This window comes from Flectobacillus sp. BAB-3569, from assembly GCF_002270355.1.
GTDB classification, from domain to species: Bacteria; Bacteroidota; Bacteroidia; order Cytophagales; family Spirosomataceae; genus Flectobacillus; species Flectobacillus roseus.
This window is the reverse complement of the sequence record NZ_NJFZ01000022.1, coordinates 57,672-115,342: the sequence shown is the minus strand read 5'-3', so window position 1 is coordinate 115,342 and position 57,671 is coordinate 57,672. Positions and strand designations below refer to the sequence as shown.

The window sequence follows — 57,671 nt, the reverse complement described above, 5'->3', positions numbered from 1 at the left end:
TATAGGCTTTACTTTCTACCAAATACGATTCTACCGTTCCATAGGGGTATTTCAACTGCCCTTCTACTACCGCTGCATAAACACGCTCCTTAGTTTCGTGCCAAGATTCTTGCAAAAGCTTTTGAATCTTTTCGCTTTTGGCATAAATCATTACGCCAGAAGTTTCGCGGTCGAGGCGATGTACGATAAAGATACGATTCGTGGGGTTCTCTTTTTTGACGTGATCACTCAAAATTGAGTAGGCCGTTTGGTCCTTTTCACGATCAGTTGCAATCGACAACAAACCTGCTTCTTTGTTGATAACAATCAAATATTGGTCTTCAAAAATAACATTAAGTCCTTTGTAAGGTTTTTCTTGATGTGATTTCAAAGCCTTAATTTGAACTTCCTGCCCTGCCACCAAAGGGTGGTTAAATTGAGAAATGGCTTTGCCATCGACTAATACTTGTTTGTCACGAAGAAGACTCTTGATATTGATTCTACTTTTATGTGGCATCTTGGCAATCAGGAACACCATCAATTCGGTATTTTCGGTTACCTGAAATTTTGCCTCCGAAGATTTTGAAGGAGTACCCTCAGGTTTGGGACTCCATTTATTTGGTTTCATGGACATTACTTTTACGCTCAATCTCTCTGACAGTTTTTATATACAACTCCTCGACTTTTTGTCTAGCCCATGGCGTTTTACGCAAAAACTTCAAACTCGATTTTACACTTGGTTCAAAATTAAAACAGCGTATTTCAATGAGTTGCCCCAATTGACTCCAGCCATAATAAGCCACCAAATGATTAATGATCATTTCGAGCGTGATGCCATGTAAGGGATTATTTACTTGCTGATTCATAAGTACAAAGGTATGAATATTTTAGCGAATCGCCTTACAACATTACTAATGCTACAGCTGCTAATGTCATAACCAACATGGTAAGTGCTCCCATTAGGTTATCCAATCGAGTATTGACAAATCGTCTCATAATCGTTTTGTTATTACTGATATGCAAAATAATAGCAATCAAAATGGGGGCAATCATCCCGTATAAAACCGCGGTATAAATCAAGGCTTTGATAGGACTAATTCCTATAATATTGACAAAAAGTCCAACAAGCATCGAAACGATTAGTGTAATATAAAAACCCTTTGCTTCATGAAATTTTTTATCTAAACCTTCTTGCCAATCAAAAGCCTCCGCAATCATATAGCTCAAGGCCCCTGAAAGCACAGGCACCGCCAACAAACCTGTACCAATTACACCAACCGCAAACAACAAATAGGCATTGTCTCCAGCCAAAGGTTGTAAGGCACGGGCGGCTTCTTCCACAGTATCTACATGAAAAATGCCTGCTTGATACAATACTACACCTGTTGTAAGAATGATAAAAAAGAAAACTACATTGGTCAATAGCATTCCCCAACGCACATCGCTTTGCATAGAATGAATTACCCGTTTGTCTACAACCAAATGACGTTGTTGGATTTCTTCGACTTCCATGGAGGCTTGCCAAAAGAATAAATACGGAGAAATAGTAGTTCCTAAAATACCTACCAAGGCAACAAAATAGTCGGATGAATATTCAATTTTAGGAATTAAGGTGTCATGCAAAACTGCTAACCAATTGATTTTTAACATAAAGGGAATCGCGATATAGCTAAACAGCACTATACAGAGCCATTTGAGAATCATAGCAATACGACGATAAGATAAAAAGACAATGCCAAGTATAAGTAAGGTCGTAAAACTAATCGAGCAAATAAAAACAGGTATTTCAGGAAAAATCAAATGCCCGACCGCTCCCATTCCTGCAATATCTGCCCCAATATTAAGAATGATAGAAGGAATACTGACCAGTAAAATCAGGTATAAAATGTAAGGAGGATAGTATTTTTTGATAGTCCCCATAAGTCCTTTTCCTGCCACCAAACCAATTCTGGCACACATTTCTTGAATAGATACCATGAGCGGATAAGTTACAATGGCTGTCCACAGCAATTTAGTGCCAAATTGTGCTCCCGCTTGTGAGTATGTTGCAATACCAGAAGGATCATCATCGCTTGCACCTGTGATTAAACCTGGGCCTAGAACTTTCCAAAATGAGATTATTTTTTTCTTAAAGGTCGTCATTGGGTTTTGTATTAAATGTCTCAGATAGTACGGTAATTTATAAAATATCTTTCGAGAAAATCTCTTTGATTAAGTTTTTAAATAAAACAAAAAGGTCGACTAAAAAAGTCGACCTTAATATTAGAAGTAAAGATTGTCAAAGGCTTAAAGAATGTTGAATTATGGTAAATTCAACAAGAAACCGATGGTAAAGTTGGCATCCCAGTCAAATATAAATTTCTTACACCCTGTTGTTTCTGCCACAGACTTATAGATATTCAAACCAGCTTTTGACTTTGCATTGTCTAGTTTATAAGCCGAAGGAGCATCTAAAACAGTATAACGCTCATTTCCTTTGCGAACCGCTTTAGCCAATTCGAACGGCACACCACCAATGATAAAGCAAGTTTCACGGTTTGCAGAAGGAATTTGTTTTGACTTTGCCGATATTTCTTTGGCTACAGTTTCATCATCGATACTATTTTGAAAGTACTTCGCGCCATACGATTCTAGAGAACGAATAGCAGAGCCTTCATGCCACGAAATCTTGGTATTGCCAGAACCAATATCAACTACAAATGAATTATCAGCAAATTCTTTGGGTTGTACAACTTTCAATCCAAGTACACCTTCTTGCTCTGGAGTTACAGTATTTACGTAATAGTTAAGAGACTTGAGTGCTTTGATAATTTTTTGGGTTACCTCCGCTTTTATGGCTCCAGAACTAACGACAAAATGAATTTCTTTACCTCCAACGCCATAATCTAGCATACCTCCAATGTACTTTTTCAAACCAGTTCGTACATCTTCATCGGTTGCCATATTCTCAGTTACAAGGCTATTACCAAATTCTGCTTTTTCAAGCTTCCAGTTCTTGTCTTTGTCGATACGAACAATAAATGAGTTGAATCCGCTAGCTCCCAATTCTACCACGCCTTTGAGCTTGCCAGCAATCGGTACAGGTGCTGTATAGTCAAAAGAGGCTTTGGTCGTTGAGGTAGCCTCATCGTTACTATTACTACTTGCTTCGCTCGAACTATTTTCTTCGGCAGGCAAAGTACTAGAAGTTGTCGATGCTGTTTGAGTCGAATCTGTTGTTTTGAATTTTTTGAGTAACTCCTGTCCTCCCAACTTAGAGAATCCAAAATAAAAAGCCGCTACTACAAGGGCTGTGATAATCAATCTACCAGCTACTGTAAGACGTTGCATAGGAATAAGGTTTTGATTTTGAAAAATATGAGCTTGTTGCCCAATATGGTTTTGCAATACTACAAGATACAAAATCGTTTGGCAAAGCTTTTAGTTTTTTCGGTTAAAAATAAAGATAGTTGGCCAAATGATAGGCTGAATCCTTTTTAAAACCCTTTCCTTATTTTACTCTTCCCATTCAAAACTACGCGTAACCGCTTTTTTCCAGTAATGATATAGTTTTTCTCGTTGTTCTGACGGCATATCTGGAGTCCAAGTATGAGCTATACCCCAGTTTTGCTTTAAATCATTCAAATCTTGCCAGTATCCTACCGCCAAACCTGCCGCATAGGCAGCACCCAAAGCAGTGGTTTCGATCATGGCAGGACATACAACGGGTACATCCAACATATCTGATTGAAACTGCATCAGCATTTCGTTTACGACCATTCCCCCATCAACACGTAATGATGATATTTCAATTTTGGCATCTTTTTCCATGGATTCCAATACTTCCAATGTTTGAAATGCTGTCGCTTCCAAGGCTGCACGGGCAATATGTCCTTTGTTGACATAGCGTGTCAAACCTGCGATAATACCACGAGCGTCAGCTTTCCAATAGGGGGCATATAAACCCGAAAACGCTGGAACAAAGTAACATCCGCCGTTATCTTCCACTGATTTAGCAAGGTCTTCTATATCTGAGCTTTTCTCAATAATTCCTAAATTATCTCTTAACCATTGTACCAAAGCTCCCGTAATCGCCACCGAACCTTCCAAGGCATAATGGACAGGTTCTTTTCCAAACTGATAAGCTACTGTTGTTAATAATCCATGAGTCGAAGGAGTGGGTGTTGTACCAGTATTGAGTAGCATAAAACATCCCGTTCCATAAGTATTTTTGGCTTCGCCAGCCGCAAAGCAGGTTTGTCCAACCAAGGCAGCTTGCTGGTCGCCCAAATCTCCTGCAACTGGAACCCCTACTAATAGTCCCTTAGCCTCGGCATATACTTCGCTACTTGAGCGAATTTCTGGTAATATTTGCTTAGGAATATCTAAAATCTCTAATATTTCATCGTCCCATTGCATGGTGTGGAGGTTCATCAATTGGGTACGGCTGGCATTGGTTACATCTGTGACATGGATACCGCCATCGGTTCCACCTGTCAAATTCCAGATTACATAAGTATCCATATTGCCAAAAATGGCTTCTCCATTTTGTGCTGCTTCACGAAGCCCCTCTACATTATCCAACAACCACTTGATTTTCAAACCACTAAAATAGGTAGCTAGCGGCAAACCTGTTTTTTCTCTAAAACAGTTTGAGCCTCTCGATGCTTCCAATTCTGCTACAGTATTTCCGACACGGGTATCTTGCCAAACTAAGGCATTATAATAAGGTTCGCCAGTATGTTTATTCCAAATAACAGTAGTCTCACGCTGGTTAGTAATACCCACAGCAGCTAAATCCTGAGGGGACAAATTAGCCTTACCCAAAGCCAAACCAATGACTTCTTGTGTGTTTTGCCAAATTTCGGTTGCATCGTGCTCTACCCATCCTGCTTGTGGGTAAATCTGTGCATGTTCTTTTTGACCAACCGAAATCATATTACCTTGTTTGTCAAAAATAATAAATCGCGTACTTGTTGTACCTTGGTCAATTGATCCTATGTATTGCATAGTTATTGTTAGGATTTAGGGCAACATTGTAACGTAGTCTATTGATACAATTCTCAAAAGCTATTTTTACGAATATCTTTTCACTTTATACCAAAGTCCTCAAAACAATCTTGCATTATTGATTATAATATATGGGAGATAGTTTGCTTATTTTTTCACAAAATAGTCATATTAAATCTTGCACACAATCAATTTCAAGGAATTAAAGCACACAAAAAAGCTAGCTACTCATTGTAACTAGGCTTTTTTGTGGTGTTTTGTTGATATTATTTAAAAAAGCCCACAGGGTCTTCTTTTTTGGCCATTAATTCTTGCACATAATTCAAATCGACAAAGCTCAAATCCAGTACTCGGCATTTGTGGAGATAATCCCACGCTTTGTCATAATGTTCTAACTGAAACTCTGCAATAGAATATTTGAGCCAAGCATTGGCATTAGTCGAATCTAGTTTTACTGATTTTTCTAACAAAGCCAAAGCATCGTCAATATCATTACAATCTTTCTTTTCTTTAAAACAAGCAATTTGAACCGTTGCCACGTCTACCATCAACACGGTATTATCAGGTGAAAGGGATAAGCCTTTCCTCAAAAATACCGCTGATTGCTCGAAGTTGTTTCGTTGGTAACTAATCGAACCTAAGCCCCAGTACACATCCATATTATTCGGATTGAGCAAATAAGCAAGATTAAAGCGATAAGTAGCAGTATCCAATAGACCTTCACTCAAATACTCCCAACCACGTTCGGCAAAAAACTTACTAGCTTCTTCTTTAGTCGAAAAGTTCGTAATACATTGCTCTACAAAGTCGGCATTCTTAACGAGTTGCTTTTGTAAGGTTTCTCTACTTCCAAAAAGGGGTAAATAACGGACATCCTGGCTGTCGAGATTGGCAGTTTCTTTCTTAGTAATCTGCCTCGAGCTAGCTAATTGAGCTACTTCTGTTTGGGCAAAAGCCTGAACGGTCGAACTCAAAATGAAAAAATAAAGTAACTTTCTCATAAGTGGTGGTAAACGCACTCTCTATCAAAAAAATAAAATTTCGAGCTTTCTAATTTAGCCTTTTAGATGAAATGTAATTAGGTCTCTGCTGAGATTTTATTCCAAATTACAAAAAAATAAGGAACTACACTAGTGTGTCGCTCCTTATTTTAACGCATAGAATACCAGTTTATTATCTACGCTTTGTATTTCTTCTTGAAGAACTCCCTCCTGCCTTCGCACCAAAACTACCATTTTTAGGTCCTTTACCTCCTGCTACGATCTTTTTCTTTTGGCGTTCCTGCTTTTCTTTACTCTTTACTTTAATATCTTTTTTCTCGTGAAAAGCTCCTTTAAAAGTTGGGTCTTCCTTCTTACGTTGAGCATCTATTTCACGAAGCATTTCTTGATTTTCGATAAATGGCGTCTGCTCTATAGTTAAGCCTTCTGGTAGCTCATAACGAGGAATCTGCATCTTGATGATTTTCTCAATCTTCTTGATATGATATTCTTCGGCAATGGTCATGAAGGTAATCGCCTCACCCGTTTGATTGGCACGACCTGTACGACCAATTCGGTGTACATAATCTTCATAAATGATAGGAACGTCAAAATTGATAACGTGACTTACCATCTGAATATCAATTCCTCTTGCCGCTACGTCGGTGGCTACCAATACCTGAATATTTCCTTCACGGAAATCATCCATTGAATTGATACGGGTATTTTGCCCCTTGTTGGCATGAATCACTCGGATTCTTTCTTCAGGAACGACTTTTCTGGCTAAAAATTTAAAGATATTATCTGCTACTTCTTTACTTCTACAAAAAACAATCACACGATTGAAACGCTCCGAATCGGTCATTAACGAGCCTAACAGATTGATTTTGGTTTTGAAGTTTGGTAGTTCATACAATATCTGATTGACCATTTCGGCTGTTGTAGCCTGTGGACTTACTTCTACTTTTTTGGGAAACTCCAAAAACTCATGCGACAGGTTTTCTACTCGTGGTGGGAATGTGGCAGAAAACAATAGATTTTGGCGTTTTTTAGAAGGTATTACCTCCAAAATACCACGAATTTGTGGCATAAAACCCATATCCATCATTTTGTCGGCTTCGTCAAGCACGAGGGTTTTAAGTTCTTTTACCACCAACTCGCCCTTGAGGTAAATATCCATAAAGCGCCCTGGTGTAGCTACCAAAATGTCAACACCTGCTTTAATAGTTTCTATCTGTGTTTTAGGACCTAACCCTCCATAAATTGCCACGTGGCGAATATCCGTATAAGTCGCCAATTGAGTGATAGTAGCATCTATCTGCATCACCAATTCACGGGTGGGTGCCAATATCAATACGCGTGGGTGCATACCTTGGGCGTATTTGATTTTCATCAAAATTGGCAACAAATACGCTGCTGTTTTGCCTGTACCCGTTTGTGCGATTCCTAATACATCATGCCCTGACATTACCAATGGAATAGCCTGTTCCTGAATCGGACTTGGAGTCTCGTATCCAGCATCGGCAATGGCATTGAGTAATTGTCTATTTAAATCAAATTCTTCGAAAGTCATAACTTGTAACTTACTGATTCGCAAGCTGTTTTTCTTTTGTCGCTCGCCTCAGCCAATTTTTTTGTGAACTGCAAAGTTACGGAAAAGTCTTGCCATCACCCAGTTTTTTCAGAAACTATCTGATTAATCGTCTATTTCTGAGCAACTTCTGGCAAAGCTTTTAGGCGTAAATAACACACTTGCAACACATAGATAAGGGTTATTACAAATGCCCATTGCAGAAGATATTCTAAGGCATAACCCGCATTCGATAATTTTGCAAAACTATCAAAAACTGGATTGTTGTGATACACATATACAAATGGTTCGACAATCAGGAGGAAGTTGAGCAACAACAAAACAAACAAGAATTTACCATCTTTATGTTGCCACAACTCAAATACAATGATGACTAAGTAAATAAACATATAATACGCCATCGCACTTGGCAAAAACAACTGCATCAAACCATAAGTTAGAATAAATAACAAGGGAAATGCTTGTACGAAAGACTTATTTCTAACACTAAAACCAATCCATGTGGCTAGTGGCAAAAATAGCCCAAGCCCCAGCCAGTTCATTTTGGTGATATTGACACTAGCACCAATCAAAGGACGCAAAACAGAAAATAAGTTGGGAGAATATGGGTCTTCGGTATGTTTAATCAACATCAAAAAATCCCAACCAACTAAGTAATAGAGCAAAGCCAAACTTGGAATGCCAACCACAGCCATACTCAGGATAAACTTAAATTTATCTTTAATCAAGAAAAACAGCGGGAATAAGAAAAACGCCACAGTTACTTTTAAACAAAGTAATGACAAGGCAAACATCAATCCCATACGAAAATCGCTGTTGGATTTTTTCCAAATCATTAAGGCTCCCAAAGCAAAACCCCACAACCAAATATCTTCTTGGCCACCTAACAAACATATAATAATAGGCGCTGGCAACATCAAATAATGAAGCAGTTTGGCATAAGCCTCCGATGATACAGTTTTATAATGCTTGTAAGTCAACCACACACAAATTAACTCTCCCACCATCATCAAAGCAACAATTGAGCTAGCATGATCGACAATCAATAAAGGCAAAGCAATAATATAGGAAAAAATGGGGGCATGAAATGACCAAAAATCACGATAAACCAAATCGAGATGCACCGCATGAGAGGCCTTGTAATAAAAGAAGGGAACATCGCCTCGTGGTTCTTCTTTGAGAATCACAAAGACTAAAATAAATGGAATAATACGTGTTAAAACTACCAAAGCACTAACTACTCCTATTTGATTTTGAGTGAGCCATGTTTGAAAGCTTGCATATTTTTTCCATAAAATATACTGGGCAACAAACGCCAAGCCCATCGCAATAAGCTTAGCAATAAATACTCCGATAATTGGCATAAGATATGATTTGCTCTAAGGACTAGTGACTAAACTTCACCTTCAAAGCTAATAGTTTTTGTTCTAAAAAGTGGAAAGATAAACTTGCTACCGCAATCGTCAAACCGATGGTTAGCCCATACATGACCAAGTTATACACACCCAGCGACCATGTTTGTTGATAAGGCTGTAAAAGGTTCATAATAGCAACGTTGATAGCAATATGATAGATGTAAAGTCCGTAGGAAATCTTACCCAAATAAGAAACCACTGATTGCTCAAGATTTATAATCGACTGAGGGTTTACGGCAACATTAACGATAAAATAGCAGAAGAAAACACTTAATAATTCAAGATTTATTCCCTTAAACTCGTAGCCTGAGATAATAATTGTCAGTAAAATACCATATACGACAAATTGTACTTTTCTCTGAAATAGAAATGCTAGAATTGAATGTTTGGTAAAGACCAAATAAGCTCCTATTCCACCCATAACCATCATCATAATACGAAATTGACTAAAAAAGAAAAATACATATTTAGGCAATTCGTCGATGGTATTATTGGTAAAAAAGAAAAAGTAAATCAAGAAGATAGAGGCTGTACCTAATATAAAAATAGCAATAATCCCTAATCTGGATTTCCACGAATTAGCACGAATCAACCAAGGCCAAAGGTAATAGAATTGCTCTTCGACACCAATCGACCAAGTTTGTGAACAGAGATAGGGTAGCTCGTAAAAAATAAAGCTAAGGTTAGGCAAAATCATCATTAGCAATGACAGTCGAGGCCAAAAAGCCTCTGCATTGCTTAATACCTCCGCAGCAGATTGCCAATAGAAAAGTTTGAAATGAGGTAACACCAAGGTGCCTAAAAGTACAATAATGTAATAAATAGGCCATATACGAAGCACACGACGAACATAGAAGTTCTTGATATTGATACTATTGTTTTTGCTTTTTTCACTAAGCAACAAATAGGTAATCAAAAAACCACTCAAGACAAAGAATAAGCCAACGCCCTGTTTTCCTGCGTGTTTGATGATATGATTGGAATATAAATTGGGCAAACCAAAAGCAGCTTTTGCTTGCTCGATATGGTGTACCAACACACTAAAAGCCGCAATAAACCGTACTCCATTAAGATTAGGGAAATATACTGATTTGGATTTTTCCGTGTTAGGTACTGATGTCGATGCCGAAACTGATTCTGATAAGCGATTTTTAGCCATGAAGTTGTAATTTTTGCAACTTTAAAGTCAACTACTTAGCCGACCATTTGCCTTTGGATAAGGTTTGCAAAATTATAGCTTCTCTAGCTAATCACAAACGAAGGATTGAATTATTTAGGGAAGGGCTTTTGCTACAAAAAAGCGAGAGACATATTATTGCCTCTCGCTGGGGTAATTAAGTTAGTGGGCAAAATAAAACTTAAGATTATGCTTTGGGCTTTCAGGTAACGGCTTTCGGCGATGGGCTTTGGAAAAAAGCATGGCTGTGGGTAATAAAAAACATTTTAAGACTCTTTGCCTAGTGCCTGTTGCCTAAACTCTCATTCTGCAAAATTACTTATTCTAACAAACCTTTATATCCTGAATCCTTCGCAGGAGGAATATGTGGTGTTGAAGAACCAGTGCTTGGTGACGAATCCAGACTGATCAATTTGAACTCACCGCTATTGTAAGCTTCAAGCATGGCTTGACCTTTGTCGGTCAAAATACCATTTTGAATATCTACACCATTGATAAAGTCCATTGACAAATCCATCGCACGCTTCATTTCTCCTAGTTTCTTACTCATATCGTCTTGGATATATTCCATCGACTCATCGAAGTAGAATTTTTTATCAGGATTTCCTTTAAAAATACTGATGGCTGTTTTCAAGGCATTTGAGCTACTTTTTACTATTTCGTATTCAGCCTCTTTCAATTTCACCTTGATTTCGGTTTCCTTGATAATATAATCTGCTGATGATTGTACCTTTTCCATAAAGCTCAATACAGTCTTCATGTTACGTTGTAAAGGCAGCAACTTCTCATTCATTTCTTGCAAACCAGCTCCTTCGATTGTTGCCAACGAGGCAGCTTCTCTCATCCCTGGCTTATCAATCATCGTATTTGCCTTGTTAGCCTCCGCAAATTTTTGCTTGATTTGGTCATTATTTTCATTGATTTTCTTATTCAATTTAACCAACTGACCTGCCAAAATATCGATTTGACCGGACATTTTTTGACGCTTTTCTTTCAAATCTTCGATATAGATTTTCATGATTGCGATAGGGTCTAGCTGAATCACCAAACCTGCAATTTTACGCATCGTAGTTTTGAACAAGAAAAATGCCGCTGTACGAACATCTTTACTCGTTATCAAAAACACAAACAAACCTAATACCGCCAACAAGGCGCCCAGATAAAGCGTATTTTCAGTTACCTTAATCAAAAACTCAACAATCTTGTTGAAGTAATACAAGCCTACCGCTCCTGCTGCGCCTAAGAACAACAATGAGGTAACACCTTCAGGTTTACTCCAAAATGATTTCTGGGGAGCATCACCTCCTCCAATCTGTGATAAATCTGCCATTAGTTTAATTGGTTTTGGTTAATTTCTATTCGTGCATAGTTAGTTTTGTAACGAGACACGAGTAAAGTAAAAGTTTAGAAGCTTATTTCAACAAATGTTCTTGTATCTTGAAAATATCAGACTTGATTTGGTCTACAAAGAAATCATGTGTAACCTGATAGCCTGCTTTGTTATTATTGATTTTGGCACTTTGTTCTTCAATATCTCCCGATACTTTCTCAATGCTACTATTATTTTGTTCTATCTTCTTTTGTAAAGCAATAATCTGTTCGGCCATTTGCTTGTTTTCATCTTGCATTTGTTTTACCTGATTTTGCAGATTGCCCACACGCTCTTTAATAGCCGCATCGGCATCTTTCAGAAAGGCAGCTTTGTCATTTTCAAGCATTTGGACATATTGATTGGCGGTATTGACCAATATATTAATGTCCGAAACACCTCCCATCGTTCTAAAACTTGCCCAAGCGGCCTGAAACTGCTTTTCTTCAGATAAGCCCAAGCCCGACAAGCTCTTCATGGTTTGCATAAACTCAAAATAGTCGGCTCCCGGAAGATTCGCTTTTTCGAGTAGTTGTACAAAATGGTCAACAAACTTCTTATCCGTACTAGCATTCGTCTCTGGTGGTCGTACTACATTCTGACTAACAGGTGTAGCTTGAGGCTCAGGTGCTACGCTTTGGCTGGGCGTAGCTGGCGATGATTCGGGTACATCTTGAATAAAGAAACTCAGAATTTTCTTCCCAATGCTTTTTTCTTCTGTTGACATAGTTTTGATTTTGAGGGTAAAGTATGAATGTAGATTTGTAAGGAATGAAATTTACAAAATCTTCTCGAATTACTTGATACAATATTATACAGTCGAGGGCTGTCCTCTAAGAAAGATTGTAAGAATGGTATGCGGACTTTAAGAATGGCTACAGGGTTTGATGGGTATCATGTAATTTGAAAATTTGATGATTTGAAAATAGAAAAGAATCATTTCCCTTTGTGCCTTTGCTCCTACAAGCCTTTATCCCTTTTCAAAAAAAAATATTTTTTTTCAATCTTCATGCAACATCTCTGCTTTTGCCTGCATCTTATGGATAGAATTCGCAAAGAAAAGCCCTGCCTTAACCGTTAATCCATATATCCTACCAGTTTAGTCAATATCTCAGCAATTTGTACCGAGATTTTTACCATTCAACCGACTAGACGACCGATTATGGTATTTTGTATTGCAAGGTACTGGCTTAAACATATATCTTTGACACAAGAATTCAGCACAACAATTAAGTAAAAGATTCAAAAACAGTTTTAAAAATTAACTCTCAATCAAAGCTTTTCTTCTTGATCACGTAATCAAGCATTAAGGTTTAACTTTCTAAACATTTATAAAAGTCATGAAAACGTTCGCTCAACTCTTCTCAATCTCTGCATTAACAGTTTTATCTGTAGTTAGTTTCGCAAACAACGACAACAACAACGCAAATAAGACGAAGACGTTTGAAGTTGGCATGTTCAAAAGCAAAAATTCACTAAACATGAATTTGATGCTTGAAAAAGTAACCGATAAAAAGGTAAAGATTATCTTGAAAGACCCTTCGGGAAAAGTATTACACCAAGAGTATGTTGCGAAAAATACCCCTTCGTATTACGGTAAGTTTGACATGAGCCAGTTGGAAGACGGAGTTTATACTTTCGAAATCACTGACGGAACCGAGAAAATTATTAAGACTGTAAACCTTCAGTCTCCTGAAACGCAAGAAACAACAAGAAACCTGACAGTTAATAAATAGTCCAATCCTAGCGCCTGACGAACGCTATACATCTGGACATCGGTGGTCAGGTATTGGTAATAACTGATAACTGACCGCTGAAAATTGAAAGATTACAAGTCATGCAAAACCTCTTTTTTTGAATATATATAAAGGCTAAACCTCTTTTTTGAATATATAAATTGCTGAAAGCCACGAGCCGACAGCGCAGTAAAATTCCTCTTTAATCTAATATGCTGAATGTCTGAAAAGACGGTAAGCCTCATTTAAACTTCTCATTCAATAATATGAAAACGCTCTTTAAACCTGTAGTATTAATTTTAATGGCTTTGACTTCGTTTGTCTCATTAGCCGACAACAACGACAACAACAGTAACTACACTGCCAAAGCCAAAACATTCAGAATAGGCATGTACCAAACCAAAGGTGCAGCCAAAATGAATATCATGCTTGAAAAAATCATTGGAAAATCGGTAACGATTACCATTAAAAATGAAGATGGTGAAATCCTAAATACCGCCACGGTTCGTAAAAATACAGAGTCGTATCATGGTAAATTTGATATGTCTGAGCTTGGTGATGGAAAATATACTTTCGAAATCAGCGACGGTCATGAAACGATTCGTAAAACTGTAGTGCTAGATACCTCTAAACCCACTACGTTGACAAGAACAATGGATGTGAATAAGTAAGTGAGTATGAGTGCTGAATTGTGAGTGATGAGTTTTGAAATTAGAATGATTCTCTCAATTTCATAAAAAAGCGGTCGAAATTATGATTTCGACCGCTTTTTTGATGCTACTATGCTAAATATAAATGGCTTAAGACGCAATCAGTGCGTCTCTACTGATAGAATATAAATTATTTACTCGTTTTTCTAATTTGCATCATGTTTACAAAGAATGAAAATGCCATTGAGAAATAGATGTATTGTTTCGGGATATGGAAATCTAATCCCTCAGCAATTAGCGTAACTCCAATCATCATTAGAAAACATAACGCCAAAATCTTCAACGATGGATGTTTGCTAATAAAGCTACTAATAGCCCCTGCTACCGCCAACATAATCGAAATAGAAACAATTACGGCGGCATACATTACCCACAGCTCATCTACCAAACCTACAGCCGTAATAATACTGTCAATAGAAAATACTAAATCTAGCAATAAAATCTGTCCGATGATTGTGGCAAAAGATTTAGACACTGGTGCCGAGTTTGTATGCTCTCCCTCTTCCGTTTTTTCAAAAATCTCTTTATTACTTTTATACAATAAGAAAAAGCCCCCCGCAATAAGAATTAAGTCTTTTCCTGAAAAATCTATTCCTGAAATTGTCATCAAAGTTTTGTCGAGCTTCATAATCCAGCTAATACCAGCCAATAAGATTAGACGCAAAACTAGCGCTAGACTCAACCCTACCAATCGCGCTTTTTTTCGCTTTTCGACAGGAAGTTTATCAGAGAGAATAGAAATAAAAATAATGTTGTCGATACCCAAAACGATTTCTAACACAATCAGGGTAAGCAGTGAAATAAGAATTTCGGTTGTCATTGTTTATTTGTCTGTTTGAAAGGAATCAAAACCTTGTTATGGTGGCTTTTTCCTTTGCTATTTGAACATGCAAGTTATACCAAAAGTTAGCGCTACAGGATTAGATTTCAGTTAGATTTTGGTTCAGCAAAAAGTGCAGAGTAGCAAAGGCACAGAGGCTCAAAGTGTTCCAAATGAATCACTTTGTGCCTCTGTGCCTTTGTCACTTGACGCCTTTTATTGATTTGGCTTCAATACCTGCTTACCCGATTTAACTTTTTCTACATCTTCTTTTCGAATAAGTTCTCCTCTAAATTTACCTTCTACATACATACGAGCTTGGTCATCGTAATGTTTGCTCATAAAATATCCCGATTGTCCCGTTGGGTTTATACTTTGTCCTTCAAAAGGTTTTGAGAAATCTATCACACGACGCAAAGCTGGCCCATAACTAACCTTGTAATATCCAGAAGAATCTAGTGGAAAATCAAGATTGTTGATTACTTCTTTGCCCGCCATAGCTGGTAAAGGTCCTACATTAAAGAGTTTGTTCAAAGGCTTTTGTCTACCTACAGGATGCACGTGTTCGAGCGTATGAACTTTTTGCCAATGCCATGCCTTTTTATCCGCTCCAAGTTGAGCTGTCAAATCTGCATAAGCCTGATTTAGTGCTGATTGAATAATCTGTGTGCGAGTTTCCACATTTTTTGTATCCTTATTATCCCACCATTTAGAAGTATCATTAACAATAAAGTTTTGTAAAGAACGCTTCATGGTTTGAGAATTAACAAATGCTTTGAATCCTTCAGCACCTAGCTCATCTCTGAAAGTAGCCTCATACATACGGTACAAAAATCTGTAATAAATCGTTGGTTCGATATCTTCCAAATCGTGTGTACCGTCCCAAGTAAGCAACTCACTATGTCCTGTTGATTTAATAATTGGAGCAATACTTTGAATCACGGTTGGCGCCATGGCGCTTTTATGCTCAGTAATCATTTTGTGCATATCTTCTACCGTCCAATCATTTTTTGAAATATTCAATAGTTGCTTGATACGAGTAGCACGGTCTGGCGCAACATAGTAACCCGCCACTAAGCCCGTACCCATATCCTCAGGTTGGTTATTGGCTGAGTATACAAAACCACTAGCAGGATTTACAGCATGTGGATTTTGAGAAAAATCTAACCAGCCCTCTATCTCATCTTTGCCACTAGCGCCATCCAAAATCATATAAGGTTTTACATGAGCAGGACGTTTGGGGAGTTTTGCTGATGCCCACCAAGCAATATTTCCCTTGGCGTCGCCATACATTACATTCAGACCAGGGAAATGAATCATCGAAGCGGCAGCCTCTGCTTGTTTGACATCGGTAGCATGTGCCAAATCATAGAAGACTTTTAAAGAACGGTCAGGAAATTGTGTTAATACCCACCACAAGGCCACTGGCGATTTTTCATGAACAAATTTCTTATCAAACTCATTAATCAGAACGCCATGTCTTGACGAGCGATATTGAACAGCCACATCTGGTTTCCCTTTTACTTTAATGACTTCTTTTCTAATAGACAAATCTTCCCAATGGTCTTTAAACCAAACCTGATTGGCATTTGCAGGATTTATTTTTTCTCTGTAAAAATCAACATCATCATTTTCAAACATTGTTAAGCCCCAACCAGCTTTGTCGTTATGCCCAATCACAGCCATAGGAATTCCTGCAATGAAGTTTCCATAAAAGTTTTGATTAGGATAAACCAAATTAGCCTCAAAAAATACCGAAGGTTGAGAAAACGCAATATGGGTATCATTACTAAAAATCACACCTTTACTTTTGGTTTTGCTACCAGCTACAACCCATGAATTTGAGCCATGAAATGTAGGAAACGGCGCTGCTTTTTGTAATTCAAGCACTTGGTTGCCCAATGCCAACAAGTTTTGTACAGATTCAGCACCTTTGCGAAGCGCTATCTCTTTTTCATTGCCTTTGGTAACAGGGATTTTTTCGGCATTAGTTGCCCAAGTTGTTACCAAATCCTTGGTATACTCTTCGCCAAGACTTTGTTGAATATAGGTCATCAAAGGGTCTGTGCGAAAAGCATCCGCAAAAGAAAAACCCATATATCCTTGAATAATATGTAAATCTAGATTTGAAAAAGGCGTTTTCGGAATTTTCAACAATTCAAACTCTACAGGCGTATCTCCATTTTCGATAAAAGCATTGACGCCATTCACATACGCCGAAGCGGCTTTTACGTATCCTTCATTTTTAGGATATTGTGCGATGGTCTGTTCAGCATATTTTCTAAAACCAAGACTTCTAAAAAACTTATCACTCTCCAAAGCCATATCGCCAAATACCTCCGAGAGACGTCCATCTGCCAAACGACGAAGGGCTTCCATCTGGAAAAGTCTTTCTTGTGCATGTACATATCCCAACGCAAAATAGGCGTCTTCTTCGGTTTGGGCATAAATATGAGGTATTCCAAAATCATCCCACAGTACCTCTACAGGTTGTGTGAGCCCTTGTAGATTTATTTCTTGATCATGATTTGCTACTTTGGACTTGAGCCAGACAAATACTCCAAGCCCCAATAGCACGACTACAATAAGTAGTCCCATTAAGATTCGTTTGATAAGACGCATAGTTTTTAATAAGTTTTCACACAAAATGAAAGACCTTCTTGTCTAACACCTTGTCCGCTAAAGATATTGAAGTGAATTAATTTTTGAAGTCCTTTGTATCAAAGCACTAAGCACAAATTTAGTCTTTTCTAACACAACTCAACCACCCTTATAGCATCTAAAAACTATCCTAATTCAACTTTTTTTAATTATATTCACCTACAATTACAGAACAGTATAGAACACACGTAGTTTTTTGGTTAATTTTGGTATTATTCAAAAACGTATTTATCTATATTGGTTTCTTTCAAACTATCCAATTACAATTTATTATGAAAAAATTAAGGCTCGCCTTAATGGCTCTCTTCTCTTTAGCCATTCTCTCTCTAAAGGCACAGACCTCCAATCCTTTGCAGGGCAAAAAAGTACTAGTGTTTTCCAAAACTGCTGGTTTTCGCCATAGTTCAATTCCATATGGCATTAAGGGAATGCAAGACCTTGGTCAGAAATACGGCTTTGGCGTAGATACTACCGAAAACGCATCAAAGTTCACGGAAGACAATCTTAAAAAGTATGCAGTTGTCATCTTTATGAGTACTACAGGCGATGTGCTCAACCCTGCGCAACAAATAGCCTTCGAGCGCTATATCCAAGCAGGCGGCGGTTTTATGGGTGTGCATGCGGCATCAGACACCGAATACGACTGGCCTTGGTACGGCAAGTTAGTTGGTGGGTATTTTAATGGTCACCCTGGCAAAAATGTATCGAATGTTCAGATGGGTAAATTTACGGTAACCGATAAAAACCATATCTCGACAAGTACTTTGCCTACGACTTTTGAAAGAAAAGATGAATTCTATGATTTCAAAGAGTTTAACAAAGACGTTAAAGTGCTAATTACGGTAGACGAAAACTCTTACAAAGAAGGTAAAATGGGTGATTTTCACCCTATGTCTTGGTATCATGAATATGACGGTGGACGTGCATTTTATACTAACTGGGGACATACACACGAGACTTTCTCAGACGAAATTCCAATGACACATATTTGGGGAGGCTTGCAATGGGCAGCTTCTGGTTCGGCATTAGACTACTCAAAAGCTCGTAGCGAATATGCGCCAGAAGAAAACCGTTTTACCAAAATTGTATTAGACAAAAACCTTGATGAACCAACCGAATTGGCTGTTTTGGATAATGGTAAAGTGTTATTTACTGAAAGAAAAGGTTTACTAAAAGTATATAATCCTGTTACGAAAAAAACTAAAGTAGCAGCTGACTTGCGCGTATATTCAAAATTTGAATACGGTTTAATGGGCATAAATATTGACCCGAAATACAATCAAAACAAATGGATTTACTTGTTCTATAGTCCGTCTTATGAAGTTGCTGGTGCTGATACTGCCAACCGACTTTCTAGATTTGTTTATGACGATGTAAAAGATACACTGGTATTTGCTTCTGAAAAAACGTTGTTGAGAGTTCCAGTAAAACGTACTGACTGTTGTCACACTGGTGGCTCTATCGAATGGGACAATAAAGGTAATCTATATCTCTCGACTGGCGATGACACCAACCCATTTGCGTCAGAGGGCTTTGCTCCTATCGACAACCGTGCAGGTCGTGCAGGTTGGGATGCTCGTGCTACCTCATCAAATACTAACGATTTAAGAGGAAAAATCTTAAGAATTAAACCAACTGACGACGGTTCTTACACCATTCCAGAAGGTAACCTTTTCCCTGTAGGTACTGAAAAAGCTCGTCCTGAAATTTATGTAATGGGTAATCGTAACCCTTATCGTATTTCAGTAGATAAACACACTGGTTATTTGTATTGGGGAGAAGTTGGTCCAGATGCGGGTGAAAACTCAGACAAATATGGTCCTCGTGGTCATGACGAAGTAAACCAAGCTCGTAAAGCTGGTTATTTTGGTTGGCCTTTGTTTGTTGCTGACAACCGCGCTTATAATCAACGTAACTTTGAAGATAAGTCAACAGGTAACAAGTTTGACCCACTGAAACCTATCAACGATTCGCCACATAATACAGGTTTGAGAGAATTACCTCCAGCACAAAAAGCCTTTATTTACTATCCGTATGCCGACTCGCCAGAGTTTGGCCCTATTGTTGGTAAAGGCGGACGTAATGCCATGGGTGGCCCTGTGTACTATATCAATGATTATCAAAACTCGAATGTCAAGTTTCCGAAATACTTTGATGGAAAATTCTTTGCTTATGACTGGGCACGTGACTTTATCAATATCGTTACGATGAAACCAAACGGTGATTTTGTTTCGATGGAGCGCTTTATGCCAAATACGGTATTTAGTCACCCAATGGATATGCAATTTGCTAAAGATGGTGCTTTATATGTATTGGAATATGGTCAAAACTGGTTTGCTCAAAATGAAGATGCTCGTTTGTCTCGTATCGAATTCAATGCTGGCAACCGTAAGCCTGTTGTACAAATCAGTGCTGATAAGGTAGCTGGCGCTGTGCCACTCAAAGTAAATTTCTCTTCTGTAGGTACAAAAGATTATGATGGCGATGTACTTAGTTACGAATGGTCGTTTGCAAAAGGTGCACCCAAAAGTAAGCTAAACAACCCTAGTTTTACTTTTACAAAATCAGGTATTTATCAGGCTACACTCAAAGTAAAAGATGTAACAGGTAATGTATCAGAGGCTTCTGTAGAAATTAAAGTAGGAAATGATATTCCGAAAGTAGCCTTGAACATCAAAGGCAATAAGTCATTTTATTGGAATGATGAGAAAGTAGCTTACGAAGTAAAAGTTGCTGACAAAGAAGATGGTTCTTTAGATAACAAAAAAATCAAAGCGGAAGATGTACAAGTAAATATCGACTATCTTGAAGGATTTGATAAAACCATCATTGCACAAGGTCACCAACAAAATATGAGCGTATTGTCAGGAAAACGCTTGATTGAATTGTCTGACTGTAAGGCTTGTCACTCAATTGATAAAAAATCTATCGGACCAGCTTACAAAGAAGTAGCCAAAAAATACAAAGGTGCTTTCCAAATAGAAGGTAAACTTTCTGACAAAATCATCAAAGGTGGTGGTGGCGTTTGGGGCGAACAAGCTATGGCTGCGCACCCACAAGTAAGCAAAGCAGATGCTACCGAAATGGTAAAATATATCTTGTCGTTGGCGGATGACAGCAAAGCAAGCAAGCCTGTAAAAGGTGAATATCTGACCAAAGATACTGGCAAAGCTGGTACGTACATTTTCTCAGCTAGTTATACCGACAAAGGCGCAGGAAACCTTGGAGCTCAAAATGCTACCAAAACTGTTACCTTGAGAAGTGCCAAATTTAGAGCAACAAGCTATGATGTTCAAAAAGAAACTCAAAAGCTAAAAGTTGATGGTTTGGGTGAAATCGTAGCGGCTACTAAAAACCAAGGATATATTGGCTTCGAAAACATTGACCTAACAGGTTTAAAAGCTTTTGATGTGGCAGCTTTTGCCTCTGACGAGCGTACCGTAGGAGGTAAAATCGAGTTGCATATTGGCTCGCCAACAGGTAAAGTATTAAGTTCGGTAGAGGTAGGTAAAGGCAATACACAACCTGTAAAATTAGGTTTGGCAGATGCTACAGGTACACAAAACCTCTATTTTGTTTTTGTAAATCCTGAAGCAAAAGACAAAGCTCTTTTTGCTGTTTCGGACATTACTGCGGTAAAATAAGAAATGTATTGAGTGATTTTAGCATATAAAACATGAGTCATCTCTAATTTTTTAGGATTGGGATTGTTCTCCACGTTTTATCAAAAAAGCGGTCGAAAAATAGTTTTTCGACCGCTTTTTTGATGCTACTATGCTCAATATAAATGGCTTCTGACACAATCATTGAGACGCAATGATTGCGTCTCTACGGGTAGAATACAAATTTTTGCATAATTACTCACTCAATCATAATTCACTAAATTGTTTTCTTTGTCAATATTTCAATAAATCTTACGCTTTCTCTATTTTTGCTTGAGGTTGAATCTCCGTTTTAGCAATTTACCCTAAGACGTAAAGCATTACGTCCCTATGTAAAAATATTCATCTAACTTATTCAGCAATCATTCTATTAATTAAAAAGCTAATGTTTAAAATACTCTCTCAGCCTTATCCTCATAACGCAACTCCTCGAAAGAGTATAGTTTTATCAATTGCCACTGGTTTATTTATCGCCTCTTTTTTGAATTACTTTCAACCCTTTGGCTCTGCTAATTGGCACGACCCAAGCAAACCTTGGATATTGTCAGGTTTTGGATTGGTGAGTACCTTCATGATGTTGTTCAACTATTTTGTAATACCTCGCATCTTTTCGATCAGCTTTGCAAGCGAAAATTGGACTGTAGGAAAAGAAATGCTCTATGTTGCATTTAACCTATTTTCAATTGCTTGCGGCAATGTTGCCTATAGCGCTGCCACTCATTTGACAGATGTTCAAGTTGATGGTTATGTTGCCATGTTGATATACACCTTGGTTTTAGGCATATTCCCTGCCACTATGATAGTGCTTATCAATTACATTTATCACCTCAAAAAATACGCCCTAGCTCCTACCAATATCGTTGCACCTTCTACTACTCAAACAGAAGAGGAACTACTATTAAACTTGGTAGCCGAAAATGAAAAAGATAAAATAGTGATTCAGGTCAATCAACTTCTTTACATCGAATCGAGTGATAACTATTGCACGGTATATTTTCTAGAAAATGAAACTTTGTGCAAAACCATACTTCGTAGTAGTCTTACAAGATTGGAGGGGCAAATTCCTGAAAACACCCATATTCTCAGATGTCATCGCTCATTCATTGTCAATCTATCTCAAGTAGAAAAAATATCAGGAAATGCGCAAGGCTATCGCTTGCATTTAATCAATCAAAATGGACAAGTACCTGTAGCAAGAAAATATGCCTATCTGGTAGAGCAAATTAGGACTGGGCTTTAAGTAATTTGTGATTTAGTGCATGAGTGATTAATATTCTAACACTACAGACGCAAAGCATTGCTTCTCTACCAGTAAAATTCAGATAATAATCACTCATTCGCTCATACACTAAATTTGAGATGAATAGTTTTTATTCTATCACTGCTATTCGAATTTCGGTAGGTTGCTGTATATATGTAAGTCCTTTGAGTTTGAATTGTTGTGTGAGAGATGAAATAGGATTCAATTTAATATCCATACTATATTTTTGGTCAATATGATCGTAAACTTGGTTTTCAATAGGAGTCTTAATCAAATCTGCTACCGCAGCAATTATTTCAGGAATACTCATATTAACTACAGATAACTCCGAACCATTGAACGACTTACTTTGAACCATTCCGGGCATCAGATTTTGGGTCACAAATGTTGCTAACTTCTTTGCATCATCTACCGAAAGTACCCATCTATCCTCTATCTTATTTTTATATCGTACTTTCTGGTTATATCTTTTCAGCAACGAATCCATTAGCACCATTTTTCCATCTTCTAATAATAGCGAATCTGTGCGCAAGATTACATTGACATTTTCGGTCTTTACTATTACATCTGTAGGCTTTTCTAATGAAATTTTCTGCTCTGCCAACAGCATACGATAGACTTCAAATAAGTTGTAGTTTTTGAATTGTAAAAAACCACTTCCTTTGGCAATTCCAGAGGATAATTCGGGGTTTCCTGAGCTAATACTAATGGAGATACTTTGCCCAAACGCTTGATTGCCTAGGAGCCAACAACAAATGAAGAGAGAGATACCAATGTGTAGTTTCATGAATTTTAAATTAAGGTGAAATTTTATATAAATACTTTCTACCCTAATTTACCAATCCTTTGCTTTATTCTCTACTTTTCATCGCTGTTTCGTAAATAGACTTATTTTACACAAACAACGTCGTAATACTTATAATCCAAAGGATTGGCATAACGAAACTCATATCCAGCCTTGTTGAGCAATTTTGTAGCATCAATCACTTTATAAGGTACGGTTGTTTCTGGTTCAACAAAAATAGGCTCGGCAAAACCTAGCTCTGCACAATTTTTTAGATATACTTCTTTCCTAACAGGATGCTCTGGTGATACGACATTGAAGGTTTCTCCAAATATTCCCTTTTCAAGAATTGTCGTTACCACGCCAACTGCATCTTCCTGATGTACATAATTGACGGGAATAGCGCCCGTATTGATAGTTTTTCCTGCAAAATACTTCGCAGGAATACGCTCTTGTCCCATCAAGCCCCCACAACGTAAAATGGTTACGTTTTCTCCTAAAGCATTTTTCAATAAGTTTTCGACCTGAATCAAACTATGAGTTGGGATTACCTCGCTATCTTCTGTTGCAACTTGACCCAGATCAGGATATACAGAGGTCGATGAAATATATACTACTTTTTGAATTGTTGACTTCTGAAGAGTAGGTAAAATTCCTTTCATTTGCTCTACGTGAAAAGAGTCACCATATTTACCCGCTCTTGGCGGAATAGCAATTACCAATAAGTCTGCCGCTAAAAAATCAGATAATATTGCTTCGTTGGCTTCAGGATTGAGCTGCAATACCACAGGCTGAATTCCTGCCTCAGATAAGGGAATAGTTTTGGCTTCGGAAGTGACCGAACCTACAACTTGATGACCTTTGGCTACAAGATTTTTTCCCAAAGGAAAACCCAACCAACCACATCCTAAAATCGCTATTTTCATCTTGGTGATATTTATTGATAAAACTTCTTTCTCTGAATATGCTCTTCTACGTCTTCGGGCACCATATATCTTATCGGCTGTCCGTTTTTGATACAATCACGAATAAATGTGGCCGAAATATCCAACGATGGCGCTTTTACCAATTGGACATTAGGATGCTTTTCTAAGTCACTCGGTTCAGAGTTTGGTCTTGGGTAAACATACAAGCCAAAGTATTCAAGAATTTTATCTGCATTTTTCCAATTCGGGAATTGTGCCAGATTATCCCCACCGATAATTAGTTTGAACTCATAATTCGGATGTTTTTCTTGCAAGCGAATCAAGGTATCAATGGTATAAGAAGGCTTTGGCATCGAAAACTCGATATTCGATACGCGAAAAAGTGGATTATCTTGAATAGCTTTCTCGACCATATCCAAACGGTCGAACTCATGCAAAAGCGATTTATTTTTCTTGAAAGGATTTTGTGGCGAAACTATAAACCATACTTGGTCGAGGTCGGTAGTAGTAGCCATTACATTGGCAACAATCAAGTGCCCCACATGAATGGGATTGAAAGAACCAAAAAACAAGCCTATTTTCATTCGAATAGATATCAAAACAAAAGGGTTGTTAGCAAATCAATAATTTGATTTACCAACAACCCTTTTGTGCGTTATAATTATTTTGTAAAATCGTCAAAAAGCTTTTGTGCTTTTGCTACGGCTTCATCCAAATTGTCGTTCAACAATACTACGTCAAATTGGTCTTGGAAAGACATTTCGAAGTTCATTTTAAAAACTCTTTTCGAGATAGAATCTTCAGAGTCGGTACCACGTTCGCGAAGTCTTTTTTCTAATTCTTCTACGCTAGGTACTTTCACAAAAATTGACAGCGCGCGTTCCTGATAGTACTCTTTCAACTTTACGCCACCACGTACATCCACATCAAAAATCACATGCTTTCCTTCTGACCACAATCTTTCGATTTCTGATTTGAGTGTACCATAATAAGCGCCTGGGTATACCTCTTCCCATTCTACGAATTCTTGTTGAACAATTTTTTGTTTGAATTCATCGGGTGTCATAAAGTAATAATCCTTTCCATTTTCTTCGTTACGACCACGTTTGTCACGAGTACATGCCGAAATAGAAAAACCCAAGTTAGAGTTATTAGCCAAAAGGTGCTTTACGATAGTAGTTTTACCTGAACCAGATGGAGCCGAAAAAATGATAAGTTTGCCGTTTTCCAATGCTTAAAAATTTTAGGGAATAAAAGATTGGTATTGTGATTTTATAAAACGCTTCTTCCTAAAGAGAAAAGTTGTATTTCACACACCAATTATTTTTCAAAAATACTCATTATTTATTGATATGACAAAGCGAGCCGAGTGCCCCAAAAGCAAAAGGTTATTAAGTCGTATCCAAATACTAGGACAACCTAATAACCTTTCAAAAGCTCTGCTTAGTGTTTGTTATTTTACAAGCCGCTTATTTTTTTCTTGATACAATCAATCAAAGAAGTAGGCACGCATTTCTTTTCTATTCTTAATTGCATGGCGTCTTTGATACATTTCTCTAATTCATAGCCATTCTCGCATGGCAAGCATTTTGCCATGTTATTTTTGAATTGAGCCATTTGCTCCTCTGTCGCCTGTCCATCTACAATGAGTTGAACAAGTTTCATACATTCGCCCTCATGTTCGCAATGAGTCTTCTTTTGTTGGGGAGTCCCTTGCACCTTCTCAGCCTCGGAAATCATGTCTTTATAGAATTAAGCAGTTAACTTGGTTATTTTCTAATGAATCTATTTGTCAAAGCAAACGATAAACTTTTTGTATTTTGATATAAATCAAGTAGTTATTGAACAGAGTGACAAAAAAAAAATTCCAGTTTTGTAAAAAAGTTTTTCAATTACTGATTTATGTCACCTATCGGATAGCTAATTTTCTGCCAAAGTGTCAGCATTGACATCATATCCTAAATTTTTGGCATAACTTTTCAGTTTCTCTTTGAGGAGCATACGAGCACGGTGTAAGCGTGAGCGTACAGTACCAATAGGAATATCTAGGATTTTGGCCATTTCTTCATACGTAAATCCTTCGATGTCGCAGAGGATAATCACTGTTCTAAAATCTACAGGAAGCGAGTTGAGCGCATTGGCTATTTCGTCTCCAATCAAGTCTTGGACAGTTTCGGCACGTAAATCTACTGTTTGAGTAGTTTCAGCATCTTCCTCCGAGTTGTAGGTTGTTTCTACATCTTGGTAATCTACTTTTGAAGGTTCTTTCGATTTCTTTCTGAAATCGTTGATAAAGCTATTCTTCAGGATTCTGAACAACCAAGCTTTGGCATTAGTTCCTTCTTCAAAAGAATTGATAAAGCGAAATGCTTTTAAGTAGGTATCTTGCACAAGATCATTGGCATCGTCCTCATCGTTGGTAAGACGAAACGCAAAGTTGTACATAGAATCTATATGGGGCATAAACTCCTTTTCGAAAACTCTATGTTTTTCGGTTTCCGAATAGGTTTGGAGAGTTGGGATTTCTTCTTGCTCTGACATAGCTGATGATGAGTCTCTTTTTTAAAAACACATTATCCAATCGTTCGACAGAGTACAGCTCTACTACATTCACTATCTCGTTGACTCTGTCTCTAAATTCTCAAACGCTTGAATACTATCATGTACAAACAATCTGCCAAGAATGATTTTTATCAATTTTATGACAAAAAGGCATAACTGGCATTCTTCATTGTAAAGCTCTCTCCAATCAATAAAGCAGGAGTAATATGGAAGTAAAGCTCTACCGACGACTCGCGAAATCCAAACAAACAACTGTTTTTCAAGATATTCCTTTATTCTTTTCTGAAAAATTGCAGAATAACAATAACAGTGTTAGTGAAAATAATACTAGCTAAGACTTTGAGTATCACCTGAAAGAACAAGCCCCAATCAGATGCCTCTAACATGAACAAAACAAAGTGGTGAATCAGCGTAAGAATACCTAAGTAAGAAATAAACCAACCAAAGCCCATCGAACGCAACGTGAGTACTTGACGTTCGTCATATCCTCTTTGGGGCGTTAATAAGGTAATGATTGACGGTCGCAAATACGCAATCAATGTTGTTGCGGCCGCATTAGCACCAGTGGTATTATAAAATATATCTACAAACAAACCTGCTACAAACCCTAGAATTACCAATTGCAAACGGCTCGTTTCAAATGGTAATAACAATACAGCTGCTACATAAGCAAAGCAAAATGCATAATCAAAGAAAACTAGCTGTCGTACAAAAAACACTTGTAACAACAAGTAGAATATAAAAGTTAAAACTTCTGGGATAATATTTCGAAGAGTCATTTACTTGGTTCTTAATTTTCGGTGAGAGTGGGTAGCTCCTTTTCTACTTATGGTTTAGTTGTTTGTGGCGCTTTTGAAGTCTGAGGAGTTTTATTCTCAGGAGTTTCTTCTAATTGCTTCACTTCCTTCTCCAACCTATTCTTGATTACGTAAACATACGAGAGCGTGTTGAAATTAGTTGCTACTTTCAACTGAATATCGTGAAAAGTCATATCTTTTTTGACACCAACTTTGGTCACATATCCAATCGCAATATCTGCTGGGAATACATAATTGTAATCAGAAGTTACAATGGTATCTCGTTGTTTAACTAATTTATAGCGAGATACATCGGTCATTTCCAAAAGCTCAGGATTTTTCCCGTCCCACTTTACCGAACCAATTTCGTTATTTCGTCTAATCTTGGCTGACATGGTGTATTCGGAGTGTAATACCGAAATCACACGTGACATATGTTCTGAGCAGGATTTGATTTTACCAACAACACCCGTCGAAGAAATCACCCCCATACCAGGAGCCAAGCCATCGGCAGTACCTTTGTCGATGGTGATATAGTTATTGAACTGATTGGTAGTCAACTCTGTTACTTTAGCAACAATCGGCTGAAAACGTGCAGCTACGATAGAGTCTGCTTTATAATTTACCTTAGGCTGTACCAATTGCTGTGCTTGAAGCTTCAACACCGTTTCCCGCAACTGCTTATTTTCCATAGCTAAATCTTGATTGACATTACGGAGATTATAAAATTCAGCGATAGAATTGGACGTTTCGAGAGCTTTGGCTGCGTAGTAATTAGTCGTATTGAAAAAAACAGCGTTGGGGTAATTATTATATGAATAAAACATCCACAAACTCAGTACTTCCAAAAGTACGAACACAATAAAAGCTCGTTGCTTTGAAATGAACTGGAATAGTCTATACATTTCTTTTTGAAGAGTAAGGGGTTTAGTGAGTTAGTTTTGAGCTATCAGCTTTTAGCATTCGGCAGTTAAATTCTTTTGATTGCTGATTTCTAAAAGTTCAAAACTATAAATAAACATATTGCAACAAATGGGTATTTTTCTATTGCTCTATAACAAAAAAGTGAATGAGAAATTGAGCTAAGCTATTTCCCATTCACTTTATCCTAAATCGTGATGATTACGAAATTAGAATTGGCTTGTAGTGGTCGAGGTGTTTCAACACTTCACCTGTACCTCTTACAACCGCTCTTAATGGGTCATCGGCAATATGAATAGGAAGCTTGGTTTTGTTAGCAATACGTTTGTCCAAACCATGCAACAAAGCACCACCACCTGTCAAATGAATACCGTTATGGTAAATATCTGCCGAAAGCTCTGGAGGAGATACTTCTAGTGCTTTCATAACTGCTTCTTCAATTTTGGAAATAGATTTATCCAAAGAATAAGCAATCTCAGAATAGGTTACTTTAATCTCTTTTGGAATACCTGTCATCAAGTCACGACCACGAATTTCGTAATCTGCTGGAGGATTTTCTAATTCTGGCAATGCCGATCCAACTTCAATTTTGATTAACTCCGCCGAACGCTCACCAATCAATAAGTTGTGCTCACGACGCATATAATCTACAATATCACGTGTAAATACGTCGCCCGCAATACGAACAGAAGCCTCACAAACAATACCAGAAAGGGCAATTACTGCAATTTCAGTAGTACCACCACCGATGTCAACAATCATTGAACCATTTGGTTGCTCAATGTCGATACCGATACCGATTGCCGCAGCGATAGGCTCGTGAACCATATACACCTCTTTGGCACCTGCATGCTCACAAGAGTCTTTTACAGCACGTTTTTCTACCTCGGTAATACCCGATGGAATACAAACAACCATACGATGAGAAGGTGTAAAAAAACGACTACCAGTATCAATCATCTTGATCATACCACGAATCATTAATTCGGCAGCCGTAAAGTCTGCAATTACACCATCCTTCAAAGGACGAATTGTTTTAATATTTTCATTGGTTTTTTCGTGCATCTGCATCGCTTTGTTACCAATCGCTAGTACTTTATTGGTAGCTTTGTCTAAAGCGATGATTGAAGGCTCGTCAACCACAATTTTATCTTTATGAATGATAAGGGTATTAGCCGTACCCAAGTCAATAGCAATGTCGGATGTAAGGAAACTAAATAATCCCATTTTATTAGTTCTTCTTGGCTTGTTTTAAAATCTTTAAACTCTACTATACTTTTAAAATCAATTAGTGGTAATACACTTAGGTTTATAGCTTGGTATAATACACCCGATTTGTCTCTATTACAAATTCACTCACGCAATGTCGCTACATCGAGTAATTACGCCCTCGCTCCTTTCCTAGTGTCTTATAGCTCGATTTTCTTGCCTGTATTGATAACGTACTTGGATTTGTTATCAATACCAGAATGTCATATCGCCACAAAATCCTCAATAACTACTCGTTTTTCTGCAAGTTATCGAAAAGTTTAGACTATCACAAACTCTCTTATACGACCATTTTCTTGTAAAAGTGCAAAATTAGAGAGAAAGTTGGAGATTTTGCCCTTCTATTTCAAAAAAATCTATCGGAAATTTTTTTTCGAAAAAATAGTATGCACGCATACCTTTTACTATATTTGAATCATTATATCTAAGGTATTAAAAGTACCAAATGTTAATTAATATCTACACTCTTATATTACAGATAATCAAGCTATAATAACAAACGGTAGGTTGAGTCTTGATGGTATTACCGTTCAATCAATTGATCATCAATTAAACTTTATTTTAAACTATGACAACAGCATTAAATGGACTAAATTTTCAGTTTACAGAAGAACATTTGGCCGTACAACAAGCCGCTAGAGACTTTGCTCAAACAGAGCTTCTATCTGGTGTAATTGAGCGTGATGAAAAGGAGTTTTTTCCAGAGGAATTGGTCAGAAAAATGGGCGAAATGGGTTTCCTCGGAATGATGGTTTCGCCAGAATATGGTGGTGGTGGTATGGATACCGTTTCGTACGTACTGGCTATGGAAGAATTATCCAAAATTGATGCCTCTGCCTCGGTAATGGTATCAGTTAATAACTCCCTAGTTTGCTATGGACTGGAAGCTTTTGGCACGGAAGAACAAAAACAAAAATATTTGGTTCCGCTAGCCTCAGGGCAACATATCGGAGCTTTTGCCTTATCCGAACCCGAAGCTGGTTCGGATGCGACCTCTCAGCATACTACTGCCGAAGATATGGGCGATTATTATCTGCTCAATGGTACCAAAAACTGGATTACCAATGGCGGTCGTGCCAATACCTATCTGGTCATTGCACAAACGCATCCCGAAAAAGGACATAGAGGGATCAATTGCCTTATCGTGGAAAGAGGCATGGAAGGTTTTCAGATTGGAAAGAAAGAAAATAAATTAGGAATTCGTGGGTCAGATACGCACTCTCTCATGTTTACAGATGTGAAAGTTCCTAAAGAAAACCGTATTGGTCCTGATGGTTTTGGGTTCAAATTTGCGATGTCTACGCTCAATGGAGGTCGTATTGGTATTGCTGCACAAGCCTTAGGGATTGCTTCAGGAGCGTATGAATTGGCTTTACAATATTCTAAAGAGCGTAAAACATTTGGTAAACCTATTGCTGAGCACCAAGCTATTCAATTTAAGCTTGCCGAAATGGCAACACAAATCGATGCTGCAAGATTTTTATGTTTAAGAGCCGCTTTGGACAAAGACAACCACCAAGACTATGTTAAGTCGGCGGCTATGGCCAAACTCTATGCTTCGCAAGTAGCAATGGACACAACCGTAGAGGCAGTACAGATACACGGAGGTTACGGCTTTGTGAAAGAGTTTCATGTTGAGCGACTCATGCGTGATGCCAAAATTACACAGATTTATGAAGGCACTTCCGAAATTCAGAAAATTGTAATCGCTAGGGAATTATTGAAGTAACATATTACAGGTTTAGTAAAGTTGTTAAAAAAAAATTGAGTCAAATTTTCAAGCCGTTGGGTCACTTAGTCAGAACCCAACGGCTTTTTTTGTACTTTTTTTATAAAGATTACATTAATCTCAGACCCTAAATTGCTTTTAGCGTAAAAACACCTCTTTTTAGTGATTTTAGGCTCAAAATCTTTACTTTTTTTGCCGATTATCTTGAAAAAACACAAAAACTATGAAATATTCAAATATTTTCAATACTCAATTAACCTATCAAAAAAGCACCTTCTTAGGATATTACAATAATAATCAGCCTAGTATGGAGAATTTATGCAAAAAAAATCCTGATACTTTTTTTATTTATATTTTGGAATTTTAATGCGATTTATTAGTTTTGTCCTAAATTTATCTATCATTGTTTTCAATTTATAGAAAATAAGCCGCAGAAATGGAAGATTATAATAAAATCATAGAGTCCCTTGGTGTTAAGTTCATCAAGTCTCGTAACATTAGAATATTACAACCAATCAGAATCAAGAACTTTTACGACGTAGAAAACACACTCTTGATTTTGTACAACGGTGAGGTATCATTTGGTGAAGAAGCTGTTCACGCAGAGGTTGGCGATATGCTCTTTATCCCAGGTGGAAAGATGCTGTCATTAACTTATGGTAATGCAGACAAACCTAAGATTGTATCTAACGAAGAGTTCATGACTCATCGTGAATTATACTTTGAGCCAAATCTTGAACCAGCTAGAATTGGTCAAGTAGAAAACTCTTTTGGCTTAGTAGCTTTCGAAGCAAAAGTATTTGATTCGGTAAACTTCTTTACTTCATTAGACATTCCTCCTTTCTTGATCAAGAGAGACGACAAGTTGGCTCACATGATCAACGAAATCTTGAAAGAAGATATGTGTGATGTATTAGGTAAAGGTCGTGTAATCAAGATAAAGACAGAAGAAATCGTTATCGAGATTATTCGTTACATCATCAAAAACCGTTTGTTTGTTGAGCAATTAGCCACTAACAGTACTTACTTCAAAGACCCACGTTTGATAGACATCTTTGCTTATATCAAAGACAATATCGGTGGCGACTTGTCAAACAAAGTATTGGCAAACGTAGCAAACGTATCAGAAGATTACGTAGGACAGTATTTCAAAATGTTGACGGGTATCAACCCTCAAGATTATATCGAATACCAACGTATGGAAGCTGCTGTAGGTTTGTTGCGTACATCTAAAAAGTCGATTCGTGCTATTGGCGCTGAGGTTGGTTATAAAGATACCGCTTACTTCTGTCGTCGTTTCAAGATGATGTTTGGTATCCCAGCAGGAAAGATGCGTCGTCGCGAATCATTAATGAACTTGTAATTTCAAGTTTTGTCGGCTTATACGGTACAAGATTTCACTTTCAAAATTATATAAGAGCCTCTGATTTTATCAGGGGCTTTTTCTTGGTGGTAGATATACCTCTAAGGTATTACAAAAGTAAAAAGGCGGTATCGAAGTAAATCGACACCGCCTTCTCAATAAATATAGTCTCAAACGAACCTACACAAAGTATTTCAACTTGATTACTTCTTGTTCTGTCAAGAATCTCCAAGTACCTCTTGGTAAGTCTTTTTTGCTTAAGGTTGCAAATGTAGTACGGTCAAGTTTTAGTACTTCATAACCCAATGATTCGAAGATTCTTCTTACAATACGGTTACGTCCTGAGTGAATTTGAATACCTACTACCATGTTATCTGGTGTTACAATTGCCAATTCATCAGCTTTGATTTCACCATCTTCCAAGGTAACACCTTTCAAAATCGCATCAAAATGTTCGGTTGTAAGTGGCTTATCCAACTCAACTTGATACACTTTTGTAATTTCATTTGATGGGTGAGTCAATTTGTCAGCCAATTCACCATCGTTTGTTAACAACAACAAACCTGTAGTATTTCTATCCAAACGACCTACTGGGTAAATACGCTCTTGACAAGCATTAGATACCAAATCCATCACCGTTTTGCGTTCATTTGGGTCTTCGGTAGTTGTGATAAAGTCTTTCGGCTTATTCAACAACAGATATACCATTTTCTCACGGCTCAACTTACGGTTACCGTATTTTACAATATCACCGTGTTTTACCTGATACCCCATTTCTGTTACAATCTTTCCGTTGATTTTGATTTCGCCAGCTTTGATCAAATCGTCAGCTTCACGTCTTGAACATACACCTGCGTTAGCGATATAACGGTTCAAACGAACTAAAGATGAAGAGCTTTCGCTTTTCTCAATTTGCTTTTGAACTTTCTTTGGTGCTGTTTCTTTGTATTTATCTAAACGGTATGTTGGAGTCCATTTATCTGATTCTTCTTGTGGACGGTGCGCTTTGAAGAGGTTTTTTTTCCTCCAAAGTTTGCTTTTGCCGAACCATAAGTTTTTTCAGTTCTCTCTGTTCTTGGTTTTCTTTCCGAACCTTCTTCTCTACGCTCGTTACGTGGAGCATCTTTGTCAAATCTTGGACGGAATTCACGCTTTTCGCCATCAAATCCGCCTTCACGACGTGGACGTGAGTCTTCGCGGTTGAAGTCACGTTTTTCGAAGCCACGACCTTTATCTTCAAATTTTGGACGGAATTCACGCTTTTCGCCATTGAAACCGCCTTCGCGACGTGGACCACGTGAGTCTTCACGGTTGAAGTCACGCTTTTCAAAGCCACGACCTTTATCTTCAAATTTTGGACGGAATTCACGCTTTTCGCCATTGAAACCGCCTTCGCGACGTGGACCACGTGAGTCTTCACGGTTGAAGTCACGCTTTTCAAAGCTACGACCTTTATCTTCAAATTTTGGACGGAATTCACGCTTTTCGCCATTGAAGCCACCTTCACGACGTGGACGTGAGTCGTCACGATTAAAATCTTTTTTCTCGAAATTTGGTTTGAAATCTTTGCGGGCAGGACGCGACTCGTTTGAGTCAAATGATTTTTTATCTGAGTAGCGCTCGTTTTTAGCAGGAGCTTCACCTCTTAATTCACGTTTTAATTCTTCTCTTCTCGTACGTGATTGTTCTCTTCTTTCAGGACTAAATTCTTCTTTTTGAATTCTCTTTCTCATCTTTTTGATTTGTTAAAAAATTGCAACATCACTGCTGTAATCAAATTATTAAACTTCTTTTTGTTTAATAATAAAAATAAAAGGCCATAGCCTTGTAACCTACTGACTATTAGAACACTTATCATTCTAACTATTAAACTCGGGGTGCAAAGGTACAATATTTTTTATGATAAATCCCAACTTTTGAAAGTACAATTTTTTATATTTTTCAAAAACCCCTATTTTACTCATTCTGAAAGGTTTAACAATAAGTATATTACATAAGTACAATCATTTTCAGCTAAAATTCGTTTAATAAACGGTCAAAGTACCTAAATTCGTAAATAGTTAGGTTTGTCTTGTTATAATATTGTTGAAAAACAATATGGTGGTCGTCTAGCTCTTTACTTATTAAGTGAAACTCACGGTCTTAGCATAAATGTAGTTTCTTGTCCAAGAGGAATATAGTTGTATCCTAAAAACTTTTCCTTTTTCTACATAAGTTGTCAACGATTTTTGCTTGGATTGTGTCTTTACCAAAAATAAGTCTGTAAGAAATAAACAAAAAGTTTAAAATTCTTTTCTAATTTAAGTGGCCTAAAGCCTATCGCCGTTACAAAAAATCTATTTCTATATGCAAAAACTTCGTACCTCAATATACTTATTGTCCACCGTATTGATGCTCGGGAGCTGTAACTCGGCTTTACAGTCGTTTAAGAAAGGACAGAAAAAGTTTGAAAACGGAGAATATGAATTGGCAATCAAAGAGTTTCAAAAATCGAGCTCTGCCAATTACGAAACTGCCAAATCCGCATTTTTAATTGCTGAGTCATATCGTCTTTCTAACCGCATGCTTCAGGCAGGCGAATATTATGAGAAAGCCTTAACTGCTGGTAGTCGTGAAAACGATATTCGTTTCCATTTAGCTTATGCCCAAAAAGCACAAGGCAAATATGAGGATGCTGCCAAAAACCTTGAGAAATATCTTTCGGGCGTGCCTAGCAAGGAGTTCAAAAACAAAGCTATTGCTGAGTTGGATATGCTCCCTGAAGTTTTGGCGCTTGCCAACAAAAAGACTTTCATCGAGATTCAGCCTGTAAGTATCAACTCTTCTGGCTCAGAATTTTCTCCTATTTTGATTGATAAGGATTTGATTTTTACGGCTTCTCGCAAAGAATTGACTTACAAAAACAATGGCTTACCTTATCTTGGGCTTTATCGTGCGCCACTCAATAGTCCAACCGAGGTAGGAACTCCTCGCTTGTTTAGTACAAATATTTTCAAAGACAACGCCAACGAAGGTACTCCAGCCTTTACCCGTGATGGGAAAACGATGGTTTTTGCCCGTGGTAATACAGGAAAACGTTCTGACCAATCGCCCGATGTGGACTTGTTTATCTCTAAACTAAATGATGGCGTTTGGAGTGAACCAGAGTTAATTTCGGTATCTGACTCATTGGCTTGGGATGGTAGCCCGTCGTTTTCTAATGATGGTCGTACCTTGTATTTCAGCTCAAACCGTGCTGGTGGTAAGGGTGGCTTAGATTTGTACAGAGCCAATATTGATAATGCAGGTCGTTTTGGGCGTGCTATCAATATGGGCGCTGATATCAATACGGCTGGTGACGAGATGTTTCCTTATGTGTCGGGCGATGGAAAGTTGTATTTTGCTTCTGACGGACACCCAGGCTTAGGTGGTCTGGATTTGTATATGGCTACTCGTAAAAATGGAGAAATTCAAGTAGAGCATTTAGGCTTGCCTCTCAACTCTCGATTTGATGACTTTGGACTTGTAGCAATAGATTCTACAAAAGGATATTTTGCCTCAAATCGTGATAGTGGTAAAGGAGACGACGATATTTACTATTATGAAAACACCCAGCCGGGCAAGAAGTACCAAGAAACGCCTCCTGTTATTGTACAAAAAGATCCAGCTAAGAAAACGATTCGTTACTTTTTGGCAGGTATCGTAAGCAATGTCAAAAATGAAGGGATAGACTCTGTACGTGTGGCTATTTTGGACAACGAAAGTCAACAAGCATTAGAAGAAGTTTTTACAAAAGCTGATGGTAGTTTTGGTAAAATTAGAGTTGAAGCAGGAAAATCTTATACTCTTGTGACTGATAAAAAAGGTTATTTTATCAAGCGTGAGCCTTTTACCATGATTGGAAAAGAAATTCCTTTAGAAAAATTGACTAAAGCCGAAAACGATACGACTTATTATGTAAATATCTCCCTTGATAAGCCAGAAGTTGGCATAGAAATTACGAAGCTTTTTCATATTGCACCCATTTATTACGACCTCGACAAATCGAACATTCGTAATGATGCGAGTGTGGAACTAGACAAAATCGTTCAGATTTTACAAGATAATCCAAACATTAAATTAGAATTAGGTTCGCATACCGACTCACGTGCTTCGACAGATTACAACCAAAAATTAAGTCAACGCCGTGCCGATTCTGCGGTTGAGTATATTATTTCAAAAGGTATCTCACGCGCTCGTATCGTAGCCAAAGGTTATGGCGAATCTCAGTTGGTCAACAAATGTGCCGACGGCGTGGAGTGTACCGAAGAAGAACACCAAATGAACCGTCGTACCGAGTTTAAGGTATTGGAAGTAAAATAGGTATTGCTCTTTGCCAAAACAAAGCAAAGTTTGGCATTAGACTCAAGTTAGATTTTGAGTTTTTTCAAAAAAATTAGCAAGGAGTTATGAGTTATGGGTAATTTTGTTGCCACACTCATAACTCCTTAATTTTTCCTCCATGAGCTCTATTCTAATCCTCAATGCTCAAGTTGTCAACGAAGGCAAAATTCAAGTTGCTGACATTTTAGTAAAAGATGGTTTTATCGACCAAATTGGCACTAATTTAAGCGGAATCTCAGCCGACAAAACCATTGATGCGACAGGCAAATACCTCTTACCAGGTGTAATCGACGACCAAGTGCACTTCCGTGAGCCAGGTCTTACACACAAAGCATGTATTCATACTGAAGCTCGTGCAGGTGTGGCGGGTGGCGTAACCACTTTTATGGAAATGCCTAATACCGTTCCGAATGCCCTTACTCAAGAGTTACTTCAAGACAAATACGACATTGCTGCTCGTACCTCTTTGGCGAACTATTCTTTTTATATGGGTGCTTCAAACGATAATATCGAGGAAGTTCTCAAAACTAATATTCAAAATATTTGTGGTATCAAAGTTTTCATGGGTTCATCAACAGGCAATATGTTGGTAGATAATGAGAAAACGCTAACAAATATTTTCTCGAATAGCCCAACTTTAATTGCTACGCACTGCGAAGATGAGGCTACTGTTCGTGCAAACTCGGCGCTTTACAAGGAGAAATACGGAGATAATCCACATCCAAGAGTTCATCCAGAAATCCGTAATGTAGAAGCTTGTATCAAATCGTCTTCGATGGCAATTGAATTGGCTCAACAACATGGTGCTCGTTTGCATATTCTTCACATCACAACAGGCGAAGAAACGCATTTATTCCGTAATGATATTCCCTTAAAAGATAAGAAAATCACTTCGGAGGTTTGTGTTCACCACCTTTGGTTTGACGCTCGTGATTATGAAACATTGGGCAACCAAATCAAATGTAATCCTGCCGTAAAAGCTGATGGTCATAAACAACAATTGTTGGCAGCCTTGCTCGATGACCGTATCGACGTAATTGCAACCGATCACGCGCCACATACTTGGGAAGAAAAACAGAATCCTTATTGGTCATCTCCTTCGGGTTTGCCGTTGGTACAGCATCCATTACAATTGATGTTAGAGTTTTATAAAGATGGTAAAATCTCTTTAGAAAAAATCGCTGAGAAAATGTCGCATGCTGTAGCAGATTGTTTCCAAATCTCAAAAAGAGGTTACATCCGTGAAGGTTATTGGGCAGATTTAGTATTGGTAGACTTGAATGAGGAAGTAACCGTTACGAAAGAGAACGTTCTCTACCAATGCGGCTGGTCACCACTAGAAGGCACTACACTTCGTTCTAAAGTGACACATACGATTGTATCAGGGCACTTGGCTTACGAAAATGGAGCATTCGACGAAAGTAAAACAGGTCAAAGACTTTTATTTGAACGTTAGATTTAGTGAATTGTGATTGAGTGGTTGAGTGATTATTCTTCAAATCTACGGCTGAATATAAGTATGAATGCAAAGTAAGATTTAAGTTTTGTATTTTAGGCACAAGGCAAAGAGTGTTAAATTGTTTTTAGTAACGATAGATATGTTTTTACCGAATACCCATAGCTGAAAGCTCAAAAATTAAACTTTATTTTGCGTACTGACTTTTCAATTAGGGTGCGACTTAAGTCGCACCCTAATTGAAACACATAACAGAATTCCATTAAACACAAATAAGAGATCTATACAGGAAGGACTTATATTTCTTATTTTCGGCTAAACCTACTTCAAGCCTATTCGTCCAAATTAAGCTTTCTGCATTTTTTGCTTATACTTTCTTCTTACACGTCCAATAATTATTCCTCCGATAACGCCTGGGGCTATCCATGCCACTAATGGAGGTAATACATTGTGATTGTTCACTACCAAAAATGCGGTTACTGTAGCAATATATGACCCTCCCATACGGCTAATATGATTGAGCATCCAAGGTTGATTGATTTTTCCTATGAAAGTCAAAATATCTGACATAGCGATAATCAACGAGAACAAACCAAACAAACCGAATAGCACAAAGTAAAAAGTCACACCTTGTTGATAAGCCCAAATGCCATAAGCAATCATCACGATACCCGAAACTACTGTAATTAATGCGGCAATCCAGTCTTGAGCTTGCCAGTTATTTTTACGACCCACTAATACCAATCTACGACCTGTAAAAGTATTATAGAAACTAAAAACCGCAATACAAGTCAAGAAAACTAAACGAGTTTCATTTTTGAACCTTAGTACTGCTGTAATAGCTACCATCATCATTGCATAATAATAGATACGTCCCCAAAGCGAATGTTTAGGACTTCCTTTAGGGGTAAACATTGCCATTAAGCCTACCATCAAAGCGGCAAAACCAGAAACAATGTGTAAAATCAAAACTGCTGTTAGAAACTTTTCCATGATATATTGAGAGATTTTTATAATGAATTTCAATTTGTGAGGCTGCCATTGCGGAACCGATGATACAAAGGTAGAGGCAGCTATCATGGAAGGGCAAATCTTAGGGGTAGGGAGCAAAAAATTGGGAAATTTGACAATTTGAGGGGAGTTTGGGAGGATTTAGGGGTAAAAAACAAGGTCGAAAGAAGTATTTTTCTTTCGACCTTGTTTTTAAAATAGCTCGCCAGAACGATATTTTGGTACGATACCTAGGTGAACATATGCCTTTTCGGTAGCCTCACGTCCTCGGGAGGTTCTTTTCAAGAAACCTTCTTGAATCAAGAATGGCTCGTATACCTCTTCAATGGTTTCGGCCTCCTCACCACAAGCTGTAGCGATGGTCGAAAGTCCAACAGGGCCGCCTTTGAATTTTTCGATAATGGTTGACAAAATTCTGTTATCCATTTCGTCAAGACCATTTTGGTCTACATCCAAGGCAGACAAAGCCATTTCTGCAATATCTACCGTAATACGACCATTGCCTTTTACTTGTGCAAAGTCACGAGTACGACGCAGAAGGTTGTTGGCGATACGTGGTGTTCCACGACTACGACGAGCTATTTCAAAAGCTCCAGCATCGTCGATAGGCGTACCTAAAATCTGACAAGAACGTTGTACAATCGTAGTCAATAATTTGGCGTCATAATATTCCAAACGGGCATTGATCCCAAAACGAGCACGTAGAGGAGCTGTCAACAGACCCGCACGCGTAGTAGCACCAATCAAGGTAAATGGATTGAGAGAAATTTGTACGCTTCGGGCATTAGGCCCAGAATCAAGCAAAATATCGATCTTATAATCTTCCATTGCAGAATAGAGATATTCTTCTACAATAGGATTTAGTCGGTGAATCTCGTCAATAAACAGTACATCAAATGGCTGAAGATTGGTTAACAAGCCCGCCAAATCAGAAGGTTTATCGAGTACAGGGCCAGAGGTGATTTTGATATTTGCCTCCAACTCATTGGCTACGATATTCGACAGTGTAGTTTTTCCTAACCCTGGAGGGCCGTGTAGCAATACATGATCGAGGGCTTCCTCCCTTTGTTTGGCAGCCAATACAAAAATCTTAAGGTTTTCTAATACCTTATCTTGTCCTGTAAAATCATCAAACGAAAGCGGACGCAAAGCACGTTCGATTTCTTTCTCCACAGATGAAAGGTTTTCTTTATTGCCTTTCAAATAATCTTCTCTCATATCAACAATCCTTTTTCAAGGGGTATATTTCGTTTCTAGTGTTTTCACTCAAAAATACAGCTTTTTCGAAAGTTAAACATCAAGGCAAATTAAATACCCACGATTCCCATTTCAAAGCCTACCTTTTAATTAAATTTTTCTTTTATTTGTACAAGTAAATAAAAGATATTTTATGTTTTAGTAATGTAAAGTTTGGGGATTGAATGTCAGGTGTCATCTTTCGGCAAAATAGTTATAATTACGTGGAAAAGCCTAAAACTAGTGCCTAACAACCATTCCCTACTAAACTCAACTTATTTTCAACTATCCAATCATCTAAATCAAACTATTTGACTATGCATTCAGCTTTTCTTGGCGAACTAATCGGAACAGCAGTTTTAATTTATCTTGGCAATGGCGTAGTAGCCAATGTTTTGCTTAAACATTCTAAAGGCGAAAACGCTGGCTGGATGGTCATTACCACTGGCTGGGCAATGGCAGTTACCATTGGAATCTTTGTCTCTACGGCATTTGGGAGTCCGGCGGCACATCTTAATCCTGCGGTTACAGTAGCGATGGCTTGTAAGTCTGGTGACTGGTCAAATGCGGGTTCATTCATATTAGCACAAATTTTGGGAGGAATCATAGGAGCAACATTGGTGTGGATTCACTATCATCCACATTGGGAAAAGACCGAAGATGCGGGATTAAAGCTTGCTTGTTTTTCGACATCTCCCGCTATCAATAAACCTATCGCTAACGTAATGAGTGAGCTATTAGGAACACTTTTGCTCATTATTGTTCTGGGAGCTTTACCGAGTGTACCAAATCAATTAGGACCTTATGCAGTAGGTTTATTAGTATGGGCTATTGGCTTATCATTAGGCGGTACAACAGGATATGCAATTAACCCTGCTAGAGATTTAGGTCCACGCATTGCACATGCGATATTACCTATTGCTGGTAAAGGAGGTTCTGATTGGCAATATGCTTGGGTTCCTGTAGCAGGACCTATCATTGGTGCTATTATTGGAGGATTAGTAATTGCGCAGCTTAGTTTTTGAGTGCGTTAGTGATTGACCGAATAAGTGATTTAATTTTACCCTCTTGAGACGCAATGATTGCGTCTCAAGAAGGTTCATTTCAAAATATAGTATCAAAAAGGCGTTCGAAATTAGTTTTTCGAACGCCTTTTTTTTTACAAACAATTAAGAAATAACCTCAATATTGAAACTAGGAATGACTCATGTTTACGTTGATACTCCTATGCTATATCTAATTTGGCTTGAGACGCAATCATTGCGTCTCTACTGCGAGAATACATATTCTTTAACCCTATTCCGTTTTGGCTTTGATTACCTTTACGGTAGTTCTTCTGTTTTTTTGATGCTCACGTTCGGTGCAACTTACACCGTCAGAACAACCATTTACTAATAATGATTCGCCGTATCCTTTAGCCAACATTCTGTTACGATCGACACCTTTGCTGGCAATATAATCTACAGCAGCTTGAGCACGCTTTGAAGATAAATTAAGGTTTTCTTGAGCATCACCTCTGCTATCGGTATGAGAACCTAATTCGATAATCATACTTGGGTTTTTCATCAAAGTTGCAGCCAATTTATCTAACTCTCTGGCAGCATCTTTTCTAATTTTGGCGCTACCCATATCATAATAGATGTTGTCAATGGTGATTAGATCGCCTTCTTTGAACATACCCAAATCTTGGGAAACAACTTTTGGTCTAACTTTTTTAATAACCTTATTAATTTTATTGACCGTAGTTCCATAACCGTCCTTTGATACTTCGAGGGTATAGTCACAACCTTCTTCCATATCAAAAGCATATACCCCATCAGGACCTGTGACAACTTGTTGTTTGGAGCCATCGCACTCATTAATAAAAGTTACGAGTACGCCTTCAATGGGGGTTTTCTCTATTTCGGTTTTTACAACCCCTTTCAACTGTGATACTTTCTCTGTTTTGGTGGTATCCGTTGGTTGAACAATCTCTACAGGAGCAGAGTTTTTGGGTTGCACCTCTGGCTGTGTTACAATAGGGCCACCTTGTTTGCGCAAAGGAATATCCATAGCAGACGGGGCATTATCAGATTCGCCTTTTGTCGAAAAGCCAAGAATATTGGTATTATATCCTTCTCTTTTTACCGAAATCACATAATCTGTATCACGATTGACGCAAAACTGTGTTTGCCCAGATTCATTTGTCAATAATTTTTCTTCGGTTCCTCCTTTTGCTAACAAACTCACTTCGGCTTTTCCGATTGGACTTTTTGTTTCTCCATCTACAATGGTCAATAACATTTGTCGACAATCATAAACATCTGCTTTTTTAGTAAATCTATAAATATCGTCATCATCACCTCGGCGCCTATCGCTACTAAAATATCCATTCAACCTTTGTCCATCGGTAATAATACCAAAGTCATCATTTTCAGAATTGAACGGTTCGCCAATATTCAACGGAGAACGATTTGGAAGTCCATTTTGAGTAGAAAAAATAAAGATATCTAAGCCACCTGCACCCTTTAGACCATCAGAGGCAAAGTAGACATTACCTCGCTCATCCACAAACGGAAATACCTCTGTTCCTTTTGTATTTACTTCTTTACCAAGATTACTTGGAGTACCCCATTTGCCATCTTTATACTCAACCACCCAAATATCCATGCCTCCTTGACCACCTTTACGATCTGATGCAAAATACAAGTAACGTCCATCTTTTGACCAAGCTGGGTGTGCTGTAGAAAAATCATCGCCATTAAAAGGTAATTCTATGGCTTCGCCCCAACCCGATTCTCCCATTTCGGCCATATACAATTTTAGCTTCGTAACATTATCTTCACTTTTTCCTTGAGAACCTTCATTGAAGTTATTTCTAGTAAAAATGATTTTTGAAAAATCACTACTAAAAGTGGCAGGACCCTCATGAAATTTAGTATTCAGGGTTTTACTAAAAACCTCTGATTCTGCAACTTTACCTTTAACAGATGGTTTACTTGCAATCGTCTCTTCAGGTAGTGTTTCGAAATAATTAACTGTTTTGGAGTCGTTGGCAGTAACTCTTGTATAAAAGTCTTTCCCCAACTTTGAAGGGCCAGTTTTTACAACTTTTTGCTTAGGAGCATCCAAGGCCTCCTCCGAAATCCCTGTCACTTTATTAATATCGCTGATATAGTACAAATCCAAATAACCACTATTTCCAACCAAACTACTTCCTGTACCCTTTCCAGAACAAAACACCAATCCATTCTTATAATACATAGGACTGAACTCGGGTTTTGTGGTATTAAAATCAAGATATTCGACTAAATATCGTCCATTTTGTGTAAAGGGATCATTGGATATTCTGGCTACAGTTGATGGCTGATACTGGCGAGTATCGTCACGAAGAGAAGCTGACAAATTATTGTACTTTTCAAACCATTCTTGCGCTTCCTTAAATTTATTATTTTGTACTAGCACTTGAGCAAAATACAAATAGGATCTCATTTGATCGTCCGAAAAATTGGCAGGAATATCAAAGGCTTTGCGGTAGGTTTGTTCCGAATTTTCAAATTTACCCACGGCTTTGTAACTGTATGCCAGTTGTAAAAGCGCAGACAAACGTTCGGAAGTACTAAGTTTTTGAGGATTATTTTGAAGAACTTGTTCAAATTTGGGTATCGCAGTCACAAAACTAGACACCTCAAAATGTCGAGTAGCATCTTTGAGTAAGGAGTTACTGTTTTGAGACCAGACAGCTGCACTCTGTATCAAGCTCAATATCAGTACAAATAATTTCTTTTTAACTTTAGGCATTGTGTTAATGGGGGGTTGTAAAAGAAGTGCCTCAAAAGGCCTAGAATCTTCATTTCTAATCGATTGAAAACACCTTCCCAATCCAATTAAAGCATAAATCATGCCAAGCAAGGATTGGATTTTTCTTATATGATTAACCTTATTTTTTCGTAAATCTATGGCGAAAATGGGGGTTATACTTTTACCAAAAACTGCCATTTTAGGTAGTTTAAGGCATAATCTGTTTCAAAGCTCTATGGTATTGAGATAGTTTTATAAATTTGTACCTCAACAATGCAAAGACTATGCTCAAAAGCTTTTACAATGAATCTTTAATCGAGGCTGGGCTCGACGAAGCTGGACGTGGATGTTTGGCTGGTCCTGTAGTGGCGGCGGCAGTAATTCTACCCAAATATTACGAACACGAGCTCTTAAACGATTCGAAGCAACTCAACAAAAAACAACGTGAAGCGCTTCGCTTAGACATTCAGCGCGATGCCTTGGCGTGGGCAGTGGCAGAAGTATCCAATATCGAAATCGACCAAATAAATATTCTCAAAGCAAGCATGAAAGCCATGCACTTGGCGGTTGACCAATTACAAATACGACCTGAACATTTGCTAATAGATGGCAATCGTTTTCCCAACTACCCGATGATTCCTCATACTTGTATTGTCAAAGGTGATGCCAAATTTCTCAATATTGCCGCAGCTTCGGTATTAGCCAAGACTTTTAGAGATGATTTAATGGAAGAACTAGCAAAAATCTATCCACATTATGGCTGGGAGCAAAATGCAGGCTATCCTACCCCAAAACACCGCAAGGCAATTCAGGAATTTGGAACAACCCCCTTGCACCGAATGACATTTAAAATGTAAATTGAGTAAATTTCGTTAAGCACTTTTCAAGAATTACCATGGGAATAAGAGCCATCTTGGCAAAACCTTTTGCTGCATATGTTATTAGTCAACGAAAAAAATGGGAGAAAAATGCCGTTGAAACGCAGCTAAATCTCATGAAATCGTTGCTTCAACAAGCCTCGAATACTGTATTTGGAAAAGACCACAAATTCTCGGAAATCAATGATTATGAGCAATTTAAACAAAATATACCTATCAACGACTACGAAGGGCTTAAAAGCTATGTTGAAAGGGTAGTTGCTGGGGAACCTGATATTTTATGGCCAAACAAGCCTTTGTATTTTGCCAAAACCTCTGGCACAACATCTGGAGTAAAATACATTCCGATTTCGAAAGAATCTATTGGCTTTCATATCAATGGCGCTCGTGATGCCTTATTGAGCTATGTACACGAATCAGGCAATTCTTCATTTCTTGATAAAAAATTAATATTCCTTTCTGGTTCGCCCGAAATGACGATGAAACATGGTATTCATGTAGGTCGTTTGTCGGGAATTGTGAATCACCATGTGCCAGATTATTTGAGAAGTAATCAATTACCAAGCTATGATACCAATTGCATGGACGATTGGGAAGCCAAGCTTGATAAAATTATTGATGAAACACTTCCCGAAAATATGTCATTGATTTCGGGGATTCCACCTTGGGTACAGATGTACTTTGACCGTATTCAGGCTCGTACTGGCAAAAAAATCAAAGATGTATTTCCTGACTTTTCGGTATTTGTATACGGTGGGGTAAATTTTGAACCTTATCGTGCCAAATTATTCGAATCTATTGGCAAGAAAATAGATTCTATCGAAACCTATCCAGCCTCTGAAGGATTCATTGCCTATCAGGATTCTCAAAAAGCTGAAGGTTTATTGTTACTCTTAAACTCTGGGGTATTTTACGAATTTATTCCAGCAGAAGATTACTTCAAGCCCAACCCTCGTAGACTACATATTGGAGAGGTTGAATTGGGAGTGAATTATGCGCTCATTATGAATACCAATGCAGGTTTGTGGGGCTATTCGATTGGAGATACTGTCAAATTTGTATCTCTCGATCCATATCGCATTGTAGTGTCTGGGCGTATCAAGCACTTTATTTCTGCCTTTGGAGAACACGTAATTGGCGAAGAAGTAGAAAAGGCGATGCAATACGCGATGCAAAAACATCCTGAGGTTGAATTAGTAGAGTTTACGGTAGCGCCGCAAGTAACACCACCAGAAGGCGGTTTGCCTTATCATGAATGGTTGGTAGAGTTTGCCAAAGCACCAAATAACCTTGAGGCTTTTGCTCATGATCTTGATGAAAAACTTACTCAGCTTAACGTCTATTATGATGATTTGATTACGGGAAATATTCTGCAAAGACTCAAAATCAGAGCCTTAGCCCCAAATGCCTTTATCGACTATATGAAGTCTCAAGGCAAATTAGGCGGTCAAAATAAAGTTCCTCGCTTATCGAACGACCGTAAAATTGCGGATGAGATATAAGTGAGGGGAAAGTAAACAGGGACAAAGGCACAAAGTGATATTACAACTTTGTGCCTTTGTTTTTTTAGTCATATCTATTACGTAGTCTGTGAAAAATTTCAAGAACTAAACATTTCGAATGTCAGAAGTATAGCCTGCTTTCTTAGACTCATATTTTATAAAAACTATTATATGTCAATCTATTTCCGAAATCAAAAATCCCAAATCCGCAATAGTTTACAAATCCTCATACAGCTCTAATTCCTATTGCTCGATTTTGGTGTTGAGTTTGCTAAGTTGCTTTACATCTACCAATCTAATCACATCTTTTTTAGAGAATTTAATCATCCACAATCCTAGTAAATCTCCTTTTTTACGAAAATCTAAACTATCAATTTTGGTTTTAGTCAGAAGTTCCTGCAACTGTGTTTTTGACGCACTCTTCAACTGATTTTCCAAGACAATTGGCGAGGTAAAATACAAATGTTCTTGGTCTTCGCTCATTTGAATATTATCAATTTGAGGCAGATGGTTTTCGGCATTGTATTGGTAGGCATCTAATATTTCATTTACTTTTTTGCCCAACGCAGGATTTTGCAATTTGATTGGACTGCCGATTTCTATCCCAATACGATATGTTTTTTGTAATGAATCAATAACACGAGTATCAAGGATATTTTTAACAAAACTTTTGTTCAAATCTTGTGTTATTTTTTTCCCCCAATCATCTACTTGCGCTGTAATTTGTGCGCTATTGATACGTTTTACCTGTCTTTCTTTGAGTTCTTTTACAGCCGCAGTTGTATCAACTCTCTTGCTAAAATCACAAGATTGTAAGCCTATAATAAGGGCTAATAGTCCTATTCCAAATGTTAGTTTTTTCATTGCGATATCGATGGTTTTGCCATTTTACAAATATACAACAGAGCTTAGTCTAGTAAACAAAAAAGCCTCTATTGATTTAGAGGCTTTTTTGTTTTAGCTTTTGGCAAAATGTTTTCTTTATTTTATCAGAAATACTGTTACACTTTTAGCTTACGACATAGCACTCAACATTTAATACATAAAGTATTACATTCGCAATTCAAGATTCACAATTCTACATTAATGCTTACCATCTTCCTCTTCTACCACGATATGAATAGCGAGAATGCCCTCTGTTGTCGGGCACTATAATTACTCTTCTTGGCGGTGGTACCGCATATCTATAAGCTGGGCGACCGTAATAGGGTCTGCGATAACCATAATCGTATCCACGCACATGGGTCACACACGATGACATCAAGGTTGTAAGTCCTATCAACAGAGCCACCAATAGGCTATATTTTTTGAATTTTAGATTTTCCATAGCTTTAAATATTTGATAGTCAATTAAGAAGTTAGTATCGATTAGACAAATGTACTTTTAGGAGGTTTATTTCAAAGTCTTAAAATCAAAAGCAAATAGGTGTAGCTGAAGGAAAAAATAGCTCTCCTATGAACCAAAATTCAAGAGAATCATCTTTTCTTTTGCAGGTATCTATATATTAGACAATAACCATACATTTTTCCCCTATTTTATGGGAAAGAATTTTGTATCTTTGCACCCTGAAAATGAGAAATCTAAATTGAGTCAGCCTCCTCAACAGTACCCTGTCACTTCACTGGCTCATAAAACATATAACATCCACAACCAATGATAGAACAACTAGAAGCCATCCGAGAACGCTTTGAAGAGGTTGCTCAACAAATTACGCAACCAGAAATCGTTTCGGATATGAAGAAATTCAAGACGATTAGTAAAGAATATAAAGACCTCGAAAAGATTGTTAATCAATACAAAGATTATCAAAACGTATTGTCAAACATCGAGTCGGCTAAAGAAGTAATTGCTACTGAGAAAGATGAAGAGTTTCGTGATATGGCTAAAGCTGAATTAGAAGAGCTTTTGCCTCAAAGAGACGAAATGGAAAGCGTTTTAAAAGAATTATTGATTCCTAAAGACCCTAACGATTCGAAGAACATTATCCTTGAAGTTCGTGCTGGTACAGGTGGTGACGAAGCTGGTATTTTTGCGGGAGACCTTTTCCGTATGTACCAACGTTTTTGTGCAAACCAAGGCTGGCAGTTCCAAATCATGGATTTTACCGAAGCTTCTTCTGGCGGCTACAAAGAGATTATCGTAAGTGTACAAGGCGAAGATGTATATGGTAAAATGAAATTCGAATCAGGCGTTCACCGTGTACAACGTGTGCCTGCTACCGAATCTCAAGGTCGTATCCATACGTCGGCAGCAACGGTTGCGGTACTTCCTGAAGCAGACGAAGTTGACGTTGTTATCAACATGAATGATATCCGTAAAGATACCTTCTGTTCGTCAGGTGCGGGTGGTCAGTCTGTAAACACCACTTATTCGGCGGTACGTGTAACTCACCTTCCAACAGGCTTGGTTGTACAATGTCAGGATGAGCGTTCTCAGATTAAAAACTTTGAGAAAGCCATGACCGTATTACGTTCACGTATTTATGAAATCGAATTAGAAAAACAACAGTCGGCTATTGCTGGTAACCGTCGCTCGATGGTAGGGTCAGGTGACCGTTCTGATAAAATTCGTACATACAACTATCCACAAGGTCGTGTAACCGACCACCGTATTGGTTATACAGTTTATAACCTTCCTGTAGTAATGGATGGTGAAATTGGTGATTTTATCGATAACCTTCGTATTGCTGAAAATGCAGAAAAATTGAAAGAAGGAGCAGTTTAGGTATTAATACGCTCTAGGCTATAAGCCGTAGGCATTAGGCAAAAAATTATAGGCATGATATTGAAAATACTTATGCTTATGGCATATAGCTTAATACTTATTGCGGGTAAAATTTAATTTTTGTGCTTTAGGCTTTCAGAGGTAAGCTTTGGTGAAAAGCATGTTAAAACTCTTTGCCTAGTGCCTGTTGCCGTGTGCCTAGGCATTTTTTTGCACAATTACTTGAATCTCTATTTATACAAAAGCTCATGTCAATGCCTTGACATGAGCTTTTACTTTTTCACCTATTTGTCTTTTTTACTTAAGGTCTTTTCTTGGCGATAAAAAACCTTCCAACTTCACAATCCAGTACAGTAGATATTCGTCCCAAGTCTGTGACAGACATGGATACTCGATCATTTTCAATTTTTGATAAATAGGATTGTGACATGCCGAGTAACTCGGCAAGATGTGATTGTTTGAAACCTTTTTCTTTACGAACTTTTTTGACGATAGAACCTCTGAATTGCATAGAGTTAATGTTTGGAGATTAAACTAATTTGTGTAGCGATAACGTATCTATAAACGTTTTAGTAATACTTTTTCTTGTAGAAATATTCCTGTAAAGAATAATTGAAATGTTAAAAAGCTTGCAAAAGGTCTTTTTTGAGCCAAACTTTACTCAAAACACATCCATATACACTTAGCTTTTAATATTTCTATGCACAAGTTTTATCTGTGGGCTTTTTTCCTATTTATTACCCTTCAAAGCCTTTCTCAAACCTTAAGCGGCTATGTCCGCGAAGCCAAAAGTCAAGAATCTCTCAGCGATGTACACATTCGAGTCAAAAATGCTCGAATCGGTACCACTTCCAATGTCTATGGTTTTTACTCCATCAAACTTGATGCAAGTCGAGAATATGAATTGGAGTTTTCGAAGGTGGGTTATCAAAGCTTTTCAAAAAAATTCTACTGACAGCCAATCAAACTCTTATCGTCGAACTCACGCCGTCTAATACACTTTTGGAGGAAGTAAAAGTTCATAACACAGCCAATGAAGACCCTAGTACGCTGTCTTTACCAATGTCGGATGTAAAACAGTTACCTTCTTTTTTGGGAGAAAAAGACGTCCTAAAAACCTTTCAATTATTGCCTGGGGTTCAAAAAGGCAATGAAGGCTCACAAGGGTTGTCGGTACGGGGTGGCGGCTCAGATCAAAATTTATTACTACTCGACGACGCCGTTGTGTATAATGCTTATCACTTATTTGGTTTCTTTTCGGTATTCAACAACGATGCTATCAAGCAAGCAGATCTTTATAAAGGAGGCTTCTCGGCCAAATATGGCGGACGCACTTCCTCCGTATTAGATATGCAAATGAAAGAAGGAAGTCACGAGAAATTTCATGGAGAAGGCAGTATTGGGCTACTCAGCAGTAAAATTACTTTGGAAGGACCCATCAAATTCAAATACCCTACTTCCTATATCGTTTCGGCACGCAGAACGTATGTCGATTTGATATTACCCAGAAGCCTTGATATAAAAAATACCAGTTTTTATGATTTAAACGCTAAGATTAATACCGAATTCAATGCGCACAATCGCTTGTATTTGAGTGGTTATTTTGGAAGAGATGTCTCAAAAGATGTTACCAAGTATTACACTTCTGGTTTTGGCTGGGGCAATGCCACCGCAACACTTCGCTGGAATCACCTTTTTTCGGATAAAGTCTTTGCTAATACTTCCCTAATTTTTAGTCACTTTCGATTTAAGATTTTTCAAGAAGAAAATTTTGGACAAAGGTTTTATGAAGAATATTACTCTCAAATACAAGATGTTGGGTTAAAATCTGATTTTGATATTTATCTCAATCCTGCTCATACACTCAAAGCAGGAATATTAGCAACGCATCACCAATTTACCCCAAGTGCCTATATCTACAATCAATATTCGCAAAGCACAAACACCGCTAGAATTAAGGAAACCAATGGTATAGAAAGCGCTATTTATCTTGAAGACACTTGGCGTATTTCAGAAAAAATGCAGGTACGTGCTGGCTTAAGAGCATCTAACTATTTTGTGGATAGCAAAGCCTATCACAATCTCGAACCTCGCTTGAATGCTTCTTTTCAAGTCACCGAAAGTGTAAATATTAAGGCTTCTTACGCAAGAATGAACCAGTATTTGCACTTATTATCCAATTCTTCGTTAGACTTGCCTACAGATTTATGGGTTTCGTCAAGTGCCAAAATTCCTCCGCAACGCTCAGACCAAGTGACTTTGGGTTTTACGAAAAACTTCAAAAATTCTCCTTTTTCTATTTCTATAGAAGCATATCATAAATCTTTAGAAAACGTGATTGGATACAAAGATGGAGCCAGTTTTTTACTATTAGACATCAAAGCTAATAAACGACTGGATGGCTCTAACTGGGAAGACAATATTGCCATAGGCACAGGAAAGGCCTACGGAATGGAAGTTTTGCTACAGAAAAATACGGGTCGCCTAACGGGATGGATGAGTTATACGTTATCGCAGGTCAAACATCATTTTGCAGACTTGAACAATGGGAAAGAGTTTTTCCCTCGCTACGACCGTCGTCATGCTTTATCGTTGGTTGGTATTTATCAGCTCAAGACTCATATTACCTTGTCTAGTTCGTGGATTTATGCCACAGGGAATGCTTTAACAGTTCCTATTGGGCAATATATACCCGAAACTCATCAGTTCCCTGTCCAGTCAGACTACCCAACTTCAGATGGTTCGCTCGTAGTGGCACGTGTTTATAATGAAAGAGGAAACTTTAAAGCAGCGGATTATCATCGTTTGGATGTGAATGTTCGTTTTTCAAAACAAAAGAAAAAATTTCTGCGTGTCTGGGAGTTGGGCGTATTCAATGCTTACAACCGCGTAAATCCTTTTTACTATGAAAGTCAAGACGCTCCTAATTCAACACAGCGTAAACTTTACCGCAAAGGTTTATTTCCAATTATTCCATCTATTAGTTATCAAATCAAATTCTAACCTATGAAAAAGTGTATCTATCTTTTTGCCCTACTACTCACCATGTGCAGTTGTGAAAATTTTGGTGTTTTTGAGGAAGATTCTATCGTAAAATCAACCACCCAGCCGTATGTATTATGTTTTTTATCGCCTCAAGATACCGTCATTCAGGTGACAGTCAAAATGACGACACCCACTGTCGGCGAGGGTTCAGGCTCTTCAAATCAATACATTAGCAATGCTAGAGTAGTTTTACGAAATGAACAAAATCAAGAGGTAATTCTTCAGTGGAATGAACAGTTGAAAAAATATCTTTCGTCAAAAAGCTTTTTCAAAATTGAAGCTCAAAAACAATATCGCTTATTTGTCACTACACCCAAGGGAGATAGTGTTTCTGCCAGTTGTATTATTCCTAGCACGATTGACTCCAATACGGTTTCGGTAACCAGAGCCCCTTTTAATCCTGAAAATCCTATGGCTTCTTTGCCATACTATTTACGGTGGAAAGATATTGGAAATGAGAAAAACTACTATGCCGTTTTTGGTCTCAACTATGAAACAGATACACTTGAGCACAAGACCTATCTTACAGGTGTAGATGCGCAGCGAACTATTTCTGACGACAATATTCAAAATGGCATAATCGAATATCCGATTGTAGGCAGTATCTATCCTTACAAAAGATTGGCGAAAAGCCATATAGGTAATTTTATGTTTTATATCTGTCAGACCGACGAGCATTATTATCGTTACCACAAAGAATTTTCACAAATCAATGACCTCCCCAGTAGTGAGCCCATGAAGCTACATTCAAACATGATAGGGGGATATGGCGTTTTTGCTGGTTACAACGGCGTAATGCTGAGAGCAGACAAATGGTACGAATAGGAATGATGAATTGTCCTTGTCTAGTTCGAGACTTAGTCTCGGACTAGCTTTTGTTGCAGTTTGTAAACTGTACAAAAATAAGTCCAAGACAAAGTCTTGAACTAGTAATTAACTAAAAATACATTCACAATTCACAACTCATCATTCCTACTTATCATGCTTATCATGCTTACCAAGGCGGCTCAAGGTTTCGCGAGAAACGCCCAGATAGGCAGCAATCAAGGTTTTTGAAACCCTTTGAAAGAGTTGTGGATATTGGGTCAAAAGCAAATCGTACTTTTCTTGAGCTGAGTTTTGCAATAAAGACAAAATACGTTTTTGGAGTGCTACATAACCAGCATTAGATTTTTTTCTAAAAAAATGCTCCATCGCATGCCACTTGCGACAAATTTGCTCACGTGCTTCGTAGGTAAGTTCCAAGACTTCACAGGGCTCTAGGGCTTCTACGCACATGGTGGCACGTGCCTGCGAAGCGTGCGCAGGGAAATCTGAAACCCACCAACTTTCTAAGGCAAATTGTACGATATGCTCACGTCCATGCTCATCGTGACAAAAGGTTTTGAGGCACCCCTTTACCACAAAATATTCTTGTAAAACAGTTTCCCCTCCACGAATGAGCAGTTCTTTTCTTTTTACCAGTTTGGGTTTAAAAAAAGTAAAAACCTCCTCGAACGTATCTTCGTCAATCTCAACAATTTCGGCAATATGGTTTCGTAAAAAAGTCTTTGCATCCATAAAACAAAAATACATTGGTATCGACGAATACCAATGTATGGAGGCAAAAGATGTGTTATGGAGCGAGTGAAAGGATATTGAGAGGTTTGGGATAAACCCCTTTTATCTACATCTCCAATCACCCATTCACCAACTGTTCTTCCTCGTAAGTCTTCCAGTCTATATACCCTTCCAAGGTCAAGCCATAATGTAGTGCTCGGTTGGGTGGGGTCATTGGCCAATTGTTTTTGAGGCGTTCCACCAAGTCTGGATTAGCGATAAAGTCCTCGCCAAAACCAGCCAAATCAATGAGATTAGCATTGATTAGTTCTTCTGATTTTTGACGATTCATTCCTCCTGCCAAAATAACTACGCCATTGTACCAAGTACGAAAACGCGCCAAGAATCCATCAGGCAAAGCATAGCTACCTCTCGATTGTTGGTCCATGATGTGGATAAATGCAATACCACGTTTTGCCAGCTCTTCAGCGAGGTATTGATAGGTCGTCTCGATTTCATCATAATGCGGCAATTCATGCAAACCACCATAAGGGGTCAAACGAATCGCCACTTTTGAAGCACCAATTTCGGCAATACAAGCATCTATGGCTTCAAGCAAAAATCTTGAGCGATTTTGAGTCGTACCACCATATTCATCGGTACGATTGTTAATCATTGGATTTAAAAATTGTTCAATCAAATAACCATTCGCTCCGTGAAGCTCTACCCCATCAAAACCTGCCTTGATGGCATTTTGGGCTGCATTGGCAAAATCCTTTACTACTTCTTTTACCTCTTCAGTAGTCAAAGCACGAGGTTTTGAACATTTCACAAAGGTCTCTTTGCCATTTTCATCATATCCCCAAGCAAAAGAATTTTCGGCTTGAATATCCGACGCTCCTACTGGCGCCTGACCATTGGGCTGATTGGATACGTGCGAGACACGTCCGACATGCCACAACTGCGTAAAGATTTTAGTATCTTTTTGATGTACGGCTGAAGTTACTTTTTTCCAGCCTTCAACTTGTTCGGCAGTATAAAGCCCAGGAATATGTAACACTCCCATAGCCGTATTCGAAATGGCTGTTCCTTCGGTAATGATAAGTCCAGCGCCAGAACGTTGCTGATAATAAAGTGCATTATTATCGTTAGGAATTCCATCGAAATTGCGAGCACGTGTCATGGGTGCCATCACAATTCTATTTTTCAATGCCAATGTTCCAACCGTAGTTGGTTCGAATAGATTGATTGTTGAGTTCATTTTTTGTAAAAGGGTTTGAGGGAACAGGCACAGAGGCACAAAGTGTAAAATTAATTCGAGGAGAATCCCCTTTGTGCCTTTGAACCTGTACACTTTATCACTTATTTTTCAATACTACAACCACTTCCTCTGCCATTTTCTTAGCAGATTGAGGGTTTTGACCTGTTACTAATTTGCCATCTACCACCACATATTCAGACCATGCTGGAGCTGATGAATAATGAACACCACGCTTTTTAAGTTCGTCTTCTAATGAAAATGGTACCACTTTCTCTAGTTTCACCGCAATTTCTTCCACATTTGAAAAACCTGCTACGTTTTTTCCTTCCAGCAAATAGCGATTATCTCCCAAACGAATATTCAATAAGCCCGAAGGACCGTGACAAACAGCACTAACCACACCACCTTTTTCGTAAATTTTACTCGCTATTTTGGCTAATTCTTCATTATTAGGAAAATCCCACATGGTACCATGTCCTCCTGCATAATGAATTGCCACGTAATTTGAGGCTTTTACTTGTTTGGGCGTAAGTGTATGGTCTAATTTGTTTTTGTAAACAGCGTTTTCCCAAAACTCTTTGTTTACTTTATCTGTCAAATCAAATCCATCAACAGGAGGCTGCCCGCCTTGTGGACTTACAAAGTCAACTTCATAACCTGCTTTGGTAAACACCTCCCAAGGGTGACTTACTTCACTCAAATAATATCCTGTTTGTTTACCAGTATTACCCAATTCGGCATGACTTGAAAGCACAAATAAGATTTTTCCTTTTGATTTTGTCTGGGCAATACCCCAGAAGGACAACACGCTCAGAGCGATTGTCAATACGATGTTTTTCATAAAATAATTAATTTGATGGCGGATTGTGGATGTTGGATTGCGGAAGAGTAATCTACTTTTTAAGTTATGTTTTGTAAAAAATAAAAGTATTTCCTGCATTTCCGAAATCAGAAATCTCCAATCCGAAATTATTAGTGCCTAACTTATTCACTAAATACACCATAGTCGGTGTATCCAGCGGCTCCACCTCCAAAGTATTTGGTGCGGTCGCCTTCGTTGAGAGGCCAGTTATTTTGCAGTCGAGCAGGTAGGTCTGGATTGGCAATAAATGGACGACCAAAGGCAATCATATCAGCCCATCCTTCTGCCAAGGCTTTTTCTGCACGCTCCTTACTATACTTTCCTGCATAAATCATCGTGCCTTTAAACGCTTGACGAAGTGCGTTTTTGAAAGCAATAGGCATATCTGGCGCATTATCCCAATCTGCTTCGGCAATATGGATGTATGCCACACCCAAATCTTGTAGCAAAGTTGCCGCCGCCAAATACGTTTCTTCAGGGTTGTCATCGACACAGCCTTGAAGGGTAGTCAAAGGTGCTAACCTCACTCCTACACGCTCTTTGCCTACTATTTGGCACAGAGTTTCCACCACTTCTTTCAAAAAGCGAAGTCGGTTTTCCAAGCTTCCTCCGTATTCGTCGGTACGAGTATTGGCTTGGCTGTCGATAAATTGATTGATGAGATACCCATTAGCAGCATGAAGCTCTACCCCATCAAAACCTGCCTCTAGGGCATTTTGGGCAGCTTTTGCAAAATCTTGGACAATTTCCTTGATTTCAGGAATAGTCAACGGACGTGGTGCTGAGTGTTGAATCATACCTCCAACTCCAGCTTCTGGACCTTTATTTTCTGGGTCAATAAATACTTTTACTCCCTCCGCTACTAAAGGCGATGAAGACACTGGCGCTTGACCATCGGGTTGTAGAGAAGTATGCGATACACGCCCAACATGCCATAGTTGAGCAAACATTACCCCACCCTCTTGATGAACGGCATTGGTGACTTTTTGCCAGCCTGCTACTTGCTCTGGTGTATAAATCCCAGGCGTCCAAGCGTAGCCTTGACCTTGCTTAGATATTTGTGTTCCTTCCGAAATAATTAGGCCTGCTGAAGCTCTTTGGCTATAATATTCGGCCATAAGGTCGGTTGCTACGTCACCTTTTGCAGCTCTCGAACGTGTCATAGGTGGCATGACAATACGATTCTTAAGCAAAATATTTCCTAACGAATATGACTTAAATAACATAACTCATCTTGTTTTGATTGATGTTACAAAGTTCATACAAAGCAGGCATTCTAACCTGTGACCTAGGTCACAAGTTTATGCTACGTA

The 57,671-nt window shown here is 38.2% G+C and carries 49 protein-coding genes (1 of these 49 only partly in view); 15 read left to right on the top strand and 34 right to left on the bottom strand.

Going from position 1 to position 57,671, the window contains the following annotated elements; all coding sequences use genetic code 11:
• The 11 genes from BWI92_RS20415 to BWI92_RS20365 form a co-directional block, all read right to left on the bottom strand.
• Window positions 1–607, bottom strand: the 5' portion of a protein-coding gene (locus tag BWI92_RS20415; RefSeq protein WP_095166282.1) for an RluA family pseudouridine synthase. 305 nt of this gene lie to the left of the window's left edge; 607 of the gene's 912 nt are visible here — the first part of the coding sequence; it begins with the start codon at window positions 605–607; the stop codon falls past the left edge of the window.
• Window positions 594–845, bottom strand: a complete 252-nt coding sequence (locus BWI92_RS20410; RefSeq protein WP_095166280.1) for a VF530 family DNA-binding protein — start codon at window positions 843–845, stop codon at window positions 594–596. The genes BWI92_RS20415 and BWI92_RS20410 overlap by 14 nt, the downstream gene beginning before the upstream one ends.
• Window positions 846–879: 34 nt before the next feature.
• Window positions 880–2,121, bottom strand: a complete 1,242-nt coding sequence (locus BWI92_RS20405; protein WP_095166278.1) for an Nramp family divalent metal transporter — start codon at window positions 2,119–2,121, stop codon at window positions 880–882.
• A gap of 159 nt (window positions 2,122–2,280) precedes the next feature.
• Window positions 2,281–3,309 carry a hypothetical protein gene (locus BWI92_RS20400; protein ID WP_095166421.1) on the bottom strand — a complete coding sequence of 343 codons (1,029 nt, stop codon included), beginning with the start codon at window positions 3,307–3,309 and terminating at the stop codon, window positions 2,281–2,283.
• Between the two features lie 165 nt (window positions 3,310–3,474).
• Entirely contained in the window at window positions 3,475–4,968 is a 1,494-nt protein-coding gene (glpK, locus tag BWI92_RS20395) for a glycerol kinase GlpK (RefSeq protein WP_095166276.1), read from the bottom strand.
• 266 nt (window positions 4,969–5,234) lie between these two features.
• Window positions 5,235–5,969 carry a hypothetical protein gene (locus BWI92_RS20390; protein ID WP_141234853.1) on the bottom strand — a complete coding sequence of 245 codons (735 nt, stop codon included), beginning with the start codon at window positions 5,967–5,969 and terminating at the stop codon, window positions 5,235–5,237.
• Window positions 5,970–6,141: 172 nt separating this feature from the next.
• Window positions 6,142–7,521 carry a DEAD/DEAH box helicase gene (locus BWI92_RS20385; RefSeq protein WP_095166272.1) on the bottom strand — a complete coding sequence of 460 codons (1,380 nt, stop codon included), beginning with the start codon at window positions 7,519–7,521 and terminating at the stop codon, window positions 6,142–6,144.
• A 131-nt stretch (window positions 7,522–7,652) separates the two neighbouring features.
• Complete coding sequence (locus BWI92_RS20380; protein ID WP_095166270.1) at window positions 7,653–8,903, bottom strand: hypothetical protein; 1,251 nt, start codon at window positions 8,901–8,903, stop codon at window positions 7,653–7,655.
• 22 nt (window positions 8,904–8,925) lie between these two features.
• Complete coding sequence (locus tag BWI92_RS20375; RefSeq protein ID WP_095166268.1) at window positions 8,926–10,113, bottom strand: acyltransferase; 1,188 nt, start codon at window positions 10,111–10,113, stop codon at window positions 8,926–8,928.
• Between the two features lie 337 nt (window positions 10,114–10,450).
• Complete coding sequence (locus tag BWI92_RS20370; RefSeq protein WP_095166266.1) at window positions 10,451–11,461, bottom strand: hypothetical protein; 1,011 nt, start codon at window positions 11,459–11,461, stop codon at window positions 10,451–10,453.
• 82 nt (window positions 11,462–11,543) lie between these two features.
• Window positions 11,544–12,227, bottom strand: a complete 684-nt coding sequence (locus BWI92_RS20365) for a hypothetical protein (protein WP_095166264.1) — start codon at window positions 12,225–12,227, stop codon at window positions 11,544–11,546.
• A gap of 613 nt (window positions 12,228–12,840) precedes the next feature.
• Here BWI92_RS20365 and BWI92_RS20360 point away from each other — a divergent pair.
• Both BWI92_RS20360 and BWI92_RS20355 read left to right on the top strand, forming a co-directional pair.
• Entirely contained in the window at window positions 12,841–13,236 is a 396-nt protein-coding gene (locus tag BWI92_RS20360; protein WP_095166262.1) for a hypothetical protein, read from the top strand.
• Between the two features lie 266 nt (window positions 13,237–13,502).
• Window positions 13,503–13,907 carry a hypothetical protein gene (locus BWI92_RS20355; RefSeq protein ID WP_095166260.1) on the top strand — a complete coding sequence of 135 codons (405 nt, stop codon included), beginning with the start codon at window positions 13,503–13,505 and terminating at the stop codon, window positions 13,905–13,907.
• A gap of 169 nt (window positions 13,908–14,076) precedes the next feature.
• Here the strand turns inward: BWI92_RS20355 and BWI92_RS20350 are convergent, their stop codons facing one another.
• Window positions 14,077–14,766: a TerC family protein gene (locus BWI92_RS20350; RefSeq protein ID WP_095166258.1), complete on the bottom strand. Its 690-nt coding sequence runs from the start codon at window positions 14,764–14,766 to the stop codon at window positions 14,077–14,079.
• A 216-nt stretch (window positions 14,767–14,982) separates the two neighbouring features.
• Window positions 14,983–17,388 (bottom strand): penicillin acylase family protein, encoded by a 2,406-nt coding sequence (locus BWI92_RS20345; RefSeq protein ID WP_095166256.1) that lies wholly within the window; start codon window positions 17,386–17,388, stop codon window positions 14,983–14,985.
• 311 nt (window positions 17,389–17,699) lie between these two features.
• On the opposite strand from BWI92_RS20345, the gene BWI92_RS20340 reads away from it, so the two are divergent.
• Together BWI92_RS20340 and BWI92_RS20335 are read left to right on the top strand one after the other, a co-directional pair.
• Window positions 17,700–21,071, top strand: a complete 3,372-nt coding sequence (locus BWI92_RS20340; protein WP_095166254.1) for a ThuA domain-containing protein — start codon at window positions 17,700–17,702, stop codon at window positions 21,069–21,071.
• A gap of 403 nt (window positions 21,072–21,474) precedes the next feature.
• Window positions 21,475–22,329, top strand: coding sequence for a LytTR family DNA-binding domain-containing protein (locus BWI92_RS20335; RefSeq protein ID WP_095166251.1), 855 nt, complete (start codon window positions 21,475–21,477; stop codon window positions 22,327–22,329).
• Window positions 22,330–22,459: 130 nt separating this feature from the next.
• On the opposite strand, the gene BWI92_RS20330 is transcribed toward BWI92_RS20335, so the two are convergent.
• From BWI92_RS20330 to BWI92_RS20290, 9 genes are all read right to left on the bottom strand, one after another.
• A complete protein-coding gene (locus BWI92_RS20330; protein WP_095166249.1) occupies window positions 22,460–23,137 on the bottom strand; it encodes a hypothetical protein in 678 nt (225 codons plus the stop codon).
• Between the two features lie 101 nt (window positions 23,138–23,238).
• A complete protein-coding gene (locus BWI92_RS20325) occupies window positions 23,239–24,060 on the bottom strand; it encodes an NAD(P)-binding domain-containing protein (RefSeq protein WP_095166247.1) in 822 nt (273 codons plus the stop codon).
• A gap of 11 nt (window positions 24,061–24,071) precedes the next feature.
• The gene (gene nadD / locus BWI92_RS20320) at window positions 24,072–24,644 is read right to left on the bottom strand and encodes a nicotinate (nicotinamide) nucleotide adenylyltransferase (RefSeq protein ID WP_095166245.1); all 573 of its coding nucleotides are present in this window, start codon (window positions 24,642–24,644) and stop codon (window positions 24,072–24,074) included.
• Between the two features lie 77 nt (window positions 24,645–24,721).
• On the bottom strand, window positions 24,722–25,291 hold the full coding sequence (gene gmk, locus BWI92_RS20315) for a guanylate kinase (RefSeq protein WP_095166243.1): 570 nt from the start codon (window positions 25,289–25,291) through the stop codon (window positions 24,722–24,724).
• A 227-nt stretch (window positions 25,292–25,518) separates the two neighbouring features.
• Entirely contained in the window at window positions 25,519–25,725 is a 207-nt protein-coding gene (locus BWI92_RS20310; protein ID WP_141234852.1) for a phosphohydrolase, read from the bottom strand.
• 255 nt (window positions 25,726–25,980) lie between these two features.
• Window positions 25,981–26,601, bottom strand: a complete 621-nt coding sequence (locus tag BWI92_RS20305) for a sigma-70 family RNA polymerase sigma factor (RefSeq protein ID WP_095166239.1) — start codon at window positions 26,599–26,601, stop codon at window positions 25,981–25,983.
• A gap of 293 nt (window positions 26,602–26,894) precedes the next feature.
• Entirely contained in the window at window positions 26,895–27,401 is a 507-nt protein-coding gene (locus tag BWI92_RS20300; RefSeq protein ID WP_095166237.1) for a hypothetical protein, read from the bottom strand.
• A 47-nt stretch (window positions 27,402–27,448) separates the two neighbouring features.
• Window positions 27,449–28,324, bottom strand: a complete 876-nt coding sequence (gene mreC / locus BWI92_RS20295; protein WP_095166235.1) for a rod shape-determining protein MreC — start codon at window positions 28,322–28,324, stop codon at window positions 27,449–27,451.
• Between the two features lie 217 nt (window positions 28,325–28,541).
• Complete coding sequence (locus BWI92_RS20290; protein WP_095166233.1) at window positions 28,542–29,567, bottom strand: rod shape-determining protein; 1,026 nt, start codon at window positions 29,565–29,567, stop codon at window positions 28,542–28,544.
• A gap of 610 nt (window positions 29,568–30,177) precedes the next feature.
• Between BWI92_RS20290 and BWI92_RS20285 the strand changes: the two genes are divergently transcribed.
• Together BWI92_RS20285 and BWI92_RS20280 are read left to right on the top strand one after the other, a co-directional pair.
• Window positions 30,178–31,338, top strand: a complete 1,161-nt coding sequence (locus BWI92_RS20285; RefSeq protein WP_095166230.1) for an acyl-CoA dehydrogenase — start codon at window positions 30,178–30,180, stop codon at window positions 31,336–31,338.
• A 436-nt stretch (window positions 31,339–31,774) separates the two neighbouring features.
• Window positions 31,775–32,701, top strand: a complete 927-nt coding sequence (locus BWI92_RS20280; RefSeq protein ID WP_095166228.1) for an AraC family transcriptional regulator — start codon at window positions 31,775–31,777, stop codon at window positions 32,699–32,701.
• Window positions 32,702–32,881: 180 nt separating this feature from the next.
• On the opposite strand, the gene BWI92_RS20275 is transcribed toward BWI92_RS20280, so the two are convergent.
• Window positions 32,882–33,577, bottom strand: coding sequence for a pseudouridine synthase (locus BWI92_RS20275; protein WP_229363398.1), 696 nt, complete (start codon window positions 33,575–33,577; stop codon window positions 32,882–32,884).
• Between the two features lie 77 nt (window positions 33,578–33,654).
• Entirely contained in the window at window positions 33,655–34,434 is a 780-nt protein-coding gene (locus BWI92_RS20270) for a hypothetical protein (RefSeq protein ID WP_095166225.1), read from the bottom strand.
• 613 nt (window positions 34,435–35,047) lie between these two features.
• Here BWI92_RS20270 and BWI92_RS20265 point away from each other — a divergent pair.
• Both BWI92_RS20265 and BWI92_RS20260 read left to right on the top strand, forming a co-directional pair.
• Window positions 35,048–37,042, top strand: a complete 1,995-nt coding sequence (locus BWI92_RS20265) for an OmpA family protein (protein WP_095166223.1) — start codon at window positions 35,048–35,050, stop codon at window positions 37,040–37,042.
• Window positions 37,043–37,181: 139 nt separating this feature from the next.
• Entirely contained in the window at window positions 37,182–38,519 is a 1,338-nt protein-coding gene (locus BWI92_RS20260; protein ID WP_095166220.1) for a dihydroorotase, read from the top strand.
• Between the two features lie 345 nt (window positions 38,520–38,864).
• Here the strand turns inward: BWI92_RS20260 and BWI92_RS20255 are convergent, their stop codons facing one another.
• Together BWI92_RS20255 and ruvB are read right to left on the bottom strand one after the other, a co-directional pair.
• Window positions 38,865–39,512: a DUF2306 domain-containing protein gene (locus tag BWI92_RS20255; protein WP_141234851.1), complete on the bottom strand. Its 648-nt coding sequence runs from the start codon at window positions 39,510–39,512 to the stop codon at window positions 38,865–38,867.
• A gap of 210 nt (window positions 39,513–39,722) precedes the next feature.
• Entirely contained in the window at window positions 39,723–40,748 is a 1,026-nt protein-coding gene (gene ruvB / locus BWI92_RS20250; protein WP_095166216.1) for a Holliday junction branch migration DNA helicase RuvB, read from the bottom strand.
• Window positions 40,749–41,083: 335 nt separating this feature from the next.
• Between ruvB and BWI92_RS20245 the strand changes: the two genes are divergently transcribed.
• Window positions 41,084–41,791, top strand: a complete 708-nt coding sequence (locus tag BWI92_RS20245; protein ID WP_095166214.1) for an MIP/aquaporin family protein — start codon at window positions 41,084–41,086, stop codon at window positions 41,789–41,791.
• Window positions 41,792–42,062: 271 nt separating this feature from the next.
• Here the strand turns inward: BWI92_RS20245 and BWI92_RS20240 are convergent, their stop codons facing one another.
• A complete protein-coding gene (locus BWI92_RS20240) occupies window positions 42,063–44,546 on the bottom strand; it encodes a carboxypeptidase regulatory-like domain-containing protein (protein ID WP_166579618.1) in 2,484 nt (827 codons plus the stop codon).
• A 284-nt stretch (window positions 44,547–44,830) separates the two neighbouring features.
• Here BWI92_RS20240 and BWI92_RS20235 point away from each other — a divergent pair, with 284 nt between their 5' ends.
• On the top strand, window positions 44,831–45,403 hold the full coding sequence (locus BWI92_RS20235) for a ribonuclease HII (RefSeq protein WP_095166210.1): 573 nt from the start codon (window positions 44,831–44,833) through the stop codon (window positions 45,401–45,403).
• 38 nt (window positions 45,404–45,441) lie between these two features.
• Window positions 45,442–46,926: a GH3 auxin-responsive promoter family protein gene (locus tag BWI92_RS20230; protein ID WP_095166208.1), complete on the top strand. Its 1,485-nt coding sequence runs from the start codon at window positions 45,442–45,444 to the stop codon at window positions 46,924–46,926.
• 243 nt (window positions 46,927–47,169) lie between these two features.
• On the opposite strand, the gene BWI92_RS20225 is transcribed toward BWI92_RS20230, so the two are convergent.
• Window positions 47,170–47,790 carry a hypothetical protein gene (locus tag BWI92_RS20225; RefSeq protein ID WP_095166206.1) on the bottom strand — a complete coding sequence of 207 codons (621 nt, stop codon included), beginning with the start codon at window positions 47,788–47,790 and terminating at the stop codon, window positions 47,170–47,172.
• A 226-nt stretch (window positions 47,791–48,016) separates the two neighbouring features.
• Complete coding sequence (locus BWI92_RS27060; protein ID WP_141234850.1) at window positions 48,017–48,253, bottom strand: hypothetical protein; 237 nt, start codon at window positions 48,251–48,253, stop codon at window positions 48,017–48,019.
• A gap of 327 nt (window positions 48,254–48,580) precedes the next feature.
• Here BWI92_RS27060 and prfA point away from each other — a divergent pair, with 327 nt between their 5' ends.
• Window positions 48,581–49,651 (top strand): peptide chain release factor 1, encoded by a 1,071-nt coding sequence (prfA, locus tag BWI92_RS20220; protein ID WP_095166204.1) that lies wholly within the window; start codon window positions 48,581–48,583, stop codon window positions 49,649–49,651.
• 301 nt (window positions 49,652–49,952) lie between these two features.
• Here prfA and BWI92_RS20215 read toward each other — a convergent pair whose 3' ends face one another.
• On the bottom strand, window positions 49,953–50,162 hold the full coding sequence (locus BWI92_RS20215; protein WP_095166202.1) for a helix-turn-helix domain-containing protein: 210 nt from the start codon (window positions 50,160–50,162) through the stop codon (window positions 49,953–49,955).
• Between the two features lie 189 nt (window positions 50,163–50,351).
• On the opposite strand from BWI92_RS20215, the gene BWI92_RS20210 reads away from it, so the two are divergent.
• The 3 genes from BWI92_RS20210 to BWI92_RS20200 are packed head-to-tail and all read left to right on the top strand — an operon-like array spanning window position 50,352 to window position 53,521.
• A complete protein-coding gene (locus tag BWI92_RS20210) occupies window positions 50,352–50,606 on the top strand; it encodes a carboxypeptidase-like regulatory domain-containing protein (RefSeq protein ID WP_095166200.1) in 255 nt (84 codons plus the stop codon).
• 47 nt (window positions 50,607–50,653) lie between these two features.
• Window positions 50,654–52,654, top strand: a complete 2,001-nt coding sequence (locus tag BWI92_RS20205; protein ID WP_095166198.1) for a TonB-dependent siderophore receptor — start codon at window positions 50,654–50,656, stop codon at window positions 52,652–52,654.
• Between the two features lie 3 nt (window positions 52,655–52,657).
• Window positions 52,658–53,521 (top strand): DUF4249 domain-containing protein, encoded by an 864-nt coding sequence (locus tag BWI92_RS20200; RefSeq protein WP_095166196.1) that lies wholly within the window; start codon window positions 52,658–52,660, stop codon window positions 53,519–53,521.
• Window positions 53,522–53,668: 147 nt separating this feature from the next.
• Here the strand turns inward: BWI92_RS20200 and BWI92_RS20195 are convergent, their stop codons facing one another.
• From BWI92_RS20195 to BWI92_RS20180, 4 genes are all read right to left on the bottom strand, one after another.
• Window positions 53,669–54,256 carry a Crp/Fnr family transcriptional regulator gene (locus BWI92_RS20195; protein ID WP_095166194.1) on the bottom strand — a complete coding sequence of 196 codons (588 nt, stop codon included), beginning with the start codon at window positions 54,254–54,256 and terminating at the stop codon, window positions 53,669–53,671.
• A 118-nt stretch (window positions 54,257–54,374) separates the two neighbouring features.
• Window positions 54,375–55,496: an alkene reductase gene (locus tag BWI92_RS20190; protein ID WP_095166192.1), complete on the bottom strand. Its 1,122-nt coding sequence runs from the start codon at window positions 55,494–55,496 to the stop codon at window positions 54,375–54,377.
• 97 nt (window positions 55,497–55,593) lie between these two features.
• The gene (locus BWI92_RS20185) at window positions 55,594–56,337 is read right to left on the bottom strand and encodes a type 1 glutamine amidotransferase domain-containing protein (RefSeq protein ID WP_095166190.1); all 744 of its coding nucleotides are present in this window, start codon (window positions 56,335–56,337) and stop codon (window positions 55,594–55,596) included.
• 143 nt (window positions 56,338–56,480) lie between these two features.
• A complete protein-coding gene (locus tag BWI92_RS20180; RefSeq protein WP_095166188.1) occupies window positions 56,481–57,584 on the bottom strand; it encodes an alkene reductase in 1,104 nt (367 codons plus the stop codon).
• Window positions 57,585–57,671: the final 87 nt, after the last annotated feature.

What these genes read in the sequence shown, in the direction of transcription:
- BWI92_RS20410 (WP_095166280.1), bottom strand. Translation starts at nt 845, where the DNA reads ATGAATCAGCAAGTAAATAATCCCTTACATGGCATCACGCTCGAAATG.
- BWI92_RS20405 (WP_095166278.1), bottom strand. Translation starts at nt 2,121, where the DNA reads ATGACGACCTTTAAGAAAAAAATAATCTCATTTTGGAAAGTTCTAGGC.
- BWI92_RS20400 (WP_095166421.1), bottom strand. Translation starts at nt 3,309, where the DNA reads ATGCAACGTCTTACAGTAGCTGGTAGATTGATTATCACAGCCCTTGTA.
- glpK (WP_095166276.1), bottom strand. Translation starts at nt 4,968, where the DNA reads ATGCAATACATAGGATCAATTGACCAAGGTACAACAAGTACGCGATTT.
- BWI92_RS20390 (WP_141234853.1), bottom strand. Translation starts at nt 5,969, where the DNA reads ATGAGAAAGTTACTTTATTTTTTCATTTTGAGTTCGACCGTTCAGGCT.
- BWI92_RS20385 (WP_095166272.1), bottom strand. Translation starts at nt 7,521, where the DNA reads ATGACTTTCGAAGAATTTGATTTAAATAGACAATTACTCAATGCCATT.
- BWI92_RS20380 (WP_095166270.1), bottom strand. Translation starts at nt 8,903, where the DNA reads ATGCCAATTATCGGAGTATTTATTGCTAAGCTTATTGCGATGGGCTTG.
- BWI92_RS20375 (WP_095166268.1), bottom strand. Translation starts at nt 10,113, where the DNA reads ATGGCTAAAAATCGCTTATCAGAATCAGTTTCGGCATCGACATCAGTA.
- BWI92_RS20370 (WP_095166266.1), bottom strand. Translation starts at nt 11,461, where the DNA reads ATGGCAGATTTATCACAGATTGGAGGAGGTGATGCTCCCCAGAAATCA.
- BWI92_RS20365 (WP_095166264.1), bottom strand. Translation starts at nt 12,227, where the DNA reads ATGTCAACAGAAGAAAAAAGCATTGGGAAGAAAATTCTGAGTTTCTTT.
- BWI92_RS20360 (WP_095166262.1), top strand. Translation starts at nt 12,841, where the DNA reads ATGAAAACGTTCGCTCAACTCTTCTCAATCTCTGCATTAACAGTTTTA.
- BWI92_RS20355 (WP_095166260.1), top strand. Translation starts at nt 13,503, where the DNA reads ATGAAAACGCTCTTTAAACCTGTAGTATTAATTTTAATGGCTTTGACT.
- BWI92_RS20350 (WP_095166258.1), bottom strand. Translation starts at nt 14,766, where the DNA reads ATGACAACCGAAATTCTTATTTCACTGCTTACCCTGATTGTGTTAGAA.
- BWI92_RS20345 (WP_095166256.1), bottom strand. Translation starts at nt 17,388, where the DNA reads ATGCGTCTTATCAAACGAATCTTAATGGGACTACTTATTGTAGTCGTG.
- BWI92_RS20340 (WP_095166254.1), top strand. Translation starts at nt 17,700, where the DNA reads ATGAAAAAATTAAGGCTCGCCTTAATGGCTCTCTTCTCTTTAGCCATT.
- BWI92_RS20335 (WP_095166251.1), top strand. Translation starts at nt 21,475, where the DNA reads ATGTTTAAAATACTCTCTCAGCCTTATCCTCATAACGCAACTCCTCGA.
- BWI92_RS20330 (WP_095166249.1), bottom strand. Translation starts at nt 23,137, where the DNA reads ATGAAACTACACATTGGTATCTCTCTCTTCATTTGTTGTTGGCTCCTA.
- BWI92_RS20325 (WP_095166247.1), bottom strand. Translation starts at nt 24,060, where the DNA reads ATGAAAATAGCGATTTTAGGATGTGGTTGGTTGGGTTTTCCTTTGGGA.
- nadD (WP_095166245.1), bottom strand. Translation starts at nt 24,644, where the DNA reads ATGAAAATAGGCTTGTTTTTTGGTTCTTTCAATCCCATTCATGTGGGG.
- BWI92_RS20310 (WP_141234852.1), bottom strand. Translation starts at nt 25,725, where the DNA reads ATGAAACTTGTTCAACTCATTGTAGATGGACAGGCGACAGAGGAGCAA.
- BWI92_RS20305 (WP_095166239.1), bottom strand. Translation starts at nt 26,601, where the DNA reads ATGTCAGAGCAAGAAGAAATCCCAACTCTCCAAACCTATTCGGAAACC.
- BWI92_RS20300 (WP_095166237.1), bottom strand. Translation starts at nt 27,401, where the DNA reads ATGACTCTTCGAAATATTATCCCAGAAGTTTTAACTTTTATATTCTAC.
- mreC (WP_095166235.1), bottom strand. Translation starts at nt 28,324, where the DNA reads ATGTATAGACTATTCCAGTTCATTTCAAAGCAACGAGCTTTTATTGTG.
- BWI92_RS20290 (WP_095166233.1), bottom strand. Translation starts at nt 29,567, where the DNA reads ATGGGATTATTTAGTTTCCTTACATCCGACATTGCTATTGACTTGGGT.
- BWI92_RS20285 (WP_095166230.1), top strand. Translation starts at nt 30,178, where the DNA reads ATGACAACAGCATTAAATGGACTAAATTTTCAGTTTACAGAAGAACAT.
- BWI92_RS20280 (WP_095166228.1), top strand. Translation starts at nt 31,775, where the DNA reads ATGGAAGATTATAATAAAATCATAGAGTCCCTTGGTGTTAAGTTCATC.
- BWI92_RS20270 (WP_095166225.1), bottom strand. Translation starts at nt 34,434, where the DNA reads ATGAGAAAGAGAATTCAAAAAGAAGAATTTAGTCCTGAAAGAAGAGAA.
- BWI92_RS20265 (WP_095166223.1), top strand. Translation starts at nt 35,048, where the DNA reads ATGCAAAAACTTCGTACCTCAATATACTTATTGTCCACCGTATTGATG.
- BWI92_RS20260 (WP_095166220.1), top strand. Translation starts at nt 37,182, where the DNA reads ATGAGCTCTATTCTAATCCTCAATGCTCAAGTTGTCAACGAAGGCAAA.
- BWI92_RS20255 (WP_141234851.1), bottom strand. Translation starts at nt 39,512, where the DNA reads ATGGAAAAGTTTCTAACAGCAGTTTTGATTTTACACATTGTTTCTGGT.
- ruvB (WP_095166216.1), bottom strand. Translation starts at nt 40,748, where the DNA reads ATGAGAGAAGATTATTTGAAAGGCAATAAAGAAAACCTTTCATCTGTG.
- BWI92_RS20245 (WP_095166214.1), top strand. Translation starts at nt 41,084, where the DNA reads ATGCATTCAGCTTTTCTTGGCGAACTAATCGGAACAGCAGTTTTAATT.
- BWI92_RS20240 (WP_166579618.1), bottom strand. Translation starts at nt 44,546, where the DNA reads ATGCCTAAAGTTAAAAAGAAATTATTTGTACTGATATTGAGCTTGATA.
- BWI92_RS20235 (WP_095166210.1), top strand. Translation starts at nt 44,831, where the DNA reads ATGCTCAAAAGCTTTTACAATGAATCTTTAATCGAGGCTGGGCTCGAC.
- BWI92_RS20230 (WP_095166208.1), top strand. Translation starts at nt 45,442, where the DNA reads ATGGGAATAAGAGCCATCTTGGCAAAACCTTTTGCTGCATATGTTATT.
- BWI92_RS20225 (WP_095166206.1), bottom strand. Translation starts at nt 47,790, where the DNA reads ATGAAAAAACTAACATTTGGAATAGGACTATTAGCCCTTATTATAGGC.
- BWI92_RS27060 (WP_141234850.1), bottom strand. Translation starts at nt 48,253, where the DNA reads ATGGAAAATCTAAAATTCAAAAAATATAGCCTATTGGTGGCTCTGTTG.
- prfA (WP_095166204.1), top strand. Translation starts at nt 48,581, where the DNA reads ATGATAGAACAACTAGAAGCCATCCGAGAACGCTTTGAAGAGGTTGCT.
- BWI92_RS20215 (WP_095166202.1), bottom strand. Translation starts at nt 50,162, where the DNA reads ATGCAATTCAGAGGTTCTATCGTCAAAAAAGTTCGTAAAGAAAAAGGT.
- BWI92_RS20210 (WP_095166200.1), top strand. Translation starts at nt 50,352, where the DNA reads ATGCACAAGTTTTATCTGTGGGCTTTTTTCCTATTTATTACCCTTCAA.
- BWI92_RS20200 (WP_095166196.1), top strand. Translation starts at nt 52,658, where the DNA reads ATGAAAAAGTGTATCTATCTTTTTGCCCTACTACTCACCATGTGCAGT.
- BWI92_RS20195 (WP_095166194.1), bottom strand. Translation starts at nt 54,256, where the DNA reads ATGGATGCAAAGACTTTTTTACGAAACCATATTGCCGAAATTGTTGAG.
- BWI92_RS20190 (WP_095166192.1), bottom strand. Translation starts at nt 55,496, where the DNA reads ATGAACTCAACAATCAATCTATTCGAACCAACTACGGTTGGAACATTG.
- BWI92_RS20185 (WP_095166190.1), bottom strand. Translation starts at nt 56,337, where the DNA reads ATGAAAAACATCGTATTGACAATCGCTCTGAGCGTGTTGTCCTTCTGG.
- BWI92_RS20180 (WP_095166188.1), bottom strand. Translation starts at nt 57,584, where the DNA reads ATGTTATTTAAGTCATATTCGTTAGGAAATATTTTGCTTAAGAATCGT.